Source organism: Moraxella osloensis (assembly GCF_001553955.1).
GTDB lineage: Bacteria > Pseudomonadota > Gammaproteobacteria > Pseudomonadales > Moraxellaceae > Faucicola > Faucicola osloensis.
Genome location: NZ_CP014234.1, coordinates 2,304,102 through 2,361,772, shown reverse-complemented (window position 1 = coordinate 2,361,772; position 57,671 = coordinate 2,304,102). Strand labels below are relative to the sequence as shown.

The 57,671-nt window shown below is 43.3% G+C and carries 58 protein-coding genes and 1 pseudogene (2 of these 59 cut by a window edge); 26 read left to right on the top strand and 33 right to left on the bottom strand.

The annotated features are described in order from the left end of the window. The 5 genes from nth to dnaQ form a co-directional block, all read right to left on the bottom strand. Positions 1-436, bottom strand: the 5' portion of a protein-coding gene (nth, locus tag AXE82_RS10445) for an endonuclease III (RefSeq protein WP_062334967.1). It extends 209 nt beyond the left edge of the window; the window shows 436 of its 645 coding nt (coding positions 1-436); it begins with the start codon at positions 434-436; its stop codon lies beyond the left edge, outside the window. Positions 437-517: 81 nt separating this feature from the next. Further along, positions 518-1,327 carry an RnfABCDGE type electron transport complex subunit B gene (locus AXE82_RS10440; RefSeq protein WP_062334472.1) on the bottom strand — a complete coding sequence of 270 codons (810 nt, stop codon included), beginning with the start codon at positions 1,325-1,327 and terminating at the stop codon, positions 518-520. Between the two features lie 126 nt (positions 1,328-1,453). Next, a complete protein-coding gene (gene nudC / locus AXE82_RS10435) occupies positions 1,454-2,263 on the bottom strand; it encodes an NAD(+) diphosphatase (protein ID WP_065252213.1) in 810 nt (269 codons plus the stop codon). Positions 2,264-2,281: 18 nt separating this feature from the next. Next, positions 2,282-3,958 carry a hypothetical protein gene (locus tag AXE82_RS10430; protein ID WP_062334470.1) on the bottom strand — a complete coding sequence of 559 codons (1,677 nt, stop codon included), beginning with the start codon at positions 3,956-3,958 and terminating at the stop codon, positions 2,282-2,284. A 193-nt stretch (positions 3,959-4,151) separates the two neighbouring features. Continuing rightward, positions 4,152-5,846: a DNA polymerase III subunit epsilon gene (dnaQ, locus tag AXE82_RS10425; RefSeq protein WP_065252212.1), complete on the bottom strand. Its 1,695-nt coding sequence runs from the start codon at positions 5,844-5,846 to the stop codon at positions 4,152-4,154. 136 nt (positions 5,847-5,982) lie between these two features. On the opposite strand from dnaQ, the gene AXE82_RS12330 reads away from it, so the two are divergent. The 3 genes from AXE82_RS12330 to AXE82_RS10410 all read left to right on the top strand — a co-directional run bounded on the left by AXE82_RS12330 (position 5,983) and on the right by AXE82_RS10410 (position 8,343). Beyond that, positions 5,983-6,543 (top strand): hypothetical protein, encoded by a 561-nt coding sequence (locus AXE82_RS12330; RefSeq protein WP_062334464.1) that lies wholly within the window; start codon positions 5,983-5,985, stop codon positions 6,541-6,543. Between the two features lie 110 nt (positions 6,544-6,653). Beyond that, positions 6,654-6,941, top strand: coding sequence for a hypothetical protein (locus tag AXE82_RS10415; protein ID WP_062334462.1), 288 nt, complete (start codon positions 6,654-6,656; stop codon positions 6,939-6,941). A gap of 61 nt (positions 6,942-7,002) precedes the next feature. Further along, positions 7,003-8,343, top strand: coding sequence for an LD-carboxypeptidase (locus AXE82_RS10410; protein ID WP_062334459.1), 1,341 nt, complete (start codon positions 7,003-7,005; stop codon positions 8,341-8,343). Between the two features lie 39 nt (positions 8,344-8,382). Here the strand turns inward: AXE82_RS10410 and AXE82_RS10405 are convergent, their stop codons facing one another. Next, positions 8,383-8,778 (bottom strand): cation efflux transmembrane domain-containing protein, encoded by a 396-nt coding sequence (locus tag AXE82_RS10405; protein ID WP_227713393.1) that lies wholly within the window; start codon positions 8,776-8,778, stop codon positions 8,383-8,385. Between the two features lie 202 nt (positions 8,779-8,980). Then, positions 8,981-10,207 carry an iron-sulfur cluster carrier protein ApbC gene (apbC, locus tag AXE82_RS10400; protein ID WP_062334454.1) on the bottom strand — a complete coding sequence of 409 codons (1,227 nt, stop codon included), beginning with the start codon at positions 10,205-10,207 and terminating at the stop codon, positions 8,981-8,983. Between the two features lie 212 nt (positions 10,208-10,419). Here apbC and metG point away from each other — a divergent pair, with 212 nt between their 5' ends. Continuing rightward, positions 10,420-12,531 carry a methionine--tRNA ligase gene (metG, locus tag AXE82_RS10395; RefSeq protein WP_062334452.1) on the top strand — a complete coding sequence of 704 codons (2,112 nt, stop codon included), beginning with the start codon at positions 10,420-10,422 and terminating at the stop codon, positions 12,529-12,531. A gap of 128 nt (positions 12,532-12,659) precedes the next feature. Here metG and AXE82_RS12200 read toward each other — a convergent pair whose 3' ends face one another. After that, positions 12,660-12,821 carry a hypothetical protein gene (locus AXE82_RS12200; protein WP_156627569.1) on the bottom strand — a complete coding sequence of 54 codons (162 nt, stop codon included), beginning with the start codon at positions 12,819-12,821 and terminating at the stop codon, positions 12,660-12,662. 433 nt (positions 12,822-13,254) lie between these two features. On the opposite strand from AXE82_RS12200, the pseudogene AXE82_RS12130 reads away from it, so the two are divergent. Beyond that, positions 13,255-13,389, top strand: a pseudogene (locus tag AXE82_RS12130) (ABC transporter substrate-binding protein); the annotation flags it as partial. A gap of 98 nt (positions 13,390-13,487) precedes the next feature. On the opposite strand, the gene AXE82_RS10390 reads toward AXE82_RS12130, so the two are convergent. Continuing rightward, positions 13,488-14,009, bottom strand: a complete 522-nt coding sequence (locus AXE82_RS10390) for a hypothetical protein (protein ID WP_062334450.1) — start codon at positions 14,007-14,009, stop codon at positions 13,488-13,490. Positions 14,010-14,518: 509 nt separating this feature from the next. On the opposite strand from AXE82_RS10390, the gene AXE82_RS10385 reads away from it, so the two are divergent. From AXE82_RS10385 to AXE82_RS10370, 4 genes are all read left to right on the top strand, one after another. Continuing rightward, complete coding sequence (locus AXE82_RS10385; RefSeq protein ID WP_406946764.1) at positions 14,519-15,514, top strand: ABC transporter substrate-binding protein; 996 nt, start codon at positions 14,519-14,521, stop codon at positions 15,512-15,514. 180 nt (positions 15,515-15,694) lie between these two features. Continuing rightward, positions 15,695-16,600: an ABC transporter permease gene (locus AXE82_RS10380; RefSeq protein ID WP_062334444.1), complete on the top strand. Its 906-nt coding sequence runs from the start codon at positions 15,695-15,697 to the stop codon at positions 16,598-16,600. A 67-nt stretch (positions 16,601-16,667) separates the two neighbouring features. Beyond that, positions 16,668-17,462, top strand: coding sequence for an ABC transporter ATP-binding protein (locus tag AXE82_RS10375; RefSeq protein ID WP_036593505.1), 795 nt, complete (start codon positions 16,668-16,670; stop codon positions 17,460-17,462). Between the two features lie 199 nt (positions 17,463-17,661). Further along, on the top strand, positions 17,662-17,994 hold the full coding sequence (locus AXE82_RS10370) for a hypothetical protein (protein ID WP_007116343.1): 333 nt from the start codon (positions 17,662-17,664) through the stop codon (positions 17,992-17,994). 58 nt (positions 17,995-18,052) lie between these two features. Here the strand turns inward: AXE82_RS10370 and radA are convergent, their stop codons facing one another. From radA to AXE82_RS10310, 12 genes are all read right to left on the bottom strand, one after another. After that, positions 18,053-19,450: a DNA repair protein RadA gene (gene radA / locus AXE82_RS10365; RefSeq protein WP_062334441.1), complete on the bottom strand. Its 1,398-nt coding sequence runs from the start codon at positions 19,448-19,450 to the stop codon at positions 18,053-18,055. A gap of 217 nt (positions 19,451-19,667) precedes the next feature. Further along, on the bottom strand, positions 19,668-20,102 hold the full coding sequence (locus AXE82_RS10360; protein ID WP_062334438.1) for a PACE efflux transporter: 435 nt from the start codon (positions 20,100-20,102) through the stop codon (positions 19,668-19,670). Positions 20,103-20,139: 37 nt separating this feature from the next. Further along, positions 20,140-20,883: an LPS export ABC transporter ATP-binding protein gene (gene lptB, locus AXE82_RS10355; protein WP_062334435.1), complete on the bottom strand. Its 744-nt coding sequence runs from the start codon at positions 20,881-20,883 to the stop codon at positions 20,140-20,142. Positions 20,884-20,940: 57 nt separating this feature from the next. After that, entirely contained in the window at positions 20,941-21,450 is a 510-nt protein-coding gene (gene lptA / locus AXE82_RS10350) for a lipopolysaccharide transport periplasmic protein LptA (protein ID WP_115304596.1), read from the bottom strand. A 183-nt stretch (positions 21,451-21,633) separates the two neighbouring features. Beyond that, on the bottom strand, positions 21,634-22,206 hold the full coding sequence (lptC, locus tag AXE82_RS10345) for an LPS export ABC transporter periplasmic protein LptC (protein WP_062334964.1): 573 nt from the start codon (positions 22,204-22,206) through the stop codon (positions 21,634-21,636). 178 nt (positions 22,207-22,384) lie between these two features. After that, positions 22,385-22,909: a KdsC family phosphatase gene (locus AXE82_RS10340; RefSeq protein WP_062334430.1), complete on the bottom strand. Its 525-nt coding sequence runs from the start codon at positions 22,907-22,909 to the stop codon at positions 22,385-22,387. A gap of 57 nt (positions 22,910-22,966) precedes the next feature. Continuing rightward, complete coding sequence (locus tag AXE82_RS10335; RefSeq protein ID WP_082741467.1) at positions 22,967-23,935, bottom strand: KpsF/GutQ family sugar-phosphate isomerase; 969 nt, start codon at positions 23,933-23,935, stop codon at positions 22,967-22,969. A gap of 298 nt (positions 23,936-24,233) precedes the next feature. Beyond that, the gene (gene hfq / locus AXE82_RS10330) at positions 24,234-24,776 is read right to left on the bottom strand and encodes an RNA chaperone Hfq (RefSeq protein WP_062334424.1); all 543 of its coding nucleotides are present in this window, start codon (positions 24,774-24,776) and stop codon (positions 24,234-24,236) included. Positions 24,777-24,924: 148 nt separating this feature from the next. Beyond that, entirely contained in the window at positions 24,925-25,977 is a 1,053-nt protein-coding gene (miaA, locus tag AXE82_RS10325; RefSeq protein WP_062334421.1) for a tRNA (adenosine(37)-N6)-dimethylallyltransferase MiaA, read from the bottom strand. Positions 25,978-25,980: 3 nt separating this feature from the next. Further along, on the bottom strand, positions 25,981-27,615 hold the full coding sequence (gene mutL / locus AXE82_RS10320; protein ID WP_062334417.1) for a DNA mismatch repair endonuclease MutL: 1,635 nt from the start codon (positions 27,613-27,615) through the stop codon (positions 25,981-25,983). Next, positions 27,608-28,045 (bottom strand): tRNA (adenosine(37)-N6)-threonylcarbamoyltransferase complex ATPase subunit type 1 TsaE, encoded by a 438-nt coding sequence (gene tsaE / locus AXE82_RS10315; RefSeq protein WP_062334962.1) that lies wholly within the window; start codon positions 28,043-28,045, stop codon positions 27,608-27,610. Before tsaE ends, mutL begins: the two co-directional genes overlap by 8 nt. Positions 28,046-28,120: 75 nt before the next feature. Further along, positions 28,121-28,714: a 6-pyruvoyl trahydropterin synthase family protein gene (locus AXE82_RS10310; RefSeq protein WP_062334414.1), complete on the bottom strand. Its 594-nt coding sequence runs from the start codon at positions 28,712-28,714 to the stop codon at positions 28,121-28,123. A 335-nt stretch (positions 28,715-29,049) separates the two neighbouring features. Between AXE82_RS10310 and AXE82_RS10305 the strand changes: the two genes are divergently transcribed. The 3 genes from AXE82_RS10305 to AXE82_RS10295 all read left to right on the top strand — a co-directional run bounded on the left by AXE82_RS10305 (position 29,050) and on the right by AXE82_RS10295 (position 32,703). Beyond that, positions 29,050-29,685: a response regulator gene (locus AXE82_RS10305; RefSeq protein ID WP_062334411.1), complete on the top strand. Its 636-nt coding sequence runs from the start codon at positions 29,050-29,052 to the stop codon at positions 29,683-29,685. Positions 29,686-29,688: 3 nt separating this feature from the next. Beyond that, positions 29,689-31,332: a sensor histidine kinase gene (locus AXE82_RS10300; RefSeq protein ID WP_062334408.1), complete on the top strand. Its 1,644-nt coding sequence runs from the start codon at positions 29,689-29,691 to the stop codon at positions 31,330-31,332. Positions 31,333-31,536: 204 nt separating this feature from the next. Beyond that, complete coding sequence (locus AXE82_RS10295) at positions 31,537-32,703, top strand: fatty acid desaturase (RefSeq protein ID WP_062334405.1); 1,167 nt, start codon at positions 31,537-31,539, stop codon at positions 32,701-32,703. Between the two features lie 94 nt (positions 32,704-32,797). On the opposite strand, the gene AXE82_RS10290 is transcribed toward AXE82_RS10295, so the two are convergent. The 10 genes from AXE82_RS10290 to AXE82_RS10245 all read right to left on the bottom strand — a co-directional run bounded on the left by AXE82_RS10290 (position 32,798) and on the right by AXE82_RS10245 (position 42,033). Continuing rightward, a complete protein-coding gene (locus AXE82_RS10290; protein WP_062334403.1) occupies positions 32,798-33,547 on the bottom strand; it encodes a histidine phosphatase family protein in 750 nt (249 codons plus the stop codon). Between the two features lie 68 nt (positions 33,548-33,615). Further along, entirely contained in the window at positions 33,616-34,722 is a 1,107-nt protein-coding gene (locus AXE82_RS10285; protein WP_062334400.1) for an RNA-guided endonuclease InsQ/TnpB family protein, read from the bottom strand. 155 nt (positions 34,723-34,877) lie between these two features. After that, positions 34,878-35,669, bottom strand: coding sequence for a metallophosphoesterase (locus tag AXE82_RS10280; protein ID WP_062334399.1), 792 nt, complete (start codon positions 35,667-35,669; stop codon positions 34,878-34,880). 17 nt (positions 35,670-35,686) lie between these two features. Then, positions 35,687-36,388, bottom strand: coding sequence for an orotidine-5'-phosphate decarboxylase (gene pyrF / locus AXE82_RS10275; RefSeq protein ID WP_082741497.1), 702 nt, complete (start codon positions 36,386-36,388; stop codon positions 35,687-35,689). 77 nt (positions 36,389-36,465) lie between these two features. Further along, positions 36,466-36,825 (bottom strand): lipopolysaccharide assembly protein LapA domain-containing protein, encoded by a 360-nt coding sequence (locus AXE82_RS10270; RefSeq protein ID WP_036603687.1) that lies wholly within the window; start codon positions 36,823-36,825, stop codon positions 36,466-36,468. 162 nt (positions 36,826-36,987) lie between these two features. Next, positions 36,988-37,284: an integration host factor subunit beta gene (locus AXE82_RS10265; RefSeq protein ID WP_062334394.1), complete on the bottom strand. Its 297-nt coding sequence runs from the start codon at positions 37,282-37,284 to the stop codon at positions 36,988-36,990. 270 nt (positions 37,285-37,554) lie between these two features. After that, positions 37,555-39,225 carry a 30S ribosomal protein S1 gene (rpsA, locus tag AXE82_RS10260; RefSeq protein ID WP_062334961.1) on the bottom strand — a complete coding sequence of 557 codons (1,671 nt, stop codon included), beginning with the start codon at positions 39,223-39,225 and terminating at the stop codon, positions 37,555-37,557. A gap of 137 nt (positions 39,226-39,362) precedes the next feature. After that, a complete protein-coding gene (gene cmk / locus AXE82_RS10255; protein ID WP_062334392.1) occupies positions 39,363-40,112 on the bottom strand; it encodes a (d)CMP kinase in 750 nt (249 codons plus the stop codon). Between the two features lie 300 nt (positions 40,113-40,412). Next, positions 40,413-40,760, bottom strand: coding sequence for a PilZ domain-containing protein (locus AXE82_RS10250; RefSeq protein WP_007116499.1), 348 nt, complete (start codon positions 40,758-40,760; stop codon positions 40,413-40,415). 109 nt (positions 40,761-40,869) lie between these two features. Then, positions 40,870-42,033: a DNA polymerase III subunit delta' gene (locus tag AXE82_RS10245; RefSeq protein WP_062334388.1), complete on the bottom strand. Its 1,164-nt coding sequence runs from the start codon at positions 42,031-42,033 to the stop codon at positions 40,870-40,872. Between the two features lie 299 nt (positions 42,034-42,332). On the opposite strand from AXE82_RS10245, the gene AXE82_RS10240 reads away from it, so the two are divergent. The 4 genes from AXE82_RS10240 to AXE82_RS10225 all read left to right on the top strand — a co-directional run bounded on the left by AXE82_RS10240 (position 42,333) and on the right by AXE82_RS10225 (position 48,361). Next, entirely contained in the window at positions 42,333-44,720 is a 2,388-nt protein-coding gene (locus tag AXE82_RS10240; protein WP_062334385.1) for a site-specific recombinase, read from the top strand. A 52-nt stretch (positions 44,721-44,772) separates the two neighbouring features. Further along, entirely contained in the window at positions 44,773-45,549 is a 777-nt protein-coding gene (locus AXE82_RS10235; RefSeq protein WP_406946749.1) for a Nif3-like dinuclear metal center hexameric protein, read from the top strand. Positions 45,550-46,244: 695 nt separating this feature from the next. Further along, the gene (locus AXE82_RS10230; RefSeq protein WP_062334383.1) at positions 46,245-47,711 is read left to right on the top strand and encodes a transglycosylase SLT domain-containing protein; all 1,467 of its coding nucleotides are present in this window, start codon (positions 46,245-46,247) and stop codon (positions 47,709-47,711) included. A gap of 131 nt (positions 47,712-47,842) precedes the next feature. Next, positions 47,843-48,361, top strand: coding sequence for a thioesterase family protein (locus AXE82_RS10225; RefSeq protein ID WP_062334381.1), 519 nt, complete (start codon positions 47,843-47,845; stop codon positions 48,359-48,361). Positions 48,362-48,388: 27 nt separating this feature from the next. On the opposite strand, the gene AXE82_RS10220 is transcribed toward AXE82_RS10225, so the two are convergent. Both AXE82_RS10220 and rsmA read right to left on the bottom strand, forming a co-directional pair. Next, the gene (locus tag AXE82_RS10220) at positions 48,389-49,219 is read right to left on the bottom strand and encodes a symmetrical bis(5'-nucleosyl)-tetraphosphatase (RefSeq protein WP_062334378.1); all 831 of its coding nucleotides are present in this window, start codon (positions 49,217-49,219) and stop codon (positions 48,389-48,391) included. A 49-nt stretch (positions 49,220-49,268) separates the two neighbouring features. Then, on the bottom strand, positions 49,269-50,153 hold the full coding sequence (gene rsmA, locus AXE82_RS10215; protein ID WP_062334376.1) for a 16S rRNA (adenine(1518)-N(6)/adenine(1519)-N(6))-dimethyltransferase RsmA: 885 nt from the start codon (positions 50,151-50,153) through the stop codon (positions 49,269-49,271). Positions 50,154-50,510: 357 nt separating this feature from the next. On the opposite strand from rsmA, the gene ychF reads away from it, so the two are divergent. The 10 genes from ychF to AXE82_RS10165 form a co-directional block, all read left to right on the top strand. Beyond that, the gene (ychF, locus tag AXE82_RS10210; protein ID WP_062334373.1) at positions 50,511-51,602 is read left to right on the top strand and encodes a redox-regulated ATPase YchF; all 1,092 of its coding nucleotides are present in this window, start codon (positions 50,511-50,513) and stop codon (positions 51,600-51,602) included. Positions 51,603-51,808: 206 nt separating this feature from the next. After that, a complete protein-coding gene (gene rplM, locus AXE82_RS10205; protein ID WP_036601896.1) occupies positions 51,809-52,237 on the top strand; it encodes a 50S ribosomal protein L13 in 429 nt (142 codons plus the stop codon). 10 nt (positions 52,238-52,247) lie between these two features. Beyond that, positions 52,248-52,634 carry a 30S ribosomal protein S9 gene (gene rpsI / locus AXE82_RS10200; protein ID WP_007116510.1) on the top strand — a complete coding sequence of 129 codons (387 nt, stop codon included), beginning with the start codon at positions 52,248-52,250 and terminating at the stop codon, positions 52,632-52,634. Positions 52,635-52,884: 250 nt separating this feature from the next. Next, positions 52,885-53,469, top strand: coding sequence for a ubiquinol-cytochrome c reductase iron-sulfur subunit (gene petA, locus AXE82_RS10195; RefSeq protein ID WP_062334371.1), 585 nt, complete (start codon positions 52,885-52,887; stop codon positions 53,467-53,469). Between the two features lie 19 nt (positions 53,470-53,488). Continuing rightward, a complete protein-coding gene (locus AXE82_RS10190; RefSeq protein ID WP_172460511.1) occupies positions 53,489-54,706 on the top strand; it encodes a cytochrome b in 1,218 nt (405 codons plus the stop codon). After that, positions 54,706-55,419 carry a cytochrome c1 gene (locus AXE82_RS10185; protein WP_062334366.1) on the top strand — a complete coding sequence of 238 codons (714 nt, stop codon included), beginning with the start codon at positions 54,706-54,708 and terminating at the stop codon, positions 55,417-55,419. The genes AXE82_RS10190 and AXE82_RS10185 overlap by 1 nt, the downstream gene beginning before the upstream one ends. A gap of 147 nt (positions 55,420-55,566) precedes the next feature. Next, the gene (locus AXE82_RS10180) at positions 55,567-56,178 is read left to right on the top strand and encodes a glutathione S-transferase N-terminal domain-containing protein (RefSeq protein ID WP_065252157.1); all 612 of its coding nucleotides are present in this window, start codon (positions 55,567-55,569) and stop codon (positions 56,176-56,178) included. A 25-nt stretch (positions 56,179-56,203) separates the two neighbouring features. After that, positions 56,204-56,638 (top strand): ClpXP protease specificity-enhancing factor, encoded by a 435-nt coding sequence (locus AXE82_RS10175; RefSeq protein WP_062334364.1) that lies wholly within the window; start codon positions 56,204-56,206, stop codon positions 56,636-56,638. Positions 56,639-56,719: 81 nt separating this feature from the next. After that, the gene (gene rpoZ / locus AXE82_RS10170) at positions 56,720-56,986 is read left to right on the top strand and encodes a DNA-directed RNA polymerase subunit omega (RefSeq protein WP_007116517.1); all 267 of its coding nucleotides are present in this window, start codon (positions 56,720-56,722) and stop codon (positions 56,984-56,986) included. A 368-nt stretch (positions 56,987-57,354) separates the two neighbouring features. Then, positions 57,355-57,671, top strand: partial view of an HD domain-containing protein gene (locus AXE82_RS10165; RefSeq protein WP_167541449.1) — the 5' portion only. It continues 1,849 nt past the right edge of the window; 317 of the gene's 2,166 nt are visible here — the first part of the coding sequence; the start codon lies at positions 57,355-57,357; its stop codon lies off the right edge, out of view.

Below are 57,671 nucleotides of genomic sequence, written 5' to 3'. Positions count from 1 at the left end.
TGCCGACACGAAAAATATGGGTATCCACTGCCATGGTGGGCTGCCCAAAGGCAGTGTTAAGCACCACATTGGCAGTTTTTCGCCCTACCCCTGCTAGGCTTTCAAGCTCGTGGCGGGTTTGCGGTACTTCGCTAGCAAATTTATCCACCAAGTCTTGACAGCATTTCATCACATTTCTGGCTTTGCTATTATATAGCCCAATGGTTTTGATATAACTTTTTAGCCCAGCTTCACCCAAATCCAACATTGCTTGCGGGGTATTGGCGACGGCATATAGTTTGCGGGTAGCCAGATTGACACTGACATCGGTGGCTTGTGCCGACAGTATGACGGCGATCAACAATTCAAAGTTGCTTTGATATTCCAGTTCCGTCTCTGGTTTTTCAATGGCTGCTGCTAATTTTTGGAAAAACGGCAACACGTTTTTATTGGGCATGCGCCGTGAGGGCGGTGTCTCTGCGGTTTTGGGCACTTGGATTTTTGATTTGATGTTGGCAACCATTATGCACTCTTTAGGTTATGGCAGTGTCGCAAGTTGCTGCTGCAAGGCTTGCACCAAGGCTTGTTTATTGTCATCTGCGCGTACGGCAAGTTGTTTTTCTAATTTTTTGATTTGGGTGCGTAGTTTTGCCGCTTCAATGGCGTTTTTGGCTTGCGTTTCACTGATATCAACCGTGATATCATTGAGTTTGGCTTGTACCATACTGACCACAGGTTTGGCATTGGTATTGTCATTGACCTGGCGTTCGATACGGTCAAGGTGGGCGTAGTAGCGCGCGCGTAATCCGTCTTGCTCGGTTTGCCTTGTCGCGTCATCCATCAACCGTGTGAAGGGCACCAGCTCGATGCAGTCCACTGGACAGGGCGGCAAACACAGCTCACAACCTGTGCATAGGTCGGTAAAAATGGTGTGCATACGTTTGCCTGAGCCAATAATGGCATCGACAGGACACGCAGGAATACATTTGGTACAGCCAATGCAATCTTCTTCTCGAATGATGGCTCGCATTTCCATCGGACGATTGGTAGCGGGATCCGTTTGCCATTTTGAGGCTTCAGCTGTCATTGGGATACGCCCAAGCAGTTTGCCGATTTGGTCGGTGACTGATTGCCCACCGGGCACGCATTGGTTATGCGACTCGCCCAGTGTGACAATGGCGGTGGCATACGGCAGACAGCCTTCAGGATGACCGCATAGCCCGCATTGGGTTTGCGGCAGGACTTGGTCGATTTGTTGTATTAATCGTTGATGCTCGATACTTAGGCTATTTAAGTTTAACCTATTAAATAGATTGGGTACCTTGAAAACAGGTTGGCTATCAGACATGGCTCAATTTTTATTCACTATAATCATCAGTGTATATTTTACCATAGCTCATACCTATTTCGCCTATAACCTATCAATACAAATCATCAAGACGAATGATGAAAACAAGTCACTTAATCAATCTGTTTAAGATTGGTAATGCTGTTTCACCCATTCGATCAGTTGGTAAGCAATCGTGCCTTTTGGCGGGATGATAGGGCCGTTTTCATCTAAGCTATCTACATCAAAAAACTGGGCATCCATCAGCTCATTGTTATCTATACTGATATCGCCACTTTGGTACTCTGCAATAAACCCTACCATTAAATTGCTGGGAAAAGGCCACGGTTGGCTGCCAAAATAGCGCAAATTGCTGACAGATAACCCCACCTCTTCCATCACTTCACGATGCACGCATTGCTCTAAGCTCTCACCGACTTCCACAAAACCTGCCAGCACGGTATACATTTTGCTATCTGTCGCCCGTAGATGATGCGCCAACAAAATCTGTGGTTTGTCCGTGGTGGTTTTGATGATAGCGGTGATCATACAAGGCTGCACTCTAGGATACTGGTGATAATGGCAACTGGGGCAAACGGTGGCATTTTCAATGGGGTGTAACTCCGTGGGCGTACCACAGCGGCTACAAAATTGATGATCTTGACGAAAGCGTAACAGCTGCATGGCTTTGGCTAATTGGCTGGATTGTAGCGCATCAAGGCTGCCAATCAGATGCCGAAAGCGCAAAAACTCAATCTGTCCTGTACTCTCTTCTGGCGATTGTGACAAGTCGATATCTTGATGGGCAATGGCATAAATATTGTTGCCTGCCTCATCGGTATTCACTTTAACGGCCTGATCGGGCACGTCCTCACAACGATAAAAAAAAGGAAGTCCGCCTATACAAGCGAACTTATCGTTATCACAAATAAGCAAATAATGGTGTAATGCGGTCATATTGGTTACCAAATCACCCTAAGCCACAAGCATGTGTTGTAAGCTGCGATAGCCGACATACATTGCATGGTTGCCTGCGGGTTTGTTCGTTTCAAGACTTTCTAGATAATAATCTGCTGACATCACAATATCGGCAATTTTAGCAAGCTCATGCTCTGACAACTCGCGACCCTGTTGCTCAGTTAAGTTTTGTAGCACTGTGGCACCGCGTTTGAGCAGTTGGCTTTGTCGAGGTAAGTTTAAAAATAAGCAAGCACCCGAGATAGTGCGCATGATATCAGGCACAGGCGTGATATGTAGAATATCTTTGTCGGTGTCATTTAGATAATCATTGAGCGCAGTTTCAATGGTGGCAATGGCGGTACGGCTTTCTTGGACGAGCGTGTTATGAGCCGTTTCGATTTGATGTAGCGAAATAGTCTGGTTGTACACGGGCAATGTTACCGCACCCGGGGTATGTGATTTTGCCAGGTTAATTGCCGCATTTTCTGCCATCATTAAAGTGCCAAGCAATTCATCAAAATCATCAGGCGTTGGCTGCGTCCAAGTTTTTACTTTGCCAATTTGTTGAGTCAGCGCTGCACTCACCTCATTTAAATTTAAGGTTCTAAACACGCTACTTAAATCATGCAAACGCTGCGCCATACTATCAATCTCATCTGGACTTGAATTGAGATTAACTTGGCGGGCATAACTGTCACTGGCAGATTTTATCAAATCAATTTCTTGCTGGATGAGCTGGTTAAGCGTACTGGTCACGTCACGGTCTGGTCCAAATAAGAAGCGGCGCATGGTTTTTAACTGGGTTTCATCTAAAGTATTGGCCGAGAATTTGTGCTGAACTTGCAAGGCAAGCTGGCTATCTCTTGAACTGGCAAATTGCACCAAATCAGCAAAACGAGAATCATTGACAGGTAGATAATCATTAAATTGTTGTTCAACAAAAATAAGCGCCCGCTTTTGCAGGTTACTAAGCGGTAACACCCCTGCCAAATCTGATACAGCCGCATCAGCGGCATGCCAAAACAAACTGTCGGTACGTTTTGAAACCATTTCACACGCCGCTTGCATGGCTTTGAGTTTTTCTAGCTCTTTTGGCGATAATTGATTGCTCTGTGCAGTGAGTGCTACGCTCAGACCTGCGCGATAAGCTTCCACCAGTTTTTTTGGGTTAATGCCGAGTGATTTTAACGGTTGGTAATTTTGTTCTGGATTGGCAATGACGATACTGCTGTTTTTGTTGGCAGTTAAGTCTGATAGCTGCAGCACTGGCTGATGCAAATCGCTGTGAAGTTGATTGATAATCGGCAACAACAACGAAGGTTCAATGGTCTCTTTAAGTAATACAAACTCGATATAACGCGCCAACGTCATGATACCTTCTGACACATCCATCATCATGTCATTATTGGGTCGGTCGCGCTCGTCATAGAGTTTTTGCAGTCCTGCCGATAGACTATTGGCAAGTTCATAGCCTTCCTCTAATTGAATCAACCGCAATACTTTTGCCAGTTGCGCCAAGGTATCCACGGAATCAAGCAGCAAAGGCGCTTGACTACTGTCGTCATTAAACTCACTTAAATGCATTTCGGCATCGTGTAGCGTCACGGCAATTTCAGGTCTTAATAAATGCAATGAAGGCAAATCAAAATTGGTGGCTGTTAGTTTTTGTGAGTTAGAACTTGGCAGACTCATGTTTTTTTATCCAAAATGATTTTAAGGTGATAAAGGTAAAATGACAGCTACATTTATTGCTGATTATTGTAAGACGTCCCTATACCAGTGTCTATGTCAAAGTGTTAATACCAGCACAATAATTACACTTTATCATGAAATTTTGCCCATCAAATAAATGCCTTTATAAAATTTAATGAGGCATTTTTTATGGTTAAACACTCGCCCAGTTTTCAGCCAGCTGTGGGTTGTTATCTTTTAAGGCGTTAAGCCATTCAAGATGCGCCTGCTCAGCATCACTACTTGCCAAAAAGCGCTTGATAGTCGTGCTAAAACGCTGATGCACAGTTGCGCCGCCGACACCGCCACCGACATCATCATCGATGGCTAATGCTACCTGTCCGCCTGTCATCGCCAGATACACTTCTGCTAAAATCTCGGCATCGAGTAACGCGCCGTGGAAGGTACGGTCTTGTTTACCGACATTGAGACGTTTCACCAGCGCATCCAATGTATTGCGCTGCCCTGCGAACATACGTTTGGCGATGGCAAGGCTGTCTGTCACGGTGACGGTTTGGTGGATATCGGGCAAGCCAAGTCGCGCAAACTCAGCTTGCAAAAAGCTCATGTCAAACCCTGCATTATGCGCGATGAGTTCTGCGCCTTGCAAAAAGTCATAAATCGCTTCACCGACTTGCTCAAACACGGGCATATCATTTAAAAACACATTGTGAATGCCATGAACGCGAATGACTTCCTCACCCATCTCAATTTTTGGGTTGATATAGACATGCAGTTTTTCACCGGTAAAACGTCGATTAATCATCTCAACGATACCGACCTCAATGATACGGTCACCATTTTGCGCTTCAAACCCTGTGGTCTCAGTATCGAGAACCAGCTGGCGATTGGCAGTCCCTTTGTGTTTGGCGATGGGTAATAAAGGTATAAAAGTCGGGTTGGGCTGGCTGGTAATACCGTTAAACACGGGGCGCTGAGCAATCAAGTTGTCATCTTGCGGGACAAATTGCCCTTGTGGATTGGTGAACACCGCAAAATGTGGGTTAGCACTGGTTGGCAAGTGAGTTGACTGTCCGCCTAACGATGATTGAGTTGATACATCGTCATTTTGAGTATGGCTTATTTGAGTCTTGCTTGTTTGGGTAGTGCTTGTTTGAATAGTGATTGGGGCGGGTTCACCGTCAAGTGCCTGCAAAAAGATATCCCCCATCATCTCACTGTCGGCAAACTCTAGGTCTTGCGCGTCATCAAAAGACGCATCGCTAAAATCGCGGGTTAACGCTGAGTGAGTGGGAACTAGGTCGTTATCGGTTGACATTGGGTTCATGGGCGGGTCTTTTTTTTTATCATCAAAATCAGGGTTTTTATCACTAAAATCCGATTTAACATCTAAATCAATGGTAGGATTGGGTGGATTTTTAATTACTTTGTTAAAGCTTTTGGGTAGTTGGTCTATGCCTTGGTTTGCAAGCTTATCGGCATATTCGTTGCCATCATGACCGGCGTGTCCTTTAACCCATTGCCAGTCAATTTGTCGCTGCTCGCACAGCCCATCAAGCCGCTGCCATAATTCCACATTTTTGACATTTTTCCAATGTTTCTTTTTCCACCCTGCCAGCCATTCGCTGATACCTTTGATGACATAGCTAGAGTCTGACCAGATTTGAATCGGTAACGCTTTTGGGCTGTTTTCCAATGCGGCAATCGCCCCCATCAGCTCCATGCGGTTGTTGGTGGTATGCGCCTCACCCCCGCAAATATCAATTTGCTCACCCGTAGGTAAAATCACCACAGCACCAAAGCCCCCTTTACCAGGATTGCCACGGCAGGCGCCATCAGTATAAGCAAGGGCACGACCCACAAGGGGCGTTAAGGCATGATTTGACATAGATAACAACCCATATAAAACAGCAAAACAATCAAAAAAAACAGCCCTCAGTATAAGAAAAAAAAGCATAAAAAGCCATGCCAAAACGTCTATAATAACCGCTTATGGTTGCTATCTGCAGGTTTAAAGGAAGTCTATGCAAAAAAAATCTCGTGCGCTCGTGTCAGCTGTGTTGACCAAGGTGGGTATGGCTATGGTCTGTGCGCTAAGCCTAAATTTGGCGGCTTGTAACAAGCCCCAATCCCCTGCAACGACTAGCAGCGATGGCGCAAAACAGTCGCCAGCACTATCACAACCTGCCGCTAGCGATGATGTGTTTGTGGGCTGTTACACAGTCAGCCATACAGAACCTGCCCAAATCAAAATCATCAAAAATGGTGATAGTAAAAATGGTGAAAGTTACGCCATGCAAATGCGCGAGTTTAACGACCCCAGCAAAAACTGGGACAAACCTGAAGCCATGCAAGTCATCGCAACTGACAGCCCAGATATACAAAAATACTTTGACATCAAAGCCGATGAACATCAATACTTAGAAAAAATCATTGCCCGTCCCGACCGCGTGTTCGTGCTCGCCAAAATCACCGATAGTTTTGCAAGCCTAAACCCGCAATTTGACAGTCCCTATCTGGGTTATATCTACAAAGGTAGTAATACGGTGTATAAAGTGGCATGCGAGCAAACCACCAAACTGTAATCACCTGAGTTGCTGCTTGACTTGATGAGCTTGGTTTGCTGCTTGATTTGATGCTTGAGTTAATACGTCTCATCCAAATTTTAACCCAAACGATTAATAGAGAATAAGCGATGAATTTTTTTGCATGGTTAGTGCTGGGCTTGGTGGCATACACTAGTGGCTTTAGTATCCGTCATTTTCACTACAAAGACGCCGCCATCCCAACTGATAAAAAATGGCAATACGCGGCGATTTTTTTTGTCATCGCGCTCGTGGTCTTTGCGCTATTGAATTTATATGTTATGCACAAAGCTGCGCTTGATATGATGTTTGTGTTGGTATCGAGTTTGGTGGCGACAGGGGTTTTTTATTATGGTATCTCGGCAGATACCAACAATAAAATGAATCTACCGGATTAAACATACCCGATTAGTTGAACCATGATTTTTTGTAAGTCGATGAATTTGTTTGGATAATAAAATGTCTCAAAAAATGGCGAATACTCACGCCCCCATGACTACCACCCCCATGACTGCCACCCACTTGGCTGGCTTGACGCGGCGCCGACTGCTAAAGACAGGGATAGCGCTATCGGCAGCGACGGTAACGGGTGCAAAAGCAGATTTGACAATAGGCGGGCAAGTGATTAGCCAACCTTCACAGCGGTATGGGTCAAACAATGACCCTAATAACATGGCTTTTGGCGAGCCAAGCGCTATGCCCAATGGCAATACGCCCATGGAAACATTGCCCATCAATCCCCAATGGCCCCAATGGGACTTTGCGACCATCAAAGCCAATTGTGAAGCCCTCAAAGGTCGCGGTGTCCACCTCCATTTGGTAGCGCCATCGGGATTTGGTAGTGATGAACAGCGTAACTTACTGGCGATTCACCGACTCACCCAAGCGGGATTTTATATCGACAATCCAGAAGTGATTAGCCGACGTTATTTGCGCTTTGCAGGTTCAGACAGTGAGCGCTTGGACGATATTACCGCCTTACTTAATCGACCTGTACATGAGCTGCCTAAGATATTACTCGGCGTGCGTGGCGGCTATGGCGCGATGCGTTTGCTCAACAAACTAAGTGATCAGCAGTGGCGAATGCTGACGCAAAAACTCAAAGAGCGTGGCACACTACTGATGGGTTTTAGTGATTTTACTGCCTTGCAGCTTGCCATGTACGCCAAAGGTCATCTCCCCTATGTGGCAGGGGCAATGCTCAGTAGTGACTTTGGCAAAACAGAGGTGAATACCGATACCATCCAAAGTTTTATCAACCTTTGCACCCAAAACCAGCTACGTATCCAAGTGCCAGAAGCTCAGCTTTATCGTGACACTGCGCGTCCTTTGGCTAAGCCGATAAAAGGCACCTTATGGGGCGGTAATCTTAGCGTGTTATCTGCAATGGTGGGCACGCCGTATATGCCAACTGTTGACAATGGGATTTTATTTTTGGAAGATACCGGTGAGCAGCCTTACCGTATCGAGCGTATGCTACAAACCTTGGTGTTATCAGGTATTGTGGCAAAACAGCAGGCAATTGTGTTGGGCAAATTTAATTTTAGCGGCATCAGTGATGCTTACAATGGTGATTACACTTTTGATACCGTCATCCGTACCATCCAACAAACCACAGGGCGACCCATCTACACCGATTTCCCCTTTGGGCATGTGGCAAGACGCATTAATTTTCCGCTCGGTGTGCCTGTCACACTTGACAATGTCGGTAGTGGCTATCAAGCGACATTCAACCAGTTTTATCATCTTAAAACCGATGCAAACTTTGGCAATTTGGACTTAACTAAATTATTCGTCTAACGTATTTTCGGCAGATTGCTTGCCTTTTTACTTGCAAGATTAATTGTTAGACAAACGTAAAATTTTAACCGCGCCACTGGCGACCAAGGCAAAGACCAAGAGCCCAATCAACAGATCGGGATAGCGCGACTGGGTAAACCACGTTAACACCCCAGTCAAGATGACACCTAAGTTGACAATCACATCATTGGACGTGAATATCATACTGGCTTGCATATGTACGTCTTTACTTCTACTTTTCTGAAGTAGATATAGACATAAAGCATTACCGAGTAACGCCAACATCGAGATACCTATCATCATCGCAAAATTTGGTATCGTCTCTGCACCTAAAAATCGACGCACCACTTCCATCAATCCCGCTACAGCAAGCAGTAACTGCAACACACCTGCGACCTTAGCAGTCAGCTGTTTGGTTTGCAGCGAATGCCCCACGGCAAACAACGCTAACCCATATCATTTGCTCTTCAGATGGGCAATCCATTTTAGCAATTTTAAATAGCGTTTTTTGCATAACTCATCCAATTGAAGAAATGGTTAATTGGGGCTTATATTATTTTAAAACCTGTTTGAATTTTAACATGCAAACAGGCTTGTAATTTTTCAAATACGCTCGCATTGACTATCAGATTTCAATTTAGAAAATCCGATTATTATCATGCGGTTTGGCAAATTTTGCGATATTAGCTTCGATATTTTTAGCGATATTGAGATAATAGTCGGCAAATTCATCGCCTGCGCCTTGATTAGCAATGACGGACGGCTCTCCTTTATCGGCTTGCTCGCGGATGCCTTTTGCCAGTGGTAATTGCCCCAGCAGCGGCACTTTATACTGTGCTGCCATTTTCTCCCCGCCGCCTTCGCCAAAAATCGCTTCGGTATGCCCACAGCTGCTACAGGTATGTAGCGCCATATTTTCTACCACGCCGAGCACAGGGATATGGGTTTTGCGGAACATCTCAATGCCTTTTTGCGCATCTAGCAAGGCAATATGCTGCGGCGTGGTCACAATCACCGCACCGGTCACAGGAATACGCTGGGCAAGCGTCAACTGAATATCTCCCGTCCCAGGTGGCATATCAATCACCAAATAATCAAGATTTGGCCAGTTGGTTTGGTTGTAAAGCTGCATCAGTGCGCCTGTGGCTTTGGCACCGCGCCAAGCAATCGGGGTAGTGTCATCGCTCAACAAGCTACCAATAGATAGCATCGGCATGCCTTGCGCCGCAATCGGTACAAACTGCTCATGCTCAAGCTGCGGCTGCTGACCTGCCACGCCAAGCATACTTGGAATACTCGGGCCATAGATATCTGCATCGAGCACGCCCACGCGTTTGCCCAGTTTTTGCAGCGCCAAGGCGATATTCACTGTCGTAGTCGATTTGCCAACGCCGCCTTTACCCGAAGCCACCACAATAATATGCTCGATGCGTGGATGCGGTGTTAATTCTGCTTGGGTAGTGGCTTTTTTGGCAATCGCAGGTTCAGGGGTTTCTGTGACTAATTTGTCACTTTGTGGCGCGGCCTGAGTGACAGGTGGCATGGCATTGGTGGTTTTGGGTAGGGTTGAGCCACTGCCTTTGGTCGTAGGTTTTGGTGCAGTAGTGCTGTCAAACAAGGTAATATTCATATTTACTTCACTGACCCCATGGATATGCAGCTTTTGGCTCAAATCATGATGGATTTGTTCAGGATTGCAATCATCGGGCAAGCGCAAATCCAATGTCAGACTACTACCTTGCTGTTTAATCCCTTTGACATACTGGCGAATTGGCTGGTTATTGACGCGGTAGTCATCAAATAACTGATTAAGCGTGGACTCATCCACTGTCGCCACGGTTTTTGGTTTGATAAAGTTGAACATGATAGTTGCTTACCCCAATGTTGTTATTTTAACGATTTTAACCACTGTTAAGTGGGGTTTATTGCCAATTTTCACAGAGACAGATTGAACCTATCTGTATGAAAAGTAATTTTTCTTGTTTGATTGATGCCCATTGGTTGGGAAATGATGCGATTTAAGCTATCATACAGCAATAATAACGTTTTTTTAAACAAATCAATAACAGGTGTATTGTGAGAAAAATTTTAGTTACCAGCGCCCTGCCCTATGCCAATGGTCCGATTCATTTGGGGCATTTGGTTGAGTATATCCAAACCGATATTTGGGTACGCGCCATGAAATCACTGGGTCATCAAGTAACCTATGTGTGTGCCGATGACGCCCACGGCACAGCGATTATGCTTAAAGCAGAAGTCAACGGTGTCACCCCTGAAGAGCAAATTGCCGATGTCAAAGCCTCCCATGAAAAAGATTTTGCGGGATTTTTAATTGATTTTGACAACTACTACTCAACCCATAGCCCAGAAAATGAGCATTACTCACAGCTGATTTATAATCGCTTGTATGAAAACGGCCATATCTCGCATAAAGCAGTTGAACAGCTGTATGACCCAGAAAAAGGCTTGTTTTTGGCAGACCGTTTTGTCAAAGGCGAATGCCCAAAATGCGGCGCAAAAGACCAATACGGCGACAACTGCGAAGTCTGCGGCACCACCTACAATGCCACCGAACTCAAAAATCCTTACTCAACGCTTTCAGGTGCAACGCCTGTTTTGAAATCATCCATCCATTATTTCTTTAATCTGCCAAACTTTAGCGAATTTTTGCAAAATTGGACGCGTAAAGAAGGTCGCCTGCAGACCTCTATCGCCAACAAATTACAAGAATGGTTTGATGCAGGGCTTGCCAACTGGGATATTAGCCGCGATGCACCGTATTTTGGCTTTAAAATCCCAAATACCCCAGCCAATGAACCAGACAAGTATTTTTATGTGTGGCTCGATGCGCCTGTCGGTTATATGGCAAGTTTCAAAAACTTGTGTGACCAACAAGGTGCGAATTTAGGCTTAAATTTTGATGAGTATTGGTCAAAAGAAAATCATAACAACACCGAAATCTATCACTTTATCGGTAAAGATATTGTGTATTTCCATGCCCTGTTTTGGCCAGCCATGCTTGAAGGCGCAGGATTTAGAACCCCCACTGCCATCAACGCGCATGGCTTCTTGACCGTCAATGGCGAGAAAATGAGTAAATCTCGCGGCACCTTTATCAAAGCCGATACCTACTTACAAAACCTTGACCCTGAATACTTGCGTTACTACTTCGCTAGCAAATTATCAGCCAGTGTCGAAGATATCAATCTTGACCTCGAAGACTTTATGCAAAAAGTCAATTCAGACTTGGTGGGTAAAGTCGTCAATATTGCTAGCCGCTGTGCAGGGTTTATCCATAAAAATCATGGCAGTAAACTGGCACTGACGATTAGCGAGCCTGCTTTGGTGCAACAAATCATTGATGCGGGCGAAGACATCGCCGCCGCTTATGAAGCGCGCGAATTTAGCAAAGCTATGCGTCTGATTATGGCGTGCGCAGACAAAGCCAATGAGTACATCGATGACAAAAAACCGTGGGCACTCAACAAAATCGAAGGTCAACAAGCCGAAGTACAAGCGGTGTGTACCGTCGCGCTTAATATCTTCCGTCAATTGGTGGTTTATCTTGCACCCGTATTACCATTGATGTGTGAAAAAGCACGAATTTTTCTCAATGTTGACAGCCTAGACTTTGATAGCCGTCATGCGTTATTGGTCGGGCATACCATCAACGCCTTTACCCCATTGATGCAGCGTGTTGACAAAGATAAAGTGGCTGCGATGGTGGATAGCTCAAAAGAAGATTTAAACAAGCAGCCTGCTATCGCCAATCAACCAGCAACTGGACAATCTGGCGCGAGCAACACCAAAGCCGCCGCTAGCGAACAACCCACTGGCGATACAGCATTGATTGGTATCGATGACTTTGCCAAAGTCACCATGACCGTAGCAAAAGTGCTAGCCTGCACTAACGTGGAAGGTGCAGATAAATTGCTGCAATTTACCCTAGATGTGGGTGAGACAGATGCGCAGGGCAATGTGAAAACGCGCAATGTGTTTAGCGGTATCGCCAAATTTTATAACCCTGAACAATTGGTGGGCAAAACTGTGGTCTGCGTCACCAACCTTGCGCCACGAAAAATGAAGTTTGGTATTTCTGAAGGTATGATTTTATCGGCTGAGAAAGCCGGTCAATTGACGGTGGTTACTTTAGATGACCATATCCCTGCGGGCGCAACCCTTGCTTAATGGGCTTAACTGGGGTTAATAGCCATCATTTGAAACATTTTTGTCAAAATATAAAAAAACCGCTGATAATCACCAGCGGTTTTTTTATTAAGCTATCCTAAATATCAAAAATCGATAATGTCGCACGATTAGCGTTTGCCTTTACTCACGCTGATGCGAACGGGTATAGATTTTCGATTGGCTCTAACGGGATTAGCTGCCTTATTGTATTGGCAATAATGGGGTGCTTCAGCCGAAGGTAGAATAGCACCAACTACTAATACGCCTGCCATCAAGTTTGATGAGTTCATATAGCCTCCTTGTTGAGTTAGTGTACGATGATTCCATCTGTGAATCATTTACCTTTACTAAGCACAGACATGTTTAACTTAATCAACGCTGCAACGAATCGTTTAAAAAAGATAAATAATGCTGCGAGTAGAAGCCCTATTCTAAAAGATATCGAAAGATTTTCATACCATTTTATTATGACAATTTCATGAAATATTCAATAATATTTATACTTTATGTTTCAACTAAGGACTTTATGTAATTAAGCATACGCATATATCGGTATTCATGACAGGTTTTGTTAACAAGCTACTGTTTATCAAAGAATTTATAAAACCTTTTACGCCATAAAAACTTAGCCATAGCGGCAAACTTTTATTTATGTTATAGCAAACTAGTACATTGAAATTATACTCGACTCACAAAACAAGTTTGATTATTGGGGAATACTAACCCGAAGTGATGAACCAATTAACCTTATACGTGAGCCCAAAACACGCCCAAGCACAAGGCTTAACACTAAATCCTGAACTACTAAAAGGTGCCATTAACGTTGATACCACACCCGAGCAAAAAATTGACAAATAATCGCTATGATTAAATAAGAAAAAACCCGCCTAATTAAATAGACGGGGTGTTCAAACTGGGCAGTGAAATGATGCGCTACTTAAAGCACATTTAAAAATTTAAAGCACATTTATAATAACACGTGTCGCTTCAATGACATCAAGTACGCGGTTGTCAACACGTAAGCGCACTTCACCTGGACGCGGGCGACTGATAACCTTTGCCTGACGATAAGCATTGTTATTTAACACATAGACATTACGGTCATTATATTGCTTGACTGTGTAATAACGATTGTCTAGTTTTTTTGCCCAGCCTAGTGGTACCGCTTTACCACGTGCAACATTTTTTTGCAGACCTGGAGGCAATTGGCGATACTGCTCGTGGGTTAGGTAGCGACCACTGCGACTATCGTAGTATCGATTATCGCCTCTGTCGTGCTCTCTATCATGGTTTGGGTTATAGCGTTGGTTTTCTTTGCGCTCATCTTTATAGTGTTTTTGTTGCTGTTTCTGATGCTGTGTCCAAGTTCTAGCTTGTTTATCTTGACCTTTACCATGACCAGGATCTGCAAAAACAGCGGGTGAAGCCATGAATGAGCCCGCTAAAAATAAGCTAGTTAATAACGTCGATTTTTTCATTGTTATACACCTTTATCTATACCTTTATAATATGTTCGCTGGATAAGTAATTTTGTATGAAACTATAGCATGAAATTAAAATGTAACTTAATATGACAATGGTGTGGTAATTTTCTTTCTACTAAAAAACAATGCGCCACTGCTTATTACTTAGTTTATGACTTAGCGAATTATTATTAAAAAATGATACATTAGCGAAATTAGGCGGATTGTTATGTTATCGGAATTTATCATATAAAGCCTTTTTAACCCGTGACCCAAAGCTTTAAACGTGGTTGGCAAACTTGCCTGATACATATATAACGCTATGCGACTGCAAAATTAGCTGATAAAATGTAAATAATGTTTAACAATGCTGTATGATATTGTTATTAAAGTGTAAGATTTTCTTGTTTAAGATTTACCTTTTTAATCGTTACCCTATGGATGGGTTTTTGGAGTGATATATGTTGAACGCTACATTTGGTGTTTCTCGTTTGACCAAAGCAATGATGCTAGGTGGAATTTGTATGGCAAGCCTGATGGGTTGTAGCCAATCTAACAATAAAACAGCTGATGCAAGCACAGCAAGTGCAACGACAGCGGCGTCAGGCGATACCAAGTCTGTTGCTATCACAGCAATCGTTGAGCACCCAGCATTAGATGCCGTTCGTCAAGGTGTGATTGAAGAGCTTGGTAACGAAGGCTTTAAGGAAGGTCAAAACCTAAAAGTAAATTTCCAATCAGCCCAAGGCAATACGGCGACTGCCGGTCAGATTGCCAAACAATTTGCCGCGGATAAACCCGATGCCATCGTTGCCATTTCCACCCCATCGGCGCAATCCGTCATTGCAGCGACCAACTCAATTCCTGTCATTTTCTCTGCAGTTACCGACCCGGTCCAAGCGAAACTGATAAAATCTTGGGAAGCCTCTGGCACCAACGTGACAGGCGCATCAGACATGTTGCCACTTGAGCCACAGATTGAGCTGATGAAAAAAGTGGTACCAAATCTCAAATCCGTCGGCTATGTATACAGCCCAGGGGAAGTCAACTCAACTGTGGTACTCAAAGCGCTTGAAGCAAAATTTAAACCGATGGGCATTAGCATCGTTGCAGCACCTGCACAGCGCACTACCGATATTCCCCAAGCGGCTCGTGGTCTACAAGGTAAAGTTCAGCTCATCTATACCTCACTTGACAACAACGTGGTATCCGCCTATGAGTCGCTTTACCAAGCAGCTAAAGAAATCAAAGTGCCCCTAGTGGCGTCTGATACTGACTCCGTTGCCCGTGGTGCAGTCGCGGCGATGGGTATCAACTACAAAGACTTGGGCATCGAAACAGGTAAAATCGTTGGACGCGTCCTAAAAGGCGAAAAACCAGGTACCATCAAGCCTATCACGATGAATAAGCTTGACTTATACCTTAGCCCAAAACACGCGCAAGAAGTTGGCATTACGCTGCCACAAGATTTAATTAGTCAGGCAGCCCAAGTAGAGCCTGCGCCAAAAGCTAAACAATAAATCATTCGTTAATGTTAGCTGTTTTAATGTGATTGCAAATTTAATTGCCCAGTGGCAACTAAAGTTTCAAAGCGCGTATTTGTACTTTAGTCGCATTACGCTTAATGCCACTTGGTTTACCTTAACACCTGACTGCTTGTTAAACTAACAAGCGGTCTTTACTTTTTTGTGTGAACAGTTATGTCGTTACTTGCTTTATTTGGTGCCCTAGAAAGTGGTCTAATCTATGCGTTAGTGGCTTTGGGCGTATATATTTCATTTCGGGTGTTAGATTTTCCAGATTTGACCGCGGATGGTAGTTTTCCCTTAGGCGGTGCTGTCGCAGGCGTGGCAATCATCGCGGATGTCAACCCTTGGCTTGCTTGTATCTTTGGTATGCTTGCTGGCGGTGTTGCAGGTTTGGTAACGGCTTGGCTACATGTCAAACTTGGTATTTTACAGCTACTCTCAAGTATTTTAGTGATGGTCGCGCTGTATGCGGTCAATTTGCGTATTATGCAAGCGCCAAACTTGGCATTGCTCGGTGAGCCAACGATATTTGACGAACTGGTGACGGATAGTAACGGCTATTGGATGCGCTGTGTGGTGATTGGTGGTGTGGTGATTGCTGCCAAGTTTTTCTTGGATTGGTTCTTTAGCACTGAGATGGGCTTGGCGATGCGAGCAACGGGCTCTAACCTTAGAATGTCACAAGCACAAGGGATTGCTACCTCTCGAAGTATCTTGCTTGGAATGGCGATTTCTAACGGGCTGATTGCGCTTGCCGGTGCAATTTTTGTGCAAACCCAAGGCGGTGCCGATATTTCCATTGGTGTTGGTACCATTGTGATTGGTCTTGCCGCTGTTATCATTGGTGAAACCATCCTCCCTGCCAAAAAAATGCGGTGGATTACCCTATCTGCTATTGTCGGGGCGATTCTTTATAAATTCTTTATCCAAATTGCGTTGTCAAATGATACCTTACGTGCGATTGGTTTTGGTCCTCAAGATGTTAACTTAGTCACTGCACTGCTGGTGGTGATTGCTTTAATCCTACCAAAAATCAAATCAAAAATTTTAAGCAATCGCCATAAGCATGCCGCTTAACTTGGTATCAAAGAGTTGATTTTAACTTTGGCACTTAACAACTTATAAAGCAAAAGGACAATGCCTTATGATGAACGCAGACAACCTACGATTGACCTTCAATCCTGGTACGCCCATTGAAAACCCTGCCTTACGTGGTATCAGCCTGCGTATTGAGGCGGGTGAATTTGTCACGGTCATTGGTACCAACGGCGCAGGTAAGTCGACGTTTTTAAATGCCGTCGCTGGCACGATTCGGGTCGATAGCGGCAAAATTACCTTAAACAATATTGACGTGACCAAAAAATCCGCCCACCAGCGGGCACACTGGGTAGCACGCGTTTTTCAAGACCCAATGGCAGGTACTTGTGAAGCCTTAACCATTGAAGAAAACATGGCACTTGCTTACAAGCGTGGCGAATCGCGTTTTTTAAAAGGCGCATTGAATCACAAAAACCGTGAAATTTTCCGTGAAAAACTGGCGATTTTAAAATTAGGGTTAGAGAATCGACTCACTGACCGTATGGGTTTATTATCAGGCGGGCAACGACAAGCGGTTAGCCTATTAATGGCGTCCCTGCAGCCGTCAAAAATTTTATTACTCGATGAACACACGGCTGCCCTTGACCCAAAAACCGCCGCTTTCGTCTTGGAACTGACCGATAAAATTGTCCAAGAAAACAATCTCACCACCATGATGGTCACTCACTCCATGCAGCAAGCGCTCAATCACGGCACGCGCACCGTCATGCTACACCAAGGGCAAGTGGTACTAGACGTATCAGGTGATGAACGCAAAGGCATGACTGTTCATGATTTACTCAATATGTTTGAACGCACCCGCGGCGAAGTGGTAGAAGATGACAGCTTAATTTTGAGCTAATTAGCTTTGCGCAATTAAATACGATGGGTTAAATGCGTGCTAATGGTTAACAAGATGAAGATGGATAACATAAGTTATCCATTTTTTTACACACAGTGATAGATTAATTCTTCATAATAACAGTTGATAAGTAAGCAGTGACAATACTGCTATTTTCTCTAAATGTTAATTATAAAAAACATTACACTTTGAGGTCACTATGTTTGATTTAAAATCACTTGTTACTAAAGCTGTCGAAGACAAAACGTTAAATGTCAATGAATACATCTTTATGCCAGAGCGCGTAGATATGATGGTAAAAGATGGACGGCTAAGCTGTGTACTAAACACCAATGGTAAAGTCGATTTTATTTACCATAAAAGCGGTATCACCGAAGTGCGTTCAGGTCTACGTAAAAGCCCGTTTACCTCGTTTCGCAATGAACTTCACTATGGGGTGTATGATGATGTGGTGGATGAAGTGATTGAAGCGGTTGAAAAAATCATTGGCAGTCAATCCAAATACTTTAACTTTGCCGCAGATGCAGAATAAACAAGTCAATCATAAAAAAGCTGAAATGTTACTTTTCAGCTTTTTTTATGTCTTTTATTTATAGATAATTAAAGGCGCTATCAATCGCATCATCTAATCGCTCAACTGCAATGATTTTGAGACCTTGATATTGCTCTAATTGCGTTTTGGGGGCATTGGCTTTGGGTACAATTGCATGAGTAAAGCCATGTTTCACCGCTTCTTTTAGACGTTCTTGACCATTGGGCACAGGTCTGATTTCACCCGATAAGCCCACTTCACCAAATACTGCTAGAGTATAAGGCAAAGGCTTTTCTTTAATACTAGAGGCACAGGCTAATAACACCGCCAAATCTGAGCCGGTTTCAAGTACCTTGACCCCGCCTACCACATTGACATACACATCTTGCCCATTGGTTTGGATACCGCCATGACGGTGCATGACTGCCAGCAACATGGCTAAGCGCTGATAATCTAAACCTAATGCCATGCGCCTAGGTTGTCCTTGCGATTCATCGACCAGCGCTTGTACTTCAACCAGTAGCGGTCTGGTACCTTCACGGCTAACCATGACCACTGAGCCTGCAATCGGTTTATCATAGCGACTTAAAAATATCGCCGATGGATTTGCCACTTCTTTGAGTCCTGTATCCGTCATGGCAAAAATCCCCAGCTCGTTGACGGCACCAAAACGATTTTTCACCGCACGAATCATTCGAAAACGGCTGTCCGACTGCCCTTCAAAATACAGTACCGCATCCACCATATGTTCTAGCACGCGAGGGCCTGCCAGCGCCCCTTCTTTGGTCACATGTCCGACCAAAAATAACGCGGTACCCGTTTGCTTAGCATAGCGCGTCAGAATCGCCGCTGATTCACGAATTTGACTGACACCACCTGGCGCGGATTGGATGACTTCGGTAAACAAAGTCTGAATTGAGTCAATGATGGCGACGGCTGGTTGCTCTTGGGTCAAGGCTTGGCAGATCATTTCAACATTGGTTTCTGCCAATACTTTTAAGTTGTTATTGGGTAGCCCCAAACGACTAGCCCGCATCGCCACCTGTGACAACGATTCTTCACCGGTAATGTACAGCGCACTGCCGGCGAGGCTTTGGTTTTCTGCCATATGAATCGCCGTCTGTAGCAAGATAGTAGATTTGCCAATACCCGGATCACCCCCAATCAGCACCACAGAACCTGCCACTAAGCCACCGCCCAACACCCTATCAAACTCACCAACACCCGTTGGTAGCCTAGTATCGAGTGACATGGGCACGGCATTAAGTGGCATGACGCTCGATTGTTCGCCCGCGTAGTTGCTGGCTTTTTTGGTGACGGGTTTATGATGTGGCATGCTGACTGTCGGCGCTTCGACAAGGCTATTCCAGGCGCCACATTCGGCACACTGTCCCGACCATTTACCGAAGTTTGCGCCACATTGCTGGCACACATAGGATAATTTTGATTTTGCCATAGATTCCAATTTACAAAGAAAAATTTAAAAATAAAGAAACCTTAAAAATAAAGAAACCTTAAAAATAAAGAAAATTTAAAAATAAAAAACTTAAAGGGTATTGTTGGTGGTGAGAGGGATAAACTATGCGATGAAATTAATACGATAAAATTAATACGATAAAATTAGGGATAGCAAGCTACGTTTGACGCACCAGTTTTGACACGCAAGATTGCTGTTATTTGCGACTATATTTATGGGCGACTAGGTCATAAATCCAGTAAAAAATAAACCCATATACCAAAATAAGTAAGGTCAACGAAATATCGAGCATAAACGCTTGCCACAATCCAATATTCATCACCCACATAACCAGTGGTAAGGTAAAGCCCAACAAGCCGCCTTCAAACCCCACTATATGCAGTACCCGTAGCCATAGCGGTCGAGCCAGTTTTTCACCGGTAAAAAATTTATCAAACAGTAAGTTATAAATAAATGTCCAAATCATGGCGATGAGCGAAATGCCAATCAGCAGCGCCAATATACTTGAGTTATGCTGAGATTCACTACTCGTAAAGCCAAAAAAGCTGAGTAATTTTACCCAGCCTAATGATAGCAGTATGGCGATTGTCTCAAATAAAATCGCTTGCCAGATGCGTGCTTTGGTGGTCATAGGTTTTGCCTTGAACAATCTTACTAAACCCTGCTTGCTAGACCGTGAAGTTTTCACCCAAGTAGACCTTACGTACCAACTCATTGTCTAAAATATGCGCTGGCGTGCCTGCCGCAATAATTTGTCCTTCACTGACAATATAAGCATGTTCACAGATAGCCAAAGTCTCACGCACGTTGTGATCGGTGATGAGCACGCCGATGCCGCGCTGTTTGAGCTTAATAATCACCTCTTTGATATCGCCTACCGAAATCGGGTCGACTCCCGCAAAAGGCTCGTCAAGCAAAATAAACTTGGGATTTGAGGCAAGGCTGCGGGCAATCTCACAGCGTCTGCGCTCACCACCAGACACGCTCATTCCTAATGAGTGGCGCACATGACCCAAATTAAATTCCCCAATCAGCTGCTCAAGTTGCTGCTGCTGCCCCGCTTTATCCAAATCTGTGCGAGTCTGCAAAATCGATAAAATATTTTCTTCAACGGTTAATTTGCGAAAAATTGACGCTTCTTGTGGTAAGTAGCCAATGCCTGATGCGGCGCGCTCGTGCATGGACAATGCCGACAAATCCCGATTGCCGAGCTGTATTTGCCCTTTGTCCATATTGACCAGGCCGACGACCATATAAAAGCTGGTAGTCTTACCCGCCCCATTTGGACCGAGTAACCCAACCACTTGCCCTTGTTCTACCGAAAAAGACACGTCTTTAACCACCCAACGCTTGCCATAGCGTTTGGCAAGGTGCTGCATGATCAGAGACTGGTTGGATTGCGGTTGCGACATAATAAATCCTAGAACTAAACAATGGCAATGAACAAAGCGAAAGCAAGTTAAACAATACTAGCGATTGCGAACGCCAACACGGTTGCTCGCTTGTGGCGGAAATACCAGCTCAACACGTTGGTTATTCCCTGCTTTTGCCTCAATATCACCCACTTTCAGACTGTAATGGATAACATTGCCAGAAAAACTACCGCCATTTTGGGTCAAGCGCGCATTACCCGTGAGGGTGACGAGCCCTGTTTTGACGTTGTAATCAATTCGATTTGCCTGACCTTTCGCCAAACCCTTCTCTTGTGTCACAATTTGTTGGATAGTGGCAGGACGCCCGGTTGCGACTGCACTTTCAATAGCACGGGTTGGCGTCAAATTGACGGTTAAATTATCCGCAGCCATTTTGAGCGTGCCTTGGGTAATGGTAACGTTGCCTGTATAGCTTGTCACCCCAGAGCGCTCACTGTACGTCGCTTTATCTGCCAACAACCGAATCGGCTCATTGGCGTCTGATGGCAGGGCGTTTGCCACGTTCGATGCCGCAAGCATGCCAGCAACTAACACACCGCCAGCCATTATTAATTGTCGAGTCTTCACCACAATCATGTTAAACCTTTTATATAAAAATTTTAAAATCAACAATATAGATTAAATTAGCACCGAAGTTAAAGATTTTTGATACTCACTTAAGTCCCGTCAACATCGCAACTGAGTTGCTGTCTTAACAGTAGCCACTCTACTCCATAGAGATAGGGTTAGCTACTGTGCAGGTTGAATCATCACACTCACTTGTCCAAAACCGTAATCACCCGTTGCCAAGTCACCACTAAATTGTTTGGCATCAAACCGATTATTCCCATGGATAAAGGTAAGCGGTTCATTAGTCATTACTGTATTATTGACCAAATCACCGACAAAGTTGTTACCTATCATTTTAACCGGCAAATTCGACATACTGGTATTTTGGGTGAGCAACGGAACGCTGGTTAAGGTCACGTTACCTATCAGTTTGGCAATCTGCTTATTTTCATCCAATTGCGCTTGGTCAGCCACTAAAGTTACTTCACGCTCGTTTTTTGGACGGATAACAATCTGCGGTTTGGACATCACGGCGGTTTTGGCATTTTGGTAATGGGTTACCTGCGCCGCTGTTAACTGATAGCCGATACTACCTGTTTCGGTCGTTTGTAGCGCTTTAATTTGCTCTGCTTGGTAATCAATATCGGTCGGTTTAAGTGACACTTGGGTCAAGCGAGCATCGTTTTGCGCATAAAAATAGGCCGATACGATAATAAATAATAAGCCTAAAATAAATAGCGTTTTTGTTGACACGATTGCCACCTAACATTGCCAAAAAATTTGATAAAAAAGCACGTTACCACACTAAGCCGCATACGCAAATCACTTAAAACAAATTGCTTAAACTAAATCACTTAAACTAAACCACTTTCAAAAAAAATCACTTAGAACAAATCCCTTAGCATAAATCCCTTAAACCAAGTTATATGACCTAAACCACATAACTGGCCAAAATATCATCGTAATGACCCGTTGCTTTTAAAATCAAATCACATAACTCACGAACTGCCCCTTCTCCGCCTGAGCGCGTGGTAACCATGTCGACCCGTTTGATGACTTCGCCATTAGCATTTGCCACGGCTACAGCAAATCCGACGGATTGCAAGGCTTTGATATCTGGCCAATCATCACCGATATAAGCACATTCTGCTAGCGAGATACCAATCTTAGCTAACAATTCATTGAGCGCCGTCAATTTGTCTTCCCGCCCTTGCACTAGATGGGTAATTTTTAATTCTTTGGCGCGATGCGTGACAATGGCGCTAGTGCGACCCGTTATAATGGCAGTTTGAATACCTGCTTGGTGAATACGCTGAATACCAAAGCCATCTTGAACATTAAAGCCTTTGGTTTCAACACTGTTGGCATCATAGATAATTTTTCCATCGGACAATACACCATCCACATCCATGACCAATAGTTTAACGTTTTTTGCTTTAGTGAGCAGACTTTGCATGACCTTATCCTTATTATTGTAAGCCTAGTTACTTTAAAAGTAGTTATTTTAAGCCTATTAATTCACACCCGCATGTAGTAGCTCATGCAAGGTCAAAATACCCGCTAAAGTCTTATCATCATTAATGATTAATAGCTGATTTATCTTTTGTTCATTCATTAAGGTGAGCGCATCAGACGCACGCATATCAGGATTGACGGACTTTGGATTGGTTGACATCACCTGACTAATCGGCGTATCAAGCCCCAATTGGCGCGCTAAGCTACGGCGCAAGTCACCATCGGTAAATACGCCCACGACTTGATTGTTCGCATTGGTAATCACCGTCATCCCCAGTCTACCACCCGTCATGCTAAACAAGGCTTCGTTAAGCGTCGAATGCTCATCAATGGTTGGCAGGTTATTTACATGCATTAAGTCTTTTACTTGAGTTAATAATTTGCGACCCAATGCCCCTGCAGGGTGTGATAAAGCAAAATCTTCTGAGGTAAAATGCTTACTATGCACCAACGCCACCGCTAACGCATCTCCTAACGCCAAAGTAGCGGTGGTACTTGATGTCGGTGCCAAACCAAGGGGACAAGCTTCTTCAGACGCCCCTAAAGTCAACGCCACATCGGCAGATCTTGGCAAAATACCGCGTTTGTCGCGGCTGATACTAATGAGCGGAATGCCCAGTTTTTTTACCACGGGCAGTAACGTGCGGATTTCATCTGACTCCCCTGAATTCGAGATGCCAATTAACACATCGCCTTTGACCAACATACCTAGGTCGCCATGACCTGCTTCACCAGGGTGCATAAAAAAAGACGGCGTTCCCGTTGAGGCAAAAGTCGCTGCAATTTTGCGACCAATAAGCCCTGACTTACCCATGCCTGTCACCACCACACGCCCCTGACAGTTTTCAATCAAATGGCAAGCGGTCACAAATCGTTCATCTAGCTGTTCAATCAGCAAATCTAAAGCATGTTGTTCTGTTTTGATAGCGTCTTTGGCATGCTTTAAATAATCAACCGATGCATCCAAGATAATTCCTCACTAATTTTTCAAAATCACTTTTTGTGCGCTTAATCGCTCAGCCATCAGCAACCTTAAAAGCTAAAATTTAAAATTTTTCAAACTGTATCATAGCGTAATTTCAGCCAATATTCACGGGATAAGTCGGAAAATACATATTTTGACAACATTTCATCGAGTTTATATTAACAATCTAGGCATTGCTAAATCAGTTCCAAATAAACTATAAAAGACAAGTTATAAAAGCTATAAAAAATGGCGAACACTGAGAGGGTTCGCCACGTAATATCATGTTTGGAATTTAAAATTAAAACTTGTCTTCGCCATTACCGTTTGCATCATCGTCAAAATTAGCATCGTCTTTGGTAGGCTCGAAATTCATATTGTCATAGCCGCTATCAAAACCACGGTCAGCAAAACCACTGCGATCATACGGTGCTTGGGCAAACCCTGTACGCTCGTGCGAATAGCCACGTGGGTCATTGTCATAACCACCATCAAAGCCGCGGTCACCAAAGCCCCCACGATTAGCAAACCCTGTGCGATTTGCGCCATAGCCCTGTGGTTCAAAACCGCCTGTTTGACCAAAGCCCAGTTGGCTAGATTGGCCGTATCCACTTGCCCCTGGCATTGGCGTGGCTGAACGGGGATTACGGGCAGGTACTACCGTTGAAATGGCGTGTTTGTAGACCATTTGACTGACGGTGTTTTTGAGTAATACCACATATTGATCGAAAGATTCGATTTGACCTTGAAGTTTGATGCCATTGACTAAAAAAATAGACACTGGAATACGGTCTTTACGTAAAGAGTTTAAGAAAGGGTCTTGTAGTGTTTGACCTTTTGACATAGGTTTCTCCCAGAAATAAACAGAAAGTTGGTTAAATTATTATATTTTTAAACGAATTTTTAATTATACCTTATTAGCTTAATATGGATTGTCGAATCACCATATTAGATAAGCACTCAAATAGTATCACCCAAGCATGTCACTGCTGTTAACTTGTTTTTATTAGCAAATTTCTTGCTTGATCAATAGTTGCCAAGGGTCTGATATCAAAACGCTCAACCAATTGTTGTGTGCTAACCAGCTTACGCATCCATGTATATTGGCGTTTTGCTAACTGTCTTGTAGCATATAATGCCTCATTTTGCATAGTTTGTCTATAATCTTGAATTGGGGAGCTGTGCGTGTTTAGTAAAAAACGCGCCACATCATCATGAAAATTTTCTTCATTATTATCATATGTAAACAATGTTGTATTTTGTATTTTTTCTAAAAAATCCCAAGCTTGCCGGTAGCCAACGCAGCGCATGGATGGCAGATCAGTCGTGAGGTGATACTGTTGTCGCAGGTCAATTACTTCCTGCAAAAAGCCTTGTTGCCACATGATATCTAACCGAAGTGCGATGCGCTTGTGTAACCAATCACGATCTGGCATCACGGCTAAAATTTGCCAACGCTGATGTGGATTGTCGGCTAACGCCCTAGCGGGCTGATTCTGCCAAGCACTTAATGGCTTACCTGTTTGTAGATAGATTTCGACCGCTCTGCCAATTCTTTGGGTGTCTGTGATTTTGAGTTGCTTAGCAAGGATGGGATCTACCTGGGTTAAATAAGCATGCAGCTGTTCAATCCCCTGCTCAGCAATCAGTTGGGTGACTTGTTGGCGAGTCGCTGGCAAGGTTGCTGGGATATCATTGATACCTTGAATCAATGCCATATAGTACATCATCGTTCCACCCACCAGTACAGGTGTTTTATTTTGCTGATGAGCAAGATTGATATGATAGTCCACATCGTTGACAAACTGCGCAACGCTGTAGCTTTGCTCAGGACTGATGATGTCAACAAGCGCATGCGGATAGTTTGCCAATTCTTCACGTGTCGGTTTGGCAGTACCGATATTCATATCCCGATAAATCAAGGCAGAATCTACCGAAATAAGACGATATTTGCCTGTTTCGTAGAGTTCATACGCCAATGCTGTCTTGCCGCTGGCAGTAGGTGCTATAAGGCAAATCACGTCTTGTTTATCGGCTGTTATCATAGCTTATTCTGGAGATGACTGGGGATTAGGTAAATGCGACAGCAGCCATTGTAGCATGTCAGTTTCACTGACTCGAATGGCATTATCGGCAATGTGGGTAAAATCAGCTTGATTCAAATAAGATTGAACATACGCTTTATCATAACTGTCTATATGATGGTCTTGTAAATCAATCAGATAAAAATATCCTTGCCAAAAAATTAAAGCAAAAGTTTGATGCTGTCTTTCAAATTCATGCTTGTTTTCAAATTCATGCTTGTTTTCAAATTCATGCTTGTTTTCAAATTCATGCTTGTTTTCAAATTCATGCTTGTTTTCAAATAAGGTTACTAGCTGTATAGAGTCGCTATCCGTTAACCTATCAACCGCACCCTTTCTTGCCACCTGATAATTCGACTGATTTTCGGTAACGTGAGTTATGTGATTGGTGGGTTTGTCATTAGAATTTATATACTGAATGGATGCAGCTTCACTCTCAGGTAAATTTTGAAATTTATCGACGTTACTGTCATCAGTATTTGTCAAGCAAGTTTGCTGTTGCAGGGTTTTTAACGCAGCCATTTTGGACTGCAATTGCTCTAACATATGCTGAGACAACCAAGCTAATATATTAGTCAATGGTTGGATTTTGACTTGTTGTTTACTTGGGTGAATATTGACATTTATCCACTCGGCAGGCAGCTCAAAAGACAACGCATAGCCCATTTGTAGTGAATTATCCATGCCAATACCCAGCTTGTGACCCACTTTTTGTATGGCTTGGCTAATCGCCAAATCACTGACCAAACGATGATTGATATAAATAAGTTTTGGCAGATTATTCTTATGGGCGATAAAAAACCACCCCGTGACTTGGGCATTTAAATTTTCTGTCTGTGCCTGTAAACCTTGCAGCGATAAATAAAATGGCTGTGCAATGTCAGCCAATGGCAAATTTAACGCTTGTTCAAGTCGTGCCAAACTAAAAGCGGGCAAAAAAGGCAATGCAGCACCCTCTAAATTTTGGTGAGGGGCTTTGGCTGACTGCGTTAAGCTAAAACGCAATTTGTCTTGATGATATAATTCAATCTGCACATCGGCAAAACTAATCGCTAATCGTTGCACGACTTGTTCTATATGGGCAAATTCTGTGGCGATACTTTTTAGGTGCGAGCGTCTGCCTGGCACATTGAAATACAAATCGCGAACGCTGACACACGTGCCGCGATGTTTTACGACAGGACGAATAGTAGCTTGGCTTACCTCACTACCGCTCACGCTCAGCTGCTGCCCTATCCCGCTGTCATTGTGACTACTGGTTAATGTCAGATGCGATATCGCTGCAATGCTCGCTAGTGCCTCGCCGCGAAAGCCTAAACTATGAATACCAACCAACTCGCTGACATTAGCAAGTTTACTGGTGGCATGGCGAGTGACGGCAAGCGTCATGTCATCAGGATGAATTCCCATGCCGTTGTCACTAATTTGAATCAACCCAAGCCCGCCTTGTTCGATATCGATTCGAATATGAGTAGCGTTGGCATCGATCGCATTTTCAATCAGTTCTTTGACCACAGAAGCAGGACGCGTCACTACCTCGCCAGCGGCGATTTGGTTGATAAGCAGTGGGGATAATTTATGAATACGGTTGTCAGGCAAAACTTATCGTCACTTTTCGTTGTTCGTCATCCAGGCGTTTGATATCAAGGGTTGCATTGGGCGGCGTCAAATAGCCTGCTGCACGACTCGCCCATTCAATAATGACCAAACTATTTGGCTCATCTTGATATTCATAAAAACCGATAAATTCCAATTCTTCAGGATCATTGAGGCGGTATAAATCGGCATGGTAAACTGGCTTAATTGTACCATCGTCCTGCATAATACGATAAGGTTCAACCAGGGTAAAAGTCGGACTTTTTACTGCGCCTGTATGACCCATTGCCTGTAGCCAATAGCGGGTAAGCGTGGTCTTGCCCGCACCCAAATCACCCGACAGCCAAACGCTACCGGTCACATTCATTTCGGCAAGCTCTTTGGCTAAGGCTTGGGTGTCGGTTTCGGATTTTAAAATAATGGTTTTATTCATGTCGATTTTCCCAGCCTGCCCCATGTTTGTCCTGAATCAAAAATCGTTACAACAACCCCGTCAGATAACAACAGCTTAGTCAACTTGTAAAACCACTGTCGGATTGACAAATTTTTCGCCTTTTTTTAATTTGTCATACATCAAGGGGTCATGCCATTCGGCTTTTACTTGCTCGCTAAATTCAAAATCCCCCAGCGTCAACGCGCCCATTTGGGCATTATCGACATCGTCTTCAAAGCATTGGGCATAACCTGTGGCTGTTTCGTGGGCGATGACGGAATACACTTTGACATCGGTTTCACCGTTTTGCATTTGGGTTTGTTTTAAGATTTCTCTTGCCCAAAAAAATACCACGCGGCTAAACTGCTCTGCCGAGGGCGAAACAGGCAAACTAATCCAGCGCGCGCTAAATTTTTTGCAGGCGTCAATATAGTCAGGGTCATCTTTATCCCAAAAACAAATAGCATGGTCAAAACTATCAATGATATCTTTGATCGATGATTTTAACAGCCCAAAATCGTACACCATTTGCCCGTGATCGAGGCGGTGCGCTTCTAAAATCAGCTCGATTTGGTAACTATGCCCATGAATCGAGTACTTGCAGCGATCGGAGCTACAATTGCGCACGATATGGGCATTTTCAAATTTAAACAGCTTTCTAATTCTCATAATGGGATTCGCATTTTTTTAGCAGTAATAAAGGTTTGAATGCTGGCTATTATAAAGCTATTGGACAAGTTAAGCGAATTTTCGTCATATGCGCAAATTTGCCTACCTAAATTTACCCATAACATAAATAAAAAATCTCGTCACATTTAAGATAGTAACTCACGTCTTAAATCGCTAACTGTGCTAATATAAAAACTTGGGGATAGACAGTTATTATTGAAAAATGAGTTTTTTTAGCTGACTCTTTTTTATATAAAGTTTTGTTGATACAAAACTTTGTTGGCATAAAGATAAGCAAAGATAAGCAAAGATAAGCGCGGTGGAGATAAAAAATAATGATTAGAGTATTGGTGGTTGACGATCATGATTTAGTCCGAATGGGCATCGTACGGATGCTGTCAGATAGCCCTGAGATTGATGTGATTGGTGAGGCTGCTGATGGTGAAACCGCGATTATCAAAACCAAACAATTAAAACCTGATGTGGTGTTACTTGATGTCAATATGCCTACCATTGGCGGCTTAGAAGTCACCAAGCGCTTGCTGCAAACCGATAAAAATACCAAGATTTTGGCGGTCAGCTCTTTGGTTCAGCAGCCCTACCCATCCATGCTCATCAAAGCAGGGGTGAGTGGCTATATCACCAAAGGAACACCGCTTGATGAGATGATTAAAGGCATCAAAAAAGTCCACCAAGGCGGGCGTTATTTTAGCGCCGATGTTGCCGAGCAGCTTGCTGATATTTTATTCACTGACAATTCAGAGTCGCCATTTGATGCGCTAAGTGAGCGAGAAATGCAGGTGGCGATGATGGTGGTCAATTGCAAAAGTCCACAGCAAATCGCCGATCAGTTGTTTGTAAGTGTCAAAACAGTCAATACCTACCGCTATCGTATTTTTGAAAAGCTTAATATCGACAGTGATGTCAAACTTACCCATTTGGCTATGCGCCACGGTTTAATTCAACCCTAAACCATGATTACCAATCCTGCGTTTTCATCGCTATTTGACAAGCCAAACACCCACGATAAAACCAAAAAAATCGGTAACGTCTACAATGGTTACCGCGTTATTATTGCTATCTTTTTTTCCTTTAGTTTTATGTTGGCACTAAAAAATGCCCAGCATGACTATTGGATATTAATTAATCTTTTCCCCACTTTTTTTTATTTTTTCTTTAGTATTGCTTTATTTATTTTGTATTACTTTTATCCCAAAAATCCGCTGTTGATGGTCGGGCTAACTGTCGATGCGCTGGTACTCACTACCTTGTTGTATTTTAGCGGTGGTAATGATTTACAAGTAATTTTGCTGTTTTTGGTGCAAGTTGCCGCATCTTTTATGTTGGTGCGCTCCAACCAAGCTATTTTGCTGACTATTTTTGCCATCACGCTGGTTATTTATCAGCAGTTTTATCAAACCCTAAAAAGCGATGTTAACTACGCGCTAGTCAACAACGTGGCTTCGATGGCAATTAGCTTTATCGGGGTGGCTTATTTAAGTTATACGTTATCCAAACGGCTTAAACAAATTGAGCAGCTCTCTGAGCGCCAAGTCAATGAAGTCAACGCGCTAAATGCCATCAACAATAAAATCGTGCAAATCATTGACCAAGGCGTGGTGGTAGTATCCCACGATTTAGAAATTTTTATCGCCAATGATACCGCAATCGAGCAACTACATCTGCCAAAGACACTTGATAATTTTAAATTGCCAGATATTTCCCCCATATTAGCCGCAAGACTTGCACCCATCATCCAAGAGCCTGAAGCAACTTTAATAGTGCGGCTCGATGCACCAACCACTCGTACACCTTTAGCCGTTGGCATTGAGCCTAATAATCAAAGTTTTAATGACTTGCGACTTCGAATTACCCAATTAAGACAGCAATATGCCATTATTTTTATTGAAGATTTACGCCATGAGTTTAGCCGTGCACAGCAGCTAAAACTTGCGTCACTAGGGCAGTTATCCGCCAGTATTGCCCATGAGATTCGTAACCCACTGGCAACCATTAGCCAAGCCAGTCAATTATTAATGGAGGAAATTAATGAGGCTGACAGCGGCTTATCGGGTGACAATATCCTGCTATATGAGATGATTTATCACCAAACCATTCGGGTCAATAAAATCATCGAAGATGTGCTGAAATTATCTCGTCAGCAGCGCCCTAATTTTGTTTATATTGAACCCAAAACTTGGCTAAACGATTTTATACAACAAAACTTTAGCGGCCATGATATTTTTCTGCACTGCCGTACGGATAAAGGCTTTATGTTTGATAACCATCAGCTAGCACAGATTTTGGTCAACCTCATCAATAACGGGCTGCGTTTTAGTAGCAAAACCCAGCCTCATGCTTTTGTCACCCTTGACGTGTATGAATTTGGCAAATCTATTCATATCGATGTAATAGACACAGGTCACGGCGTTGCCAAAGAAAATATTGAGTATTTATTTAATCCGTTTTTTACCACTGATAATCAGGGCACGGGTCTGGGACTTTATTTGTCGCAGGCCTTTTGTCAGGCTAATTATGCCAATCTAGAATATGTGCCAAGCGAGGGGCAAACTTGCTTTCGGATTATTTGTCAAACCAAAACTTTACCGTCTGTCTAAAATATCTTTTTAGCTAAAATTTTTAATTGAATTTTTTAGCTAAAGCATTCATATTACAGTAAGTTTATCGATATCAATTTAGCAAAATTGTCGGGAATTTGAGTGTATATGTGTTCACTTTTCTCCATTTTTTCAGTACAATATAGCGCAAATGATTAAAAAAATACATGTCGTATTTTGATCATCCTCAGGACATTTATCTCTATGGCACAACCTAAATCTTTTGAAAACGCGCCCATCAATTGGATCCCTGCGTTTGTCTTAATTAGCACGCCTTTGGCGGCTTTATTGATTGTACCTTATTACTTGTGGACACATAGCGTCAGTTGGCAAGTTTGGGCAATTTTCGCATTCTTTATGGCTTGGAATGGGTTAAGTATTACCGTTGGTTATCACCGTTTATGGTCACATCGTACTTACCAAGCACATCCAATTGTCAAATGGTTCTTTCTGATTGGCGGCACCTTAGCTGTTCAGGGCTCAGTATTTGACTGGTGTGCAGGACACCGTTTGCACCACCGCCACGTCGATGATATCTATCAAGACCCCTACTCTGCCAAGCGTGGCTTTTGGTTCTCACATATCGGGTGGATGCTCAAAAACTACCCAAGCGGCCACTATGACTACAAAAATATCCCAGATTTAAAAGCCGATCCTGTATTAGTGGCGCAAGATAAATATTATGCCCTGTGGATTTTATTAGCCAATATTGGCTTGCCAGCGCTGTTTGGTTGGATGGTGGGTGATGTTGTAGGTACCTTAGTACTCGCAGGGCTACTGCGCTTGGTGTTAAGCCATCATTTTACTTTCTTTATCAATTCACTTTGCCACATGTTTGGTACCCGTCCTTATACCGATACCAACACCGCGCGTGATAATCCGATTCTGGCGATTTTCACTTGGGGCGAAGGCTATCATAACTACCATCACTTTTTCCAATACGACTATCGCAATGGGGTAAAATGGTGGCAATATGACCCTAGCAAATGGATTATTTATGGCTTATCAAAAATCGGTTTGACTTGGGATTTAAAACGTGTCCCAGACGTTACCATTCAGCATGCACAAACAGAAATGGCATTCAAACGTGCTGAGAAAAAAGTTGCGACTTTTTCAGGGAATTTAACCAGCGATTTCCAAGCGATAAAAGATCGTTTAAACAGTGAACAACAGGCCTTTAAGCAAACGATTGCAGAATGGCAAGCGTTAAAAACGCAAGCCATTGAGATGAAAAAAAATGAGTTTGCTCAGCGTATTCATGAGGTAGATGATAAGCTAAAAGACCAGTTTAGTAGTATTGAGGATAAACTTCGCAATCATGCGCAGCAAATTGAAAATTTGGTTAATCATTTAAAAGGTAAACATGTTTGATTAATAGCTCAACATGTTTGAAGGTTGACTGTGTCATAAAAAAGGTAGGATAAAGTCCTACCTTTTTTATTGCTATAGTTTTGCTGGTTATCGATTAGTCTTTTAACGAATAAGAGGTTGAAAATGGGTCTAACAATTCAATCAATCGGCGGTCATAGCACTGCCCGCGCCAAATAAAATGTACTTTTGCCTCACTAAAGGGTTTATCATCAAACCACAAAAACACCCCTTCCATCATTTTTGGCCAGTCATCCCAGCTAATTTCACCCACGCCCATCATCACCGCTAAAAACGCTGACAATAGCGTATCATGACTAACCGCCAGTAATAAATGTCCGTGCTTTGGCTGATGCTGAAATAAAAGCGCTAATAAATCCAAACCGCCTTTATGTGGCGCCTTAATCCCTGCCATGTCGCCCGCCAAAAAACGATTGATAAAATTGAGCGCACCAATTTGTTTGAATACTTTACTCACTTCTTCATGGTCAACGACCAAACTACCTGGCTCTACCAACAGCGATTGGTGCGACACATTTCTAGAGATACCGGCCCCTGCTTGCATTAAAATCGCGGTATCAATACAACGTTGTATTGGGCTACTGATGCTATCTACATCCATCGAGTAATCTAAGTTGGCAGCCAACCAACGCCCCCAAGACTCCGCCAACACTCTACCTTTTGGTGTCAGTGGTAAGGCATAACTGGCAAAGCCATTTTTATCTGACATTTCGCGCAATGAATGGCGGGTAAATAGTATTAGTCGCTCATGTTTCGGCAGTAGCTTGACCGAGTCAATCATACTGGGCGGTAAATGAGCAGGATTGGTGTTGATTGAATTAGACATTTAACTACGCATTCCTTATATCTTTTTATCTTTGCACCATAAATTGATACTTTGACTTCCTCCCCTCCCTATCGTTCGGGGATTCCTTCTACAAGACGGTCAAGCCCGACCGCAAGAATGTTCTTACTGGCATTGATATCTCTATCATGCCATGTGCCACACTTCGCACAAGTCCATTCTCTTATTCGCAAGCCTGCTCTACCTTTCGGACTATTGCGGTCAATTTGACCGCAACACGAGCAAGTTTGGGTAGTGTATCGCTCTGATACGATTTCAAAACGACAACCTGCGTTCTCGCATTTATAGGTCAATTGTCGTTTAAGCTCAAACCAACCTGCATCATATACCGATTTGGCGAGTTTGCCTTTTTTACTGTTAAATTGGGTGGTTTTTACATCACCAACCACGATTAGGGCATTGTCCTTGACTAATTGGGTGGTGAATTTATGTATCAGGTCTTGGCGTGTATGTTTGATTTTGGCATGAATCGCTTTGACACGTTGTTTGTTTTTAGCTCGTTGAGCAATGGCTAAATCTTTGGCATATTTGAGCGTTTGCTTGATGGTGAGTTTGTCACCGCTTGAGGTAGTGGCACTGTCTTTAAGCCCTAAGTCAATGCCTACGCTACCCGTTCCGCATTGTGTCTTGGGGTATTCTTTGACGGTAATACAGGCATACCAATGACTGCGTGCGTCTTGCACAATCTCGCATGTGTTGATTTGGTATAGGCTAAGGTTATAGCTGTCCCATAGGTCGATGATTAGCTTTTGTCCTTTGGCTAAACTAAGCTGTAAGGTGGATTTTAAGCCTTTTTTACCAATTTGGTGCGTGGTAATGTGCTTAATAGCCGATTGTTTGAATGGTAGCCAACCTAAGCTTTTACGCTTAGAGCTTGGGTTGTTGGTTCGCCAGTTTAGTTTGGCTTTTTTGAATTGGCGACGCGATTTGGCGTGGGTTTCATTGATTGCCTGAATAGTCTGACTGTGTAAGCCTAGCAGTTCACCACTGCCTTTGGTATATTCGTTTAAATCATACGCACTAAAGAATTTGCCAGTACGCTTAAGATGCTCATAGCTTAACGCATTAACGTAGTTCCATACGAAATTAACCAAACCACTTAGGCGGTTAAGCTTTGCTGTGTGTTTATCTCGTATGCGTAGCTTGAGTGTTTTCATGCAAATTATTTTAGCAAAATTTATGCAAGCGTTATAGTGTACAAGTTGCCTTATATCCACCGCCTAAAGGCGGTGGTTTTACGGCAACGGATGATAAATTGATAAGGTCAAAAATTTAAGCGATTAAATGGGATGTTTCTGTGAAAACGTGCCAATCATACCATGACTTCAATGACTTTATGCCAGTCAAAAATTATCCCGGTACTACTGATTTCATTGGGGTAGGCTCTGGGATTGACAATAACACGTGTATGACCTTGCTGATAATCAAAGGCTTCATGGGTATGTCCATGCAGCCAAATATCAGGCGCAAAATCGCGCTGTAACCATTCGCTCAAATCAACGACAAATCCCGCATTACTGGGAAAATTGGCATATTTTGGCGCGATAGATAATGGGCTGATACTATGATGTGTCATGACCACGGTGGGCATATCATCTTTTTGGCTTTGTTTTAAGGCGTTTTGCAACCATGCCCTCTGCCGCTCATGAATAGCTACAGTATCTTGGGGCGTTAACAGTCGGTTATCATAATAAATCTCGCGATAATCGCGCATAAACTGCTGAGCAATCTCTAACGTATTTTCTTGTGGTTGATAGTGATAATCCGTCCAAAGCGTTGTACCAATAATTCTGACACCCATAAATTCAACGCTCGTGCATTGTAAAAAATGCACTTGCGTATCTTGCGTCAATGCCTTTATTTGGGCATCTAAATCGAGAATATTATGACCAAAATACTCATGATTGCCCACAATCACAAAAATTGGTTTCTCAAGTCGCTTTGATTCGCCAATGAGCCATTCGATGCCCAAAAGCCCATTGGATGTGTCGCCCGCTACTAAAATAGCATCGGCATTTGTGTAAGGGATTTCACCAATGGGCAAATCCCTTCTTGCATAGCTATCAATATGTAAATCACTTAACACTTGAAAACGTACTGGCATACATGACTCGAGATGGATTATTTTAACGTATCCAAGATATGGTGCAGTTTTGCGGTGGGATCCGTTGCCGCCGTGATTGACCGCCCAATGACCAAATAATCAGACCCATTGGCTATGGCATCTTTGGGCGTGCAAATCCGCGTTTGGTCATTACTGGCGTCTTCTGGTAGTCTGATACCTGGCGTGACTAACAGAAAATTCTTGCCGCAAAGCTGTTTAAGCACATTGGCTTCTTGTGCAGAGCAAACCACCCCATCAAGCCCAGATTGCTGCGTCAATAATGCTAGTCGCTTGACATGATTTTCTATCGAATCGGTGATGCCCACTTCAGCCAAATCTTGCTGTGACATAGAGGTCAGCACCGTCACCGCAATCACTAAGGTTTGGTAGTTTTGCGCTGATAAACGCGCTTTCACCGTTTGCATGGCGCTGCGCCCCGCACTGGCATGCACATTGACCATCCACACTCCCAAATCAGCCGCCGCTAATACCGCCTGCGCGGTTGTGTTGGGGATATCATGAAATTTTAAATCCAAAAACACCTCAAAATCACGCTGATGTAAGGATGTCACTAAACCATTACCATATTTGGTAAACAGCTCTTTGCCAACTTTTAATCGGCACAAGGTAGGGTCTAACTTATCCGCCAAGCTTAATGCCTGACGGTCATCCATGTTATCCAATGCCACAATAATGGGTGACTTGATGGCGGATTTGATGAGTGATGTTGCTTGCGCTACTGCCACTTGATTCATAACAAACTGACTCGTTTTTTCAATTCGATAGCATACATTGCTTATCGTACGGGTGGTAAATTAGGGTTGGCTGCGGTAGGGGCAATCGTTGCATTGCTGGTTTGCGCTAAATGCTGTTCATAATTATGCTGCGTTTGCATCAATTTTTCTTGGGTTTGCTTTAGCTCTTTAGATAAGCGCTGATTTTCCAGTTTCATCTGTAACACGCGAAATAAAATCAACCCCATCAATAGCCCCGCAATAACCCCTAAAACAATGCTAATAATCAGCAGTAACCCCAAACTCATTTGTGGCACTTGGCTAAACAATAAATTTACTTCGACTTGGTTGTTATTCACCAATACCAGCATCAATGAATAACCGACGACCACGAACAACAAAATCGCTAACAGATAACGCATAGTTTTCTCCTTGGTTATTTTAATTAATCTACATTTTTGAATGCCACTATTATTGCAGATAATTCAAAAAAAAGAGTGGATTTTTTGTCCACTCTTTTTTGATCAATCATATATTAAACCATAGCGTAAGTTCAATAACGTTAAATGACTCAAAAACCGCAACTAACGATGATGATTAACTGCCTCTCGCAATGCTTTGCCAGGTTTAAAATGGGGTATCGCCGTTGCTTTTACGGTCACTTTTTCGCCTGTTTTAGGGTTGCGCGCCACACGTGGCTCACGATGATGCAAACTAAAACTACCAAAACCGCGTACTTCGACACGTCCATTTTGAGATAAGGTATCAACCATCAAATCAATGATTTGCTTGGTGGCGTCCTCAATGGTTTTTTCTGGTATATTCTCACATTCACTTGATAATCTAGCGATCAAATCAGATTTGTTTAACACTTTTTCCATACTACCCCTAACACGCTAAACGTAACTGTCATAGTCTAAATTACAGAATGATGGTTTTAAAAACTTCGTTACAGTCCAATTTCATCCAGCAATCTATCAACAATCATAATAATGAAAAATTACATTTTATTACTTTTCTTCGCATATTATAACAAAACCACCTTAAATTCGTCGGCTTTTTTTACCCTAAATAGCCATTTTGTTACCTAAAAGCTGAAAATAAAAAAAAGCGACTAAGTTAGTCGCTTTTTTTATCGCTTGCAAAACCGATTATTGGTTTTGTTGTTGCTCTTTGATTAAGTCACCAATCGTTTTTGGCTGTGTATCAACCGCTGCATTTGAACTTAATGCTTTGATAGCATCACGTTGCTCAGCTTCATCTTTTGCACGAACTGATAGGTTGATACCGCGAGTTTTGCGATCCACGCTGACAATTTTCGCTTCAACTTCATCACCGACATTCAGTACAGTGGTCGCATCGTCTACTTTGTCTTGTTGGATTTCTGAAGCACGTAAATAGCCTTCTACGTCGTCAGCCAATTTTACTTTAGCGCCTTTTGCATCAACGTCCGTCACCACCCCTTTTACTACCGCACCACGATCATTTGATATTAGGTATTCGTTGAATGGGTCGCTGTTAAGTTGTTTGATACTTAAGCTGATACGGTTAGCTTCTGCATCTACAGACAAGATGACCGCTTCAACGGTATCACCTTTATTGTAGTTACGAATCGCTTCTTCACCGCTTTCAGTCCAAGAAAGGTCTGATAAGTGAACTAGACCATCAATACCACCTTCTAGACCGATAAAGATACCGAAGTCAGTGATTGATTTGATAGTACCAGATACTTTGTCACCTTTTTGGTGGTTCTTATCAAACTCTTCCCATGGGTTTGGCATGGTTTGTTTGATACCTAGGCTGATACGACGACGATCTTCATCGATATCAAGGATTTGAACCATGATTTCGTCACCAATTTGTACCACTTTTGAAGGGTGGATGTTTTTGTTGGTATGATCCATTTCAGAAACGTGTACCAAGCCTTCGATACCATCAGCGATTTCAGCAAAACAACCATAGTCAGTCAGGTTAGTGACGCGTGCTTTAACGTTAGTACCTTTTGGATAGTTGTTAAGAACGTCTTGCCATGGGTCAGTGCCTAATTGTTTTAGACCTAAGCTGACACGGTTACGTTCGCGGTCAAATTTTAATACTTTAACTTTTAATTCTTGACCCACTTCAACCACTTCTGATGGGTGCTTGATACGGCGCCATGCCATATCTGTGATGTGTAATAGACCATCGATACCACCTAGGTCTACGAATGCACCGTAATCAGTTAAGTTTTTCACCACGCCGACCACTTCTTGACCTTCTTCAAGGTTAGATAGTAGCGCTTCGCGCTCTGCTGAGTTTTCAGATTCCATCACAGCGCGGCGGCTAACAACGACGTTGTTGCGTTTTTGATCCAGTTTGATGACTTTAAATTCTAGCTCTTTGCCTTCTAAGTGGGCAGTGTCGCGTACTGGGCGAGTGTCCACCAATGAACCTGGTAAGAACGCACGTACTGAGCCGATATCAACCGTGAAACCACCTTTAACTTTACCAGAGATAAGACCGGTTACGATCTCATTGTTCTCATAAAGTTTTTCAAGTACGTTCCAAGTTTCAGCACGTTTTGCTTTTTCACGTGACAATAGGGTTTGACCCATACCATTGTCAACCGCATCTACAACGACTTGAACTTGGTCGCCAACTGCTACTTCAAGCTCGCCTTGTTCATTCAAAAATTCTGAACGCGCAACGATACCTTCTGATTTTAGACCCGTATCTACGGTAATCCAGTCGCTATCAATCGCAACTACGGTACCTGCGATAACTGCACCGCGTTCTACGTCAAGTACTTGGCTTGCTTCAAACAGTTCAGCAAATGATTCCATCATAAAATTTACCTTTGTATAGCCGTAGCCTGTCCAGCACAGTACGGTTCAAATTAAGATTTTTTATAAACATAAGGCTGGTTTTAGTGCCTATAAAAAATCGATAAAACTTTTAAAAACTGTTAGTTAAAAAATAGTTAGTTAATTGTCAAACCGCGCTCAACACATAGTTGCCAAACTTGGTTAAACACTTGCTCAGCATCGATGGCTGAGCTATCAATCACTATCGCATCATCGGCAGCCTTAGCCGGTGAGGCACTGCGTGTACTATCACGCTCATCACGGGCAATAATTTGTGCCAAAATTTCGTCAAAATCTGCCTGTTTGCCAGCATGGGTTAACTGACTGACACGGCGCTCGGCTCGTGCCTCAGAGGATGCGACCAAATAAACTTTCAGCGGCGCATCGGGAAAAACCACTGTTCCCATATCACGCCCGTCTGCAATCAAACCCTTTTTTGGGTTGCCTTGCGACGTTGCCATATTTTTTTGTAACTCTAATAGCGCTTGACGCACCTTCGGGAATACCGCAACTTTTGACGCAAAGTTACCCACTTCTTCGGTACGAATCACTTCACTCACATCGTTGGCATTCACGAGCACTGTCACATGCTCAGAACCCGCTTTTGCGGCTGCAAACTCAATTTTCAACGATTGGGTTAAATCAGCTAGCGCATTTTCATCGATGATATCGGTTAACAAACCCGCTTGGTGGGCTGCAAGCCCCACAATCCGATACAGCGCCCCTGAATCCAAAATTTGATAATCCAGTAGCTTTGCCAGTCTTGCCGTCAATGTACCTTTACCTGCACCACTTGAGCCATCAACGGTGATGACGGGCAGGCTTGCGGTTAGATCAAAAGACGGTTGCGTTAACGTTTGTGACATGCCATTTTTATAAACAAAGCAAAAATAGTGGTATATTTTACGCCTGAAAGCTATTTTATACAAGTGATTTGGCACAAGGATTGACTATAATTGCGTATCATTTTTTGCCTATGAAAAAATGCACAAAAAACGGGCTAAACATGAGAAATGTAATCAAGACACAGACGCATGATTAACCATTGCGCGATAGAAGAAAAAAAGCTAGCGACTTACGTGATTAAGTATCCGCTCACCTTTAACAATCGCTGGCTTTTAACAATCATCTGCTAAAACTGCCAAAGGTTCAACAGTTTGCAAAATTTATAGTGTAAAGGTGGGTTTATCGGAGCTGATATGACCTGCTAGGAGGCGGTCGACTTCGTTTTTGATGCGTAAACCTGCTTCATCTTTGCCAAGCTGTAACGCATAGCCTGCGGGGCGCTGTGCTTGTGCGCGATGGTTGACCCACACCACTTTACCATGTAGCGGCATTCTCTCACTCGAATTTGGCAAAGTGATTGCCACAAAGGTTTGACTGCCTAATTGTTGCTGCTGGTTAGTAGGAATAAATAACGCACCGTTTTCAATAAAAGGCAGGTAGCTCGCATACAATTTTTCGATCGTATCATAGTTAATGGTGGTGATACCGCCACGAGATGGCATTGCCATAATCATTGTTCCTTTTACTAACGCATGGTGTTACTAACGCATGCGGTTACCAACGCATGGTGAATGATAAGTAATATAGCTAATTGGGTACTATAGATAATTGAATAGATTAGCAATCCAGCATGGTGCTAAAAATTTTATCATAGCATAACTTATCTTGGATATGTTGCTGTCTATCTTGCCAGATTTGATCGATAACCCGCTGCAACTGGCTAATTTGCCTTAATGTCGGTGGTGGCTGCAGCTTGCCAAAATCCAAGTCATTGGCGGACGCTGAGATACCGACGGCAAATTGCCCCAATGGTACTAACAAGGCTTGCGACAAGTATAAAAAGTCTGTCAATGTCAGTGTTTTTTGCCAATAGTTGCTGGCTTGTACAGGCATACGTTGCCCGCTACGAACCGCTTGAAAGCTGTTTATCCAAGTTTGGCGGTGTTGATACCATTCGCTGTGTAACATTTGCAGTGCCAAAAAGGGCGCATAACCAGACAATTCACTCACTTGTTGTAGCGTTGCAGTATCGGTATTTGGCAATAACTGCTGCATCGCTTGCATTGACTGAACGGGGGTCACATGGCTTACCGAAAATGCCTGTAGCCGCGAGCGAATCGTTGGCAGTAGCTGCGAAGGACTATCGCTAATTAACAGCATCAACACATTTTCGGCAGGCTCTTCTAAGGTCTTAAGAAGCGCGTTACTGGCGGCTAGGGTCATCGCATCCGCTTGGTGAATAACCACGATTCTTAATCCGCCGCTCGACTGCGTGACAAAAGGCTGCAATTCCCGAATTTCGTCAATCTTGATGCTATAACCTGACTGATGGGTTGGGGCTTGCGCCACGAGGGCGTTGTTTGCTTTAGATTTAGGCGAGGCGTCACGCGCCACGGTGGGTGTTGGAATTTGATAAAGATCGGGGTGGGTATTGGCGATCAGCCATTGGCAACTTTGGCATTGCCCACAGGCAGTTGTAACACCTTGTGCATTGTCGCGTTGATTTTCACAAAAAGCCCATGCGACAAACCGATACACAAAGGCACGTTTCCCCGTCCCTGCATTGCCTGCAAACAATATCGCGTGCGGCAAGGCATCTAGATGGGTGGTCAAATACTGCCAAGTTGGCTGTTGCCACGGCAGTAAATCCATAAACAGCCACTGCTGTATCACCTGCTGGCTGACAGGGTCTGGATAGTAATATTGGGTTACCTCATTGGGTGTTGATTCGGTATTGGGTTGTTTGGTGTTTTTTGATTGGGTGGTTGAAGTCGATGGCATAGAAAAAAATCAGTCAACAGAGTAACCATAGTATAATCGCTGCGGCTAGATAATCAATTAGGATAATCAGTCAGGTTGTTTTCTCGAATACATAAATGCGGTAACGCGTCGCGTTATTTTATCCCTTACTGTCTTTAAACCTTGGCCCATAAGATTTTTGTTGCAAAAAAATGATGGATTTTTTCTGATGAGTCGATTAAATTTTCATCTTAGGATATCTATTTTCGTATTTTTTCTTATAGTTGTGATTCACCCTATTTAAAAAAACGGTTCAATTTTCTGTTTACTTCGAGGTTAGTTTGACGAATTTATCGCAACCTAATAATCAAGATACGTTACCCAATGCCCAACATCCTTATGATGCGGCGGATATGGCAGACCAATTAAAAGTGATGCCAACCTTAGAAGCGCGTTTAACTACTATTTTAAACGAAATCAATGCGCTGCGTGATTTTCCGCAAGTTACCCTATTTAAACAACTGCTAGATACCCTACGTAACCGTGCAGATGATGCCCAAAGCGCCAATGAGCAGATGGCGCTATTTATTCGGCTGCTGCGCGGCAATCGTGTGTGGGCAGAAGGGTTTTGTGTGTTTATGCTTACCTTGATTAATCGTTATCGTCAGGTGTCGCTATACACGGATTTGGGTATCTTGTCAGATGCTGGCTTTACTTCGCAATTTTTTGATTTGATCGGTGAAAAGCTATTACCCTCCGTACCTGATGACCGCGATTTGATTGCGCTATTTAATGCGTTTTTTGCCACACCAAAAACCCGCTACTGGGTGCGCTTAATCAATGAGCGTCGGTGGATTGAACTGATACTCATCCTTAAAGTACCTGCAGGCAAAGAAGCATTGGTGCAAGCGCTTGAAGCCAATGTGCTCAAAGCCATTACTATTTTAACTGCGCGTATCAACGGCATCGGGCTCAATGCCGATTTAATAAAGGCATTTCCCAATCCGATTGACAATCAAGATACTTTTATTGCACTCAATCGCGAAGTCGCTGAATTTGTCAGTCAATACCAGCTCAGCATGCAGCCAGGGGATGAGCAAGCGATGCCCCAGCCTGAGGTGGATAGCAGTCAAATTTTAGTATTGACCGACCAAGCCCGCACCATGATGCAAAACATCCGTCGCCGTATTCATCGAACCGGTATTACCGTGCGTACCACCAATATGTTGGTGCGCCTTGAGCAAAGCTTGCAGCGTCTTGAATTGTTGGTGTCACTGCTATCGGACAACGATCATATCAAGAAAAAAACCATCATAGAGCTTATTAAAACATTGTATGAAGATTCATACCACCGCAGTAGTTTTAGATATTTATTTGGCATCAATACCGCGCTGTTGTCTCGCCGTGTCACTGAGACGGCCAGTAAGGTCGGCGAGCATTATATCAGTACCGATAAAGCGGGCTATCGCCGTATGTATAAAAAAGCGGCATTGGGTGGTTTACTCATCGGCTTTATGGCGACCCTTAAAATCCTAGGGAAATCCCTACCCTTGGCACCGTTTGGCGTGGCTTTTTTAAACAGTATGATTTATGGTCTTGGCTTTGTGGCAATTCATATCATTGGTGGTACAGTGGCAACCAAACAGCCTGCCATGACGGCTGCCGCGATTGCTTCGACTATCTCAGAGGTAAAAGGGCGTAAAGCGGCACGATTTACCAAGCTGACCGAATTGGTCGTTGATATCATGCGCACCCAATTTATTGCCATTATGGGTAATATTTCAATTGCCATGCCGATTGCGCTACTGATTTCATGCATATGGCTGTATGGGCTGGGTCGTCCGTTAACATCGGAAGCTAGCGCAGAGCATTTACTGCATGATCTTAACCCGTTTACCTCGCTTGCTATCTTTCATGCTGCGATTGCTGGGGTGTATCTGTATATTTCAGGATTGATTGCAGGCTATTACGATAATCTTGCGGTACACAACAAAATTGGTGAGCGTATCCGCAACCATCCTACCCTCAAACGGATGATGACACCTGTCACGTTATTGCGTTTTAGCGATTTTATCGAGCGCAATCTGGGTGCGATTATGAGTAACTTTTTATTCGGTTGCTTTTTGGGTAGCACGGCGACCATCGGTTATATTTTTGGCTTACCGCTTGATATTCGCCATATTGCCTTTGCGTCTGCCAACTTTATTCACGGAATTTTTAACATTTATGCCAACACGGGCGAATTTCCAGAAATCGGTATTATTTTGGTCAGTCTATTTGGGGTGATGGTCATCGGTATGATTAACTTGTTGGTGAGTTTTTCACTCGCCTTAATGACCGCCCTACGCGCTCGTAATGTGAAAGTCTTTGAGTGGAAATTCTTATTTGAATTGGTCACCTCGCATTTGATGACCCAACCCTCTGACTTTTTTATCCCGCGTAAACAGCCGATGAACTATGCGCTAATCGATAGCGACGGTAATATTATCTATGATGATAAACCGATTGCAAACGATGGTAAAAATAATAAAGGACATAAAACTGCCCTGACATCACAGCCAGAAGAACATCCGCATGCTACTACGCCCCATATCGACAATATCAGTCATACGGAAAAACTGACCGATGAAGAAGTTGCAGAGAAAAAACAGGCAATTAAAGAAAAAGTGGTGCAAAAGGCGGTCGACAATATCACCCCAAATGACACGGCAAGCAAGCTACCCAAATAATTGATGAAACACTGAATACTGTAGAAATATGATGACTTTTTCGGAAACTACAATGAACCAACCCGCGACCTCAATGAGTCCGATTCAATTGGCTCATCGGTTAAATGAGCTATTAAAAATTAATGAATTTCAAGATTATTGCCCCAATGGTTTGCAAGTGGATGGTGGACAGCCGATACAGCACATCCTCACCGGTGTCACAGCCTCTGAGGCATTGATTGAACAAGCGATTGCGCACAACGCCCAAGCGATTTTGGTGCATCATGGCTATTTTTGGAAAGGGGAACCTGCGCCGTTAATTGGCATGAAAGGCAAGCGTATTCGTTTGTTGATGCAACACGGTATTTCCTTACTTGCTTATCATTTACCGTTAGACGCCCATCCCCAATTGGGCAATAACGCCCAATTAGCGTTAGCGCTGGGTTGGAGTGATTTGTCGCCGCTATACCCTGACGAAAAACACCCGATTGGTAATATCGTGGATTTAGCAGCGCCGTTGTCGATTGCAGCGCTCACCAACAAACTATCGACTACCTTAAACCGTCAGCCCTTACATTTATCCGGTGGTAATCAAGTCATTTCGCGCATCGGTCTGTGTACGGGTGGCGCACAGGATATGATTGAGCAAGCGGCGCAAATGGGTTGTCAAGCCTATATCTCGGGTGAAGTATCAGAGCGAACCACTCACATAGCGCGTGAGCTGGGTATTGAGTATTTTGCTTGTGGACATCATGCCACCGAGCGAGGTGGCGTACTCGCATTGGGGAATTATGTCAAAGAAAATCTTGCCTTGACCGTTGATTTTGTCGATATCGATAATCCCGTGTAAAATTGAGCAATTTATTGAGTAATTATTACCCGTTAATTGCATTTTAGCGGGTTTTTTACGCTTTTTATCATAAATTTGCCATTCGTTACGTTCAAAAACATGACGCGTAACTTTAATTTCACTACAATACCCCCATTGTTTCATATAACTAACTGTAATGCCATGCAGTAAATATTGTTATTGTTTATTTATTTTATGCGTGCCATACGTTACCCTACGTTAAATTCTGTATATAAGTGCTTGGGCTTATTAAACAATTTTTAATTTGCCAGTACTTACAAAAATTTTAACCCTCTTACGGGTTGTACTTGATTATTTATTTCGATAGCTCTCTACGATGGATAGGGATTTATCACCGTCCTAGGTATAAGGGGAGCCAACCTGTTTGGCTCTTTTTTTAGCGTTAAGTTAATAACGACCTATTTTGGATGGAAGCTTTTTTGGTGAGATTTAGGATAGAGTTAGATAGTTGGAAGCCATTTACTTATGTGGCTTGGCTGACTGGTGCTTAGTTAACGGGTACTAGGTTTAGCTGGTGCTTAGTTTGACGAGTACTTAGTTTAACGGTTGCTTAGTTTGACAGGTACTTGGCTTGACTATCGATTCGGTTCTTAGTTTCATAAAATGTTTTCATTTGGCATAGTTGTTTTTTATTAATTTAACGTATCTAACGTATGTGCACCGTGGAGTGACACATGCCGCTAAACTCATCATTTGAGTATTGTGATGATTTGGCTTTGACCTATCCTGCGTCGATTTCGATGTCGGTCAAAGCATTTTTAAGCCCTTTAACTTTATACCCGTTTCAACACCCTTTATTACGCTTTAGTAAATACGCGACCCAATTTAAACGCTTGCAATTCTTCCCGATTCAACTCAAACCTTGTTTGGGTGGGGTGATGTCGCCAAAAATTGCCAAGTCCCGTGTACCAGCGGTATCTAGCCATGTGCAAGATTTGGCGCAACTGGCTAATCCTTCCGCTAGTCTTATTGAGCGCTTTATCAAGCCGCTAAAATGGTTGAGTGCCAGTAAAAAGCTGGCAGCTGTGATGGGGGTTGGTTTGCCCTTAGCTTATGTTGCAACCCAAATGGGCGTTACTGACAAAGTCGCTAATACCAATGCAATCAATACCCTTGCCTCACCTACTAGCGTAGTTGCGGCACCAAAAATGGCGACTTTTGATAGTATCCTATCTCAAAAGCAGCTGCGTATTGCTACTGTCAATGGTAATACCACTTATTTTGCTCAAGATGGTTTTGAGCACGGCTTTGGCTATGATGTCATGCGCCATTATGCCAAGCGATTGGATGTTACCATGAGCACACAAGTGTTTGCCACGGATGCGGACGCAATGGCGGCTGTCAAAACGGGCAAAGCCGATATCGCCTTGACCAATGGGTCAGATTATCAAAACGCGACTGCGTTATCATCGCTGAGTCTAAGCTGTGGCAAAGATTATTTATCAAAGCAGGGTCTTAACGAACATGTTGCCATACAGCTAAACCCCAATGATGCCAAACTCAACAATGATGTAAAAAACTTCCTGTGTGGCGGTCAATCGCTCACCCGTAACCAACATTTAGCGGCGTTTTATAGTCAAACAGCATTGGCAGAGCCGTTTAATCAACAACATTTTGCCGATACCATGACACGCGTGTTGCCCACCTATGAGCCATCTTTTAAGCAGACCGCAAACAAATACCGTCTTGATTGGGAACTGCTTGTGGCAATGGGGTACCAAGAATCGCATCTGGATGCAGAAGCCACTTCGCCAACGGGTGTGCGCGGTATCATGATGCTGACCAATGCCACGGCCAATGCGATGGGCGTTGATAATCGGACTGACCCGACGCAGAGCATCCAAGGGGGCGCTAAGTACCTCAGTCAACTGCAACATGAATTTGCCCAAGTGCCAGCATCGGATCGGGTATGGTTTACCCTAGCGGCATACAATATGGGTCCACAAGCGATTAAAGATATCCAGCAGATTTTGGAAAAGCGCGGTATTGATGGCAACAATTGGGCAGCCGTGTATCAGTATTTGAAAGTTAATAGCCAAAGCAATAGCCGTTACGTACAGTGCTTAGATTACGTGACCCATATTCGCAGTTATTTGGAAGCGTTAAAATTAGATAAAGTCAATCATCGTCAATTGACTTGATGCGTGTGGGTATAAAAACTAAACATTTTCAAAAAAGAATGGTTTAACGCCATTCTTTTTTTTATGCTATCACTTTGTCATTTTTAAAAATTACTGACTTATTGTTAACATTATTAACCTAAGGATAGCACGTGACCAAGCTCCAGAATCAGCCCCACAATCAATCAAGCAATCAGCCTGTTTATGCCACCCAATACCGTATTTATTTAGAAGATAGCGATGCAGGCGGGATTGTGTATCACGCCAATCATTTAAAGCTGTTTGAGCGTTGTCGCCGTGATTGGTTACGTGAATTGGGGATGACCAGTTATTTTTATCAAGCGCATTCAGCCGAGGCTGCAAGTCACGTTACTCACCATAGCGATAGTGGCAAAGCTGATATCCAATTTGTCGTGAGCCAAGCCAACATCCGCTATTTGCGTCCGATTCTGCTTGATAGCGAAGTCACTGTTGTGATTGAGGCGGCAGACTGCAAATCTGCGTCATTACAGCTTGAGCAGCGGATTTATGATAGCCACCAGCAGCTGTTAAGCCAAGCCGAGATAAGTATTGTATGCGTGGCTACTAGTAAAGATGAAAAAGGGCAAACCCAAGTTCGACCCACCCGTTTGCCCAAAGCGTTTGTGCAGCTGCTGCAGCTCGCTCGGTAACTCTAGGGTCATTTTGGTTTACAAAGGTTATTTTGCTTTACAAGTTTGACAGGTAACCTGCTCATCTTCTAGGCGGTATGCCATCATACTACCGCCCCACACACAGCCTGCGTCCGTGGCTCTGGCATTTGCCAAATCCACTTTGGCTTTTAGCGCCGCCCAGTGACCAAATAAGATTTTACGTTCGCGCGGCACTTGCCATTCAAACCACGGACGAAAACCCTCTGGCATTTTATCATCTAGACTGGATTTAAAGCTAAACTCTAGCGTCCCGTCCATTTGGCACAGGCGCATACGGGTAAAATAATTGCAAATCGCCCGCATACGCGCGTAGCCTGTCAGCATATTTGACCAAGGAACAGCGGTATCGCTATACAGGTTTGGCAGCAGTCTATCGAGTTGCCACAAGCTACTTTGCAATTGAGTTTGCAATTCTGACGCATGCATGGCTGCTTGGGTGATACTCCAGTTTGGCGGGATGCCTGCATGCACCATCACGGTTTTATCATTGGGATAGACAAGCAGCGGCTGGCGACGAAGCCAATTGAGTAATTCATCACAATCTGGGGCATCAAAAATCGCTTGGGTTTTATCCTTTTTTTTGATCTTTATGACACCACGCCATACCGCGATTAAGTTAATATCATGATTGCCTAACACCATTTCGGCAGCACCGGCTTGGCAAAGACGTTTTACCAGACGCAGCGCGCTTAGCGAGTCTTCACCGCGTGCCACGATATCGCCGACAAACCATAATTTATCTTGCTGTTCATCAAACCCAATTTGCTTGAGCAGTGCCTGCAAATCGGCATAACAGCCTTGAATATCGCCAATGACATATTGATGTCGAAAACCCATAACACCTCATAACATCTTGAAAGTAAAATTTTAAACAGCTACAAAAAAATTAACCATTTGCCGCAATGTCGTTTGCCGCGATGCCGTTTGCCGCGATACCGTTTGCTAAAGTCACAAAATCCTGCACTGATAACGTTTCGGGACGCGCCAGGGGATTAAGTCCCCACGCCACAAGCTGGTGTTCTGTGACCGCAGGCAAAATCGGCGATTTTTTAAAAATCGCCCGCAGTGTTTTACGGCGATGATTAAATGCCTCACGCACCACAAGGGCAAACAGCTTTTCATCGTCAGCCACAATCGGTTTTTGTTGATAAGGTCTGAGTCGAAATACCGCACTCGTCACTTTGGGTGGGGGATTAAATGCCCCATTTGGCACCGTCAGTAAATAATCAGTTTCACAATAATACTGTATCATGACGGATAAACGACCGTATTCTCGGCTATCTACCGCTGCGGTGATGCGATCAACCACTTCCTTTTGTAGCATAAAATGCATGTCTTCAATGACATCGGCAAAACTTAATAAATGAAACAATAACGGCGTAGAAATATTGTATGGCAAATTACCGACAATGCGCATTTTTTTGTCAGGCGCAGCATTAGGGTTATCGCCAATGATTTGCTGGAATAGCGCACGGTAATCCACTTCCATGGCGTTGGCTTTGACAATGGTTAAGCCATCATTGCTATTGGCGCCAATACGAATGCGCAAGCTGTCCGCCAAATCGGTATCAAGCTCGATAACGGTCAAGCGATTGACTTCCTTGAGTAGCGGCTCAGTAATCGCGCCCATGCCTGGACCAATTTCAACCATCAAATCATCGCGACCTGCATGAATACTGTCAATAATTCTCCCAATAATCACCTGATCATGTAAGAAATTTTGCCCAAAACGTTTTCTAGGCTGATGCGATAAAAAAGCAGAGACCGTCACTCAACACATTCCTATAAAAATGAAATAATTATCAATGTTGTGCAGTCTACGATAACCCTCACCGTAATCAGACACAAATCATTATCAAACTCCTCATTATAGCATAGCTTGACGCTCCATTATGACAATTTCATGACAACTCGAGACGCTCGCAATAGCATGGCAACAATCTGCCCAATCGCTCAGTTTGAATTTTTTTAGGTTATATCATGCTACAAATTTTTGATGGGTTAAATTTTTGATGGGTTAAATTTTTGATGGTTCAGTTTTTTGATGCGTCAATCGCCTGTCGAATTCTGATGACTAAGTTGTTATAATGCAACCAATTTAACTAACCCTTTATTTAGTGAGCATTGTATGGGCTTTAATTGTGGTATCGTCGGACTGCCAAATGTTGGTAAATCAACCCTGTTTAACGCATTGACCAAAGCTGGGATTGCGGCAGAAAACTTCCCGTTTTGTACCAAAGATCCCAATACTGGGATTGTGCCTGTACCCGACCCACGTCTCAAACAACTTGCCGATATCGTCAAACCTGAGCGCGTTGTGCCCACCTCAATGGAATTTGTGGATATCGCAGGTCTAGTGGCAGGCGCATCCAAAGGCGAAGGCATGGGTAATCAGTTCTTAGCCAATATCCGTGAAACCGATGCGATTGCCCATGTGGTACGCTGCTTTGATGATGACAACGTGATCCACGTCGATGGACGCGTCAACCCATTATCCGATATCGAAACTATCAATACCGAACTTGCCCTAGCTGACCTTGAAGCAGTGAGCCGTGCGATTATCAATGTGGGTAAAAAAGCCAAAGGCGGTGATAAAGACGCCAAAGCCATGCTGGATGTGTTTAACAAGATTGAGCCATTTTTAGCCGATGGTAAGCCTGCGCGCATGGCAAATCTGGATGAGGATGAGAAAAAAATCATCCGTAGCTATGGTTTAATTACCCTAAAACCGACCATGTATATTGCTAACGTGAGCGAGGATGGCTTTGACAACAATCCTTATCTTGACCAAGTACGGGAATTTGCGGCAAAAGATGATGCGTTGGTGGTCGCCCTATGCAACCAAATCGAATCAGAAATCGCCCAGCTGGATGACGATGAAAAACAAGAGTTTTTAGAAAGTATGGGTATGACTGAAGCAGGGCTTGACCGTGTGATTCGCGCAGGTTACGAGCTGCTTAATATGCAAACGTATTTTACTGCAGGGGTCAAAGAAGTGCGCGCTTGGACGGTCAAAGTCGGTGCGACTGCCCCTGAAGCGGCAGGCGTGATTCATACTGACTTTGAGCGTGGCTTTATCCGCGCCGAAGTGATTGCGTTTGATGATTTTATTGAATATAACGGTGAAAAAGGCGCGGCAGCGGCAGGTAAATCTCGCCTTGAGGGTAAAACCTACATCGTACAAGATGGCGATGTCATGCACTTTAGATTTAATGTCTAAATCGTGCACTCATAGGCTGATTGATATAATATGATTGATACAAATAGGCAATTTTAGTTGCCTATTTTTGCAAGTTTATTTTTTAAAAACGCTTGACTTGTATTGCAAGTCACTATCTTAATCCTTATAATATGCGTTCGTAATTTTGAGAGCCCTCGTTTCCCAGACACTCACTCTCAACTATTAACTCAAAAAGGTTTTTAAACATGAAAACTATCAGTGCTAAACCACATGAAGTGACACACGATTGGTACATCGTCGACGCTGAAGGTAAAACATTAGGTCGCTTGGCGAGCGAAATCGCATCACGCTTACGTGGCAAGCATAAGCCTTCTTACACCCCTCACGTTGACACAGGCGATTATATCGTTGTGATTAATGCTGAGAAAGTTGCTGTGACTGGTAAAAAAGCGCAAGACAAAAAATACTACCGTCACACCGGTTACCCAGGTGGTATCAAAGAGACTAACTTTACCAAACTTATCGCACACAAACCCGCTGACGTACTTAACAAAGCCGTTAAAGGTATGTTGCCAAAAGGTCCATTGGGCTATGCGATGATTAAAAAGTTAAAAGTTTACTCAGGTACTGAGCATCCTCATACGGCTCAACAACCTCAAGTATTAGATATCTAAGGAGTAACACATGGAACGCAATTACGGTACAGGTCGTCGTAAAACTTCAACAGCTCGTGTGTTCTTATCTGCGGGTACAGGTAACATCGTCGTCAACGGTAAACCACTTGATCAATACTTTGGTCGTGAAACATCAGTAATGGTTGTTCGTCAACCTTTAGAATTACTAGATGCTGCTAGCAAATATGATATCTATGTGACTGTAAAAGGTGGCGGTATCAATGGTCAAGCAGGCGCGATTCGCCACGGTATCACCCGTGCATTGATTGAGTCAGACGAAACTTTAAAACCAGCGCTTAAAGAAGCGGGCTTTGTAACTCGTGACGCGCGTGAAGTTGAACGTAAAAAATTGGGCTTACGTAAAGCACGTAAACGTCCCCAATTCTCAAAACGTTAATATTTTTCGTGGTCGAAATTCTCGTATCGACCGCGTTTTTTGGCGTTTACAAAAAAGACTCTTGTTTACTGCAAGGGTCTTTTTTATTTACCTTAGGTAATTTATTTTATTGCAAAAATAGCATAAAATAGCAAAATTAGCGTAATTTAGGCACAGCTAAGGTGGCAATTCTGTAACAACTGATTTACAATAGCCACAAACCCAGTGTGGGGATATGATTACCCACTTCATTAATCTGGAGGAGTTCTTAATGAGCCATGCCGAAGGCGTCGACGTTAAGCGTCGAAGAGTTTTAATCGCATCCACTGCCGCTATGAGCGCAGTCGGTGTCGCTGCTATTGCTACGCCGTTTGTGCGTTCATGGTACCCAAGTGCAAAAGCAGAAGCTGCGGGCGCACCTGTTAGCCAAGACCTAAGCAAACTCGAAGCAGGACAAATGATTGTTGTCAAATATCGTGGTAAACCGATTTTTCTTGTCAAACGTACCAAAGAGATGATGGATAATTTATCAAAAGTAGAATCATCACTTGCCGATCCAAAATCAGAAGCTTCATTACAACCTGACTACTGCAAAAATAATACCCGCTCAAAAGACAATAGTGAAGTTCTAGTGTGTGAAGGGGTTTGTACTCATCTAGGCTGTGCGCCAAATTATCGACCAGAAGTTGGTGCCGCTGATTTGGGTGGCAGCAGTTGGGTTGGCGGATTTTTATGCCCCTGTCACGGCTCAAAGTATGACTTAGCTGGACGTGTTTTTAAGGGTCAACCTGCGCCTCGTAATTTGCCAATTCCTGAATATAGCATCAGCGGTACTATCTTAACGGTGGGGGCATAATATGAATGCAAAGAAATTTATGCATTGGGTGGATGCGCGCTTTCCAGCGACAGAAACTTATGAATACCATATGTCAAAGTATTACGCACCAAAGAATTTCAACTTTTGGTACTTCTTTGGCGTATTATCAATGGTGGTATTGGTCAATCAGTTAGTGACGGGTATTTGGCTAACCATGATGTTCAACCCAAGTGCAGAAGGCGCATTTGCTTCTGTAGAATACATTATGCGTGATGTACAAGGTGGTTGGTTAATTCGTTATATGCATTCAACTGGTGCCTCGGCATTCTTCGTGGTCGTGTATCTGCATATGTTCCGTGGCTTGTTGTATGGTTCATACCAAAAACCCCGTGAACTGGTTTGGCTCATCGGTATGGGTATCTATCTGTGCTTAATGGCAGAAGGTTTCTTCGGTTACTTATTACCTTGGGGTAATATGTCTTTCTGGGGTGCGCAGGTTATTTTGAACTTACCAGCCGCGATTCCATTTATTGGTGATGCATTGGGAGAATGGGTAAAAGGTGACTATATCATCTCTGGTATTACCCTAAACCGCTTCTTCGCGTTGCACGTTGTTGCGATTCCTTTGATTTTAGTGGGTCTGGTATTTGTCCACTTGGTAGCATTGCACCATGTTGGTTCTAATAACCCAGATGGTATTGATATCAAAAAACTTAAAGATAAAAATGGTGTGCCCCTTGATGGCGTGGCTTTCCACCCATACTACACCGTACATGATATGGTTGGTATCGTGGTGTTCTTTATCGTTTTCTTTGCCGTGGTATTCTTCTTCCCAGAAGGCGGCGGCTTCTTCCTTGAGCCACCAAACTTTGAAGCAGCAAACCCACTTAAAACACCTGCGCACATTGCCCCTGTTTGGTACTATACGCCTTTTTATGCGATGTTACGTGCAACGCCATCTATGTTTGGTTCAGCCCTGCCGGGTGTTATTGTGATGGCAGCATCAATTGCTATTTTATTTGTCTTGCCTTGGTTAGACAAATCACCTGTGCGTTCAATGCGTTATAAAGGTATTTTGTCAAAAATTGCACTTGCTATCTTTGTTGTTAGTTTCTTGATTTTAGGTTACTTAGGGGTAATTCCATCAAGTGATACCGCAACGCTTGTGGCACGTATTTGCACCATTTTATATTTCTTGTACTTCCTTTTGATGCCTATTTATACATCAATTGAGACATGCAAACAGCCACCTGAACGTGTAACTGGAGGTCACTAATGAAAGCGGTTAAAAAATTAGTTGCTGGGTTGGGTTTGACAGTTGCATTGGGTCTCGGTGCTACCTCAGCTCAGGCTAGTGCAGAAGGCTGTGGTACTTACAAAACGGTTGATGGTAAAGAGGCGCATTTGGCGTGTGAAAAAGCCCCTGTGGATTTGACCAATAAAGCGTCTATTCAACGCGGTGCCTCATTATTTATGAGTTACTGTGCAGGCTGTCACTCAGCGCAATATGTTCGCTACTCAAAAATGTACAAAGACTTGGACATTCCAAAAGAGTTGGTGGAAAAATACTTGATGCTGACCACTGACCAAGTCGGTGACCATATCAATGCAGGCGTTGACCCAGAGCTTCAAAAGGCTTGGTTTGGTGCGCAGCCACCTGATTTGTCACTTGAGACGCGCCTTCGTGGTAATGACTGGGTTTATACTTATTTGTTAGCCTTCTATGAAGATCCAAGTCGTCCTTGGGGTGCCAACAACATCGTAATGCCGAATGTTGCGATGCCGTTCGTCCTTCATGATATGCAAATGAACACCTCAAAAGAAGAATATCGTCGTAATATTGGTGATATCGTCAACTTTATGGCGTGGATGGCAGAGCCGCAAGCGCACCAACGTAAAATATATGGTTTTTGGGTCATCTTATTCTTACTTGCGTTATTAATTCCAGTGTACTTACTCAATAAAGAATTTTGGAAAGACGTTAAATAAGGGTTGATACAAAAAAGGTAGCTTAGGCTGCCTTTTTTTATGCGCATTTATTGCTTGATTGGTACGATAACTTTCACAGTTATTGCTAATTCAGTCATTTTAAGCTAGGCTTACCCTTTACGCTGATATAGCTTATTATTTTTAACTATGTTGACCCCTACTTCGAATACCCCGTTGATTTATGCCGATGATGGCTACCTAAGCCACCAATTAAGACTGGTTTTACTTGAGAAAAAAATAGAATTTAGCGAGACGAACATTCGTGATGATGAGGATTTTGCCGAAGATTTACCCGATATCAATCCTTACAACACGCTGCCGGTATTTATTCATCGTGAATTGATTTTATACAACAATCGCATTATTTTTGAATACCTTGAAGAGCGTTATCATCAGAACAAACTGCTGCCTGAAAATCCGATTGAAAAGGCACAATACCGTCAATTATGGTGGCGCATTGAGAAAGATTGGATTAAACTGGCAGATACGCTATTGACCCATAAGGATACCTTAGATGTTAATCAAGCAAAGATTGCCAGAAAGCAACTGACTGAATCTCTGGTTACCATAGCGCCACTATTTGCCCATAAAGCTTTTTTTCTTTCAGATACCATGGGTGTATGTGATTGCATTTTGTCATCGATTTTATATCGCTTAAAACCCATGGGTATTGAGTTGCCGCTGCATCTTTGCCGTCCGTTGTATCAATATATGGAGCGGATGTTTAATCGCCCAACCTTTAAAACCAGTTTAAAATAGTAATCATTAAAATAAGAGAATCACCATGGAAAACGACTTTCAACTCACCCCGACTCGCCCTTATATGGTACGCGCTATTTTTGAATGGCTTGAAGACAATAATTTAACCCCACATATCATGGTCGATACCACGCAGCCCAATGTCACCGTGCCTGTCGAATATGTGCAAGATGGTCGTATCGTACTTAATATCGCCAGCCGTGCCACAGGTAATTTGGTCATTAATAATGATTTTATTAATTTTCATGCGCGATTTGGCGGTGTTTCGCAAGAATTATGGGTACCGATGCAAGCGGTGATGGGGATTTATGCCAGAGAAAATTCACAAGGCATGTTCTTTGACCCAACGGAATACGATAATGCGCCGCAACCTGACATCAACGCCAGTCAACCAGCCGAGTCCACCGATGCACAACGTCCAAAACGTGAGAACAAAGCAGGGTTAAAAATCTTGGATTAGTGCATTGTCACTGGCAATATGGGTTTAATTTTGTTAAAATAATCAATTACTTTTTTAGTTTTGAATAGGATAACCATAGTCATGGCACGTGTCACTGTAGAAGATTGTCTAGAAAATATCCACAACCGTTTTGATTTGATTCTTATTGCCAGTAAACGTGCGCGCCAAATCGCACGCGGTGTATCAGAACCTATGGTTGAGCGTGAAAATGATAAACCAACCGTACTTGCCCTGCGCGAAATCGCTGAGGGCCTTGTGACTAAAGAGATTTTAAATCAACCTGAGCGCGAATTGCCTAACAAATTTCACCATGTTGATTTGAGCATTTCAAGTGGTCATGGATTCTAATGGTAGCTTAAGCCACTGTTACTAGTTAGCGACTATTATTTTATAAAAAGTCACCTTTTTTAGGTGACTTTTTAGTTGAATTAAACGTGGAATGAAACGTGGAATTATATGTAACTTAGCTTGACAATTCGCAGTAATTTTGCGAATAATTAAGATATCTTTATAATACGTTTTTGCTAACTTTAGCTGGTTTGATACCAGCTATTTTTATCCAACCGTTTTTTATGATAGAGTTAACTGCTGACCAGGACAATATGAATTTTTTAGCAGTTTAAACCTATCGATCGTACGTTGAGGGCACATTTTTGAATATATCAACTTTACCAAAATTAAGCCATCCTGATGTGGATATTGCACAGTTTGACCTAATGCGTGTATTGGATTATTTGGATGATGACGAACAGCAAATTGTTCTCAAAGCCTGTGCCTTTGGCGACCAAGCCCATATCAAAGATAAACGCAAATCTGGCGAGCCTTATATCACCCACCCTATGGCGGTAGCGGAGATTTTGGGTAGTTTTCGCATGGATGTCGATACCATTGTGGCGGCGATTTTGCATGATACCGTGGAAGATACGCCTACCACTGAAGAAGATTTGACCCGAGAGTTTGGCAAGGCAGTTGCGCAAATCGTCAATGGTGTCACCAAATTAAAATCCTCCAATGAAAAACACATCAATAAAGC

Bases quoted from the DNA above. Each gene is read 5' to 3' on its own strand.
- AXE82_RS10430 (WP_062334470.1), bottom strand. From the start codon at position 3,958: ATGAGTCTGCCAAGTTCTAACTCACAAAAACTAACAGCCACCAATTTT.
- AXE82_RS10265 (WP_062334394.1), bottom strand. From the start codon at position 37,284: ATGGAAAAAGTGTTAAACAAATCTGATTTGATCGCTAGATTATCAAGT.
- rpsA (WP_062334961.1), bottom strand. From the start codon at position 39,225: ATGGAATCATTTGCTGAACTGTTTGAAGCAAGCCAAGTACTTGACGTA.
- AXE82_RS10295 (WP_062334405.1), top strand. From the start codon at position 31,537: ATGGCACAACCTAAATCTTTTGAAAACGCGCCCATCAATTGGATCCCT.
- AXE82_RS10310 (WP_062334414.1), bottom strand. From the start codon at position 28,714: ATGAGAATTAGAAAGCTGTTTAAATTTGAAAATGCCCATATCGTGCGC.
- petA (WP_062334371.1), top strand. From the start codon at position 52,885: ATGAGCCATGCCGAAGGCGTCGACGTTAAGCGTCGAAGAGTTTTAATC.
- AXE82_RS12330 (WP_062334464.1), top strand. From the start codon at position 5,983: ATGCAAAAAAAATCTCGTGCGCTCGTGTCAGCTGTGTTGACCAAGGTG.
- AXE82_RS10360 (WP_062334438.1), bottom strand. From the start codon at position 20,102: ATGACCACCAAAGCACGCATCTGGCAAGCGATTTTATTTGAGACAATC.
- AXE82_RS10270 (WP_036603687.1), bottom strand. From the start codon at position 36,825: ATGCGTTATCTGTTAGCGATTTTGTTGTTCGTGGTCGTCGGTTATTCA.
- dnaQ (WP_065252212.1), bottom strand. From the start codon at position 5,846: ATGTCAAATCATGCCTTAACGCCCCTTGTGGGTCGTGCCCTTGCTTAT.
- rplM (WP_036601896.1), top strand. From the start codon at position 51,809: ATGAAAACTATCAGTGCTAAACCACATGAAGTGACACACGATTGGTAC.
- AXE82_RS10245 (WP_062334388.1), bottom strand. From the start codon at position 42,033: ATGCCATCGACTTCAACCACCCAATCAAAAAACACCAAACAACCCAAT.
- AXE82_RS12200 (WP_156627569.1), bottom strand. From the start codon at position 12,821: ATGAACTCATCAAACTTGATGGCAGGCGTATTAGTAGTTGGTGCTATT.
- AXE82_RS10180 (WP_065252157.1), top strand. From the start codon at position 55,567: ATGTTGACCCCTACTTCGAATACCCCGTTGATTTATGCCGATGATGGC.
- AXE82_RS10230 (WP_062334383.1), top strand. From the start codon at position 46,245: ATGCCGCTAAACTCATCATTTGAGTATTGTGATGATTTGGCTTTGACC.
- AXE82_RS10285 (WP_062334400.1), bottom strand. From the start codon at position 34,722: ATGAAAACACTCAAGCTACGCATACGAGATAAACACACAGCAAAGCTT.
- AXE82_RS10440 (WP_062334472.1), bottom strand. From the start codon at position 1,327: ATGTCTGATAGCCAACCTGTTTTCAAGGTACCCAATCTATTTAATAGG.
- AXE82_RS10415 (WP_062334462.1), top strand. From the start codon at position 6,654: ATGAATTTTTTTGCATGGTTAGTGCTGGGCTTGGTGGCATACACTAGT.
- lptB (WP_062334435.1), bottom strand. From the start codon at position 20,883: ATGTCGCAACCGCAATCCAACCAGTCTCTGATCATGCAGCACCTTGCC.
- AXE82_RS10235 (WP_406946749.1), top strand. From the start codon at position 44,773: ATGAACCAACCCGCGACCTCAATGAGTCCGATTCAATTGGCTCATCGG.
- radA (WP_062334441.1), bottom strand. From the start codon at position 19,450: ATGGCAAAATCAAAATTATCCTATGTGTGCCAGCAATGTGGCGCAAAC.
- AXE82_RS10175 (WP_062334364.1), top strand. From the start codon at position 56,204: ATGGAAAACGACTTTCAACTCACCCCGACTCGCCCTTATATGGTACGC.
- nudC (WP_065252213.1), bottom strand. From the start codon at position 2,263: ATGACCGCATTACACCATTATTTGCTTATTTGTGATAACGATAAGTTC.
- AXE82_RS10305 (WP_062334411.1), top strand. From the start codon at position 29,050: ATGATTAGAGTATTGGTGGTTGACGATCATGATTTAGTCCGAATGGGC.
- AXE82_RS10380 (WP_062334444.1), top strand. From the start codon at position 15,695: ATGTCGTTACTTGCTTTATTTGGTGCCCTAGAAAGTGGTCTAATCTAT.
- hfq (WP_062334424.1), bottom strand. From the start codon at position 24,776: ATGTCAAAAGGTCAAACACTACAAGACCCTTTCTTAAACTCTTTACGT.
- AXE82_RS10375 (WP_036593505.1), top strand. From the start codon at position 16,668: ATGATGAACGCAGACAACCTACGATTGACCTTCAATCCTGGTACGCCC.
- AXE82_RS10385 (WP_406946764.1), top strand. From the start codon at position 14,519: ATGGCAAGCCTGATGGGTTGTAGCCAATCTAACAATAAAACAGCTGAT.
- AXE82_RS10185 (WP_062334366.1), top strand. From the start codon at position 54,706: ATGAAAGCGGTTAAAAAATTAGTTGCTGGGTTGGGTTTGACAGTTGCA.
- AXE82_RS10220 (WP_062334378.1), bottom strand. From the start codon at position 49,219: ATGGGTTTTCGACATCAATATGTCATTGGCGATATTCAAGGCTGTTAT.
- lptA (WP_115304596.1), bottom strand. From the start codon at position 21,450: ATGGCTGGCGGTGTGTTAGTTGCTGGCATGCTTGCGGCATCGAACGTG.
- AXE82_RS10190 (WP_172460511.1), top strand. From the start codon at position 53,489: ATGCATTGGGTGGATGCGCGCTTTCCAGCGACAGAAACTTATGAATAC.
- apbC (WP_062334454.1), bottom strand. From the start codon at position 10,207: ATGTTCAACTTTATCAAACCAAAAACCGTGGCGACAGTGGATGAGTCC.
- AXE82_RS10300 (WP_062334408.1), top strand. From the start codon at position 29,689: ATGATTACCAATCCTGCGTTTTCATCGCTATTTGACAAGCCAAACACC.
- AXE82_RS10250 (WP_007116499.1), bottom strand. From the start codon at position 40,760: ATGGCAATGCCATCTCGTGGCGGTATCACCACCATTAACTATGATACG.
- rpsI (WP_007116510.1), top strand. From the start codon at position 52,248: ATGGAACGCAATTACGGTACAGGTCGTCGTAAAACTTCAACAGCTCGT.
- tsaE (WP_062334962.1), bottom strand. From the start codon at position 28,045: ATGAATAAAACCATTATTTTAAAATCCGAAACCGACACCCAAGCCTTA.
- miaA (WP_062334421.1), bottom strand. From the start codon at position 25,977: ATGATAACAGCCGATAAACAAGACGTGATTTGCCTTATAGCACCTACT.
- AXE82_RS10370 (WP_007116343.1), top strand. From the start codon at position 17,662: ATGTTTGATTTAAAATCACTTGTTACTAAAGCTGTCGAAGACAAAACG.
- AXE82_RS10340 (WP_062334430.1), bottom strand. From the start codon at position 22,909: ATGCAAAGTCTGCTCACTAAAGCAAAAAACGTTAAACTATTGGTCATG.
- ychF (WP_062334373.1), top strand. From the start codon at position 50,511: ATGGGCTTTAATTGTGGTATCGTCGGACTGCCAAATGTTGGTAAATCA.
- AXE82_RS10410 (WP_062334459.1), top strand. From the start codon at position 7,003: ATGTCTCAAAAAATGGCGAATACTCACGCCCCCATGACTACCACCCCC.
- AXE82_RS10390 (WP_062334450.1), bottom strand. From the start codon at position 14,009: ATGAAAAAATCGACGTTATTAACTAGCTTATTTTTAGCGGGCTCATTC.
- AXE82_RS10280 (WP_062334399.1), bottom strand. From the start codon at position 35,669: ATGCCAGTACGTTTTCAAGTGTTAAGTGATTTACATATTGATAGCTAT.
- rpoZ (WP_007116517.1), top strand. From the start codon at position 56,720: ATGGCACGTGTCACTGTAGAAGATTGTCTAGAAAATATCCACAACCGT.
- cmk (WP_062334392.1), bottom strand. From the start codon at position 40,112: ATGTCACAAACGTTAACGCAACCGTCTTTTGATCTAACCGCAAGCCTG.
- AXE82_RS10290 (WP_062334403.1), bottom strand. From the start codon at position 33,547: ATGTCTAATTCAATCAACACCAATCCTGCTCATTTACCGCCCAGTATG.